The 57,671-nt window shown below is 65.7% G+C and carries 49 protein-coding genes; 22 read left to right on the top strand and 27 right to left on the bottom strand.

Features of this window, described 5'->3' with window-relative positions; all coding sequences use genetic code 11:
• Positions 1-361: 361 nt before the first annotated feature.
• Positions 362-1,303, top strand: coding sequence for an NAD(P)H-binding protein (locus ACQR1L_RS33005; RefSeq protein WP_434862098.1), 942 nt, complete (start codon positions 362-364; stop codon positions 1,301-1,303).
• Positions 1,304-2,295: 992 nt separating this feature from the next.
• Here ACQR1L_RS33005 and ACQR1L_RS33000 read toward each other — a convergent pair.
• On the bottom strand, positions 2,296-3,516 hold the full coding sequence (locus ACQR1L_RS33000; RefSeq protein ID WP_434862076.1) for a cytochrome P450: 1,221 nt from the start codon (positions 3,514-3,516) through the stop codon (positions 2,296-2,298).
• A gap of 269 nt (positions 3,517-3,785) precedes the next feature.
• Between ACQR1L_RS33000 and ACQR1L_RS32995 the strand changes: the two genes are divergently transcribed.
• The 3 genes from ACQR1L_RS32995 (at position 3,786) to ACQR1L_RS32985 (ending at position 8,844) form a co-directional block, all read left to right on the top strand.
• Complete coding sequence (locus ACQR1L_RS32995) at positions 3,786-4,472, top strand: TetR/AcrR family transcriptional regulator (RefSeq protein WP_434862097.1); 687 nt, start codon at positions 3,786-3,788, stop codon at positions 4,470-4,472.
• Position 4,473: 1 nt separating this feature from the next.
• The gene (locus ACQR1L_RS32990; RefSeq protein WP_434862075.1) at positions 4,474-5,664 is read left to right on the top strand and encodes an efflux RND transporter periplasmic adaptor subunit; all 1,191 of its coding nucleotides are present in this window, start codon (positions 4,474-4,476) and stop codon (positions 5,662-5,664) included.
• 84 nt (positions 5,665-5,748) lie between these two features.
• On the top strand, positions 5,749-8,844 hold the full coding sequence (locus tag ACQR1L_RS32985; RefSeq protein ID WP_434862074.1) for a MexW/MexI family multidrug efflux RND transporter permease subunit: 3,096 nt from the start codon (positions 5,749-5,751) through the stop codon (positions 8,842-8,844).
• 231 nt (positions 8,845-9,075) lie between these two features.
• Here ACQR1L_RS32985 and ACQR1L_RS32980 read toward each other — a convergent pair whose 3' ends face one another.
• From ACQR1L_RS32980 to ACQR1L_RS32935, 10 genes are all read right to left on the bottom strand, one after another.
• Positions 9,076-9,906 (bottom strand): ABC transporter permease, encoded by an 831-nt coding sequence (locus ACQR1L_RS32980; RefSeq protein ID WP_434862096.1) that lies wholly within the window; start codon positions 9,904-9,906, stop codon positions 9,076-9,078.
• Between the two features lie 61 nt (positions 9,907-9,967).
• Positions 9,968-10,909, bottom strand: a complete 942-nt coding sequence (locus ACQR1L_RS32975; protein ID WP_434862073.1) for an ABC transporter permease — start codon at positions 10,907-10,909, stop codon at positions 9,968-9,970.
• A gap of 223 nt (positions 10,910-11,132) precedes the next feature.
• Positions 11,133-12,605, bottom strand: coding sequence for an ABC transporter substrate-binding protein (locus ACQR1L_RS32970; protein ID WP_434862095.1), 1,473 nt, complete (start codon positions 12,603-12,605; stop codon positions 11,133-11,135).
• Positions 12,606-12,728: 123 nt separating this feature from the next.
• Complete coding sequence (locus ACQR1L_RS32965; RefSeq protein ID WP_434862072.1) at positions 12,729-13,439, bottom strand: DUF1028 domain-containing protein; 711 nt, start codon at positions 13,437-13,439, stop codon at positions 12,729-12,731.
• Between the two features lie 9 nt (positions 13,440-13,448).
• Entirely contained in the window at positions 13,449-15,251 is a 1,803-nt protein-coding gene (locus ACQR1L_RS32960; RefSeq protein WP_434862071.1) for a gamma-glutamyltransferase family protein, read from the bottom strand.
• 138 nt (positions 15,252-15,389) lie between these two features.
• Positions 15,390-16,397, bottom strand: coding sequence for an ABC transporter ATP-binding protein (locus ACQR1L_RS32955; protein ID WP_434862070.1), 1,008 nt, complete (start codon positions 16,395-16,397; stop codon positions 15,390-15,392).
• Entirely contained in the window at positions 16,394-17,377 is a 984-nt protein-coding gene (locus ACQR1L_RS32950; protein ID WP_434862069.1) for an ABC transporter ATP-binding protein, read from the bottom strand. The genes ACQR1L_RS32955 and ACQR1L_RS32950 overlap by 4 nt, the downstream gene beginning before the upstream one ends.
• Before the next feature lie 31 nt (positions 17,378-17,408).
• A complete protein-coding gene (locus ACQR1L_RS32945; RefSeq protein ID WP_434862068.1) occupies positions 17,409-18,377 on the bottom strand; it encodes an ABC transporter permease in 969 nt (322 codons plus the stop codon).
• Positions 18,378-18,379: 2 nt separating this feature from the next.
• Positions 18,380-19,360 (bottom strand): ABC transporter permease, encoded by a 981-nt coding sequence (locus ACQR1L_RS32940; protein ID WP_434862067.1) that lies wholly within the window; start codon positions 19,358-19,360, stop codon positions 18,380-18,382.
• A 109-nt stretch (positions 19,361-19,469) separates the two neighbouring features.
• On the bottom strand, positions 19,470-21,065 hold the full coding sequence (locus tag ACQR1L_RS32935) for an ABC transporter substrate-binding protein (protein WP_434862066.1): 1,596 nt from the start codon (positions 21,063-21,065) through the stop codon (positions 19,470-19,472).
• A gap of 526 nt (positions 21,066-21,591) precedes the next feature.
• On the opposite strand from ACQR1L_RS32935, the gene ACQR1L_RS32930 reads away from it, so the two are divergent.
• Together ACQR1L_RS32930 and ACQR1L_RS32925 are read left to right on the top strand one after the other, a co-directional pair.
• Positions 21,592-21,852: a DUF6489 family protein gene (locus tag ACQR1L_RS32930; RefSeq protein ID WP_006613360.1), complete on the top strand. Its 261-nt coding sequence runs from the start codon at positions 21,592-21,594 to the stop codon at positions 21,850-21,852.
• 134 nt (positions 21,853-21,986) lie between these two features.
• Positions 21,987-22,991, top strand: a complete 1,005-nt coding sequence (locus tag ACQR1L_RS32925; RefSeq protein WP_434862065.1) for an alpha/beta fold hydrolase — start codon at positions 21,987-21,989, stop codon at positions 22,989-22,991.
• A 296-nt stretch (positions 22,992-23,287) separates the two neighbouring features.
• Here the strand turns inward: ACQR1L_RS32925 and ACQR1L_RS32920 are convergent, their stop codons facing one another.
• Complete coding sequence (locus ACQR1L_RS32920) at positions 23,288-24,208, bottom strand: alpha/beta fold hydrolase (RefSeq protein ID WP_434862064.1); 921 nt, start codon at positions 24,206-24,208, stop codon at positions 23,288-23,290.
• Positions 24,209-24,352: 144 nt separating this feature from the next.
• Between ACQR1L_RS32920 and ACQR1L_RS32915 the strand changes: the two genes are divergently transcribed.
• From ACQR1L_RS32915 to paaE, 8 genes are all read left to right on the top strand, one after another.
• Complete coding sequence (locus ACQR1L_RS32915) at positions 24,353-25,171, top strand: hypothetical protein (protein WP_434862094.1); 819 nt, start codon at positions 24,353-24,355, stop codon at positions 25,169-25,171.
• Between the two features lie 138 nt (positions 25,172-25,309).
• Positions 25,310-25,786, top strand: coding sequence for a phasin (locus ACQR1L_RS32910; RefSeq protein ID WP_257169208.1), 477 nt, complete (start codon positions 25,310-25,312; stop codon positions 25,784-25,786).
• A 93-nt stretch (positions 25,787-25,879) separates the two neighbouring features.
• Positions 25,880-26,761 (top strand): phenylacetic acid degradation operon negative regulatory protein PaaX, encoded by an 882-nt coding sequence (paaX, locus tag ACQR1L_RS32905; RefSeq protein WP_434862093.1) that lies wholly within the window; start codon positions 25,880-25,882, stop codon positions 26,759-26,761.
• Between the two features lie 78 nt (positions 26,762-26,839).
• Positions 26,840-27,829, top strand: coding sequence for a 1,2-phenylacetyl-CoA epoxidase subunit PaaA (gene paaA / locus ACQR1L_RS32900; RefSeq protein WP_434862063.1), 990 nt, complete (start codon positions 26,840-26,842; stop codon positions 27,827-27,829).
• A gap of 15 nt (positions 27,830-27,844) precedes the next feature.
• Entirely contained in the window at positions 27,845-28,132 is a 288-nt protein-coding gene (gene paaB, locus ACQR1L_RS32895) for a 1,2-phenylacetyl-CoA epoxidase subunit PaaB (RefSeq protein WP_006613353.1), read from the top strand.
• A gap of 133 nt (positions 28,133-28,265) precedes the next feature.
• On the top strand, positions 28,266-29,042 hold the full coding sequence (gene paaC, locus ACQR1L_RS32890; RefSeq protein WP_434862062.1) for a 1,2-phenylacetyl-CoA epoxidase subunit PaaC: 777 nt from the start codon (positions 28,266-28,268) through the stop codon (positions 29,040-29,042).
• On the top strand, positions 29,036-29,539 hold the full coding sequence (gene paaD / locus ACQR1L_RS32885) for a 1,2-phenylacetyl-CoA epoxidase subunit PaaD (RefSeq protein ID WP_434862061.1): 504 nt from the start codon (positions 29,036-29,038) through the stop codon (positions 29,537-29,539). Before paaC ends, paaD begins: the two co-directional genes overlap by 7 nt.
• Before the next feature lie 108 nt (positions 29,540-29,647).
• Positions 29,648-30,727 carry a 1,2-phenylacetyl-CoA epoxidase subunit PaaE gene (gene paaE, locus ACQR1L_RS32880; protein WP_434862060.1) on the top strand — a complete coding sequence of 360 codons (1,080 nt, stop codon included), beginning with the start codon at positions 29,648-29,650 and terminating at the stop codon, positions 30,725-30,727.
• A gap of 252 nt (positions 30,728-30,979) precedes the next feature.
• Here the strand turns inward: paaE and paaK are convergent, their stop codons facing one another.
• Together paaK and paaI are read right to left on the bottom strand one after the other, a co-directional pair.
• Positions 30,980-32,302: a phenylacetate--CoA ligase PaaK gene (gene paaK / locus ACQR1L_RS32875; RefSeq protein WP_434862059.1), complete on the bottom strand. Its 1,323-nt coding sequence runs from the start codon at positions 32,300-32,302 to the stop codon at positions 30,980-30,982.
• Between the two features lie 20 nt (positions 32,303-32,322).
• The gene (gene paaI / locus ACQR1L_RS32870) at positions 32,323-32,784 is read right to left on the bottom strand and encodes a hydroxyphenylacetyl-CoA thioesterase PaaI (RefSeq protein WP_434862058.1); all 462 of its coding nucleotides are present in this window, start codon (positions 32,782-32,784) and stop codon (positions 32,323-32,325) included.
• A 242-nt stretch (positions 32,785-33,026) separates the two neighbouring features.
• Between paaI and ACQR1L_RS32865 the strand changes: the two genes are divergently transcribed.
• Positions 33,027-34,073 (top strand): YeeE/YedE family protein, encoded by a 1,047-nt coding sequence (locus ACQR1L_RS32865; RefSeq protein ID WP_434862092.1) that lies wholly within the window; start codon positions 33,027-33,029, stop codon positions 34,071-34,073.
• Positions 34,074-34,251: 178 nt separating this feature from the next.
• Here ACQR1L_RS32865 and ACQR1L_RS32860 read toward each other — a convergent pair whose 3' ends face one another.
• The 6 genes from ACQR1L_RS32860 to ACQR1L_RS32835 form a co-directional block, all read right to left on the bottom strand.
• Positions 34,252-35,469: a bifunctional alpha/beta hydrolase/OsmC family protein gene (locus ACQR1L_RS32860; protein ID WP_434862057.1), complete on the bottom strand. Its 1,218-nt coding sequence runs from the start codon at positions 35,467-35,469 to the stop codon at positions 34,252-34,254.
• Positions 35,470-36,424: 955 nt separating this feature from the next.
• Positions 36,425-36,790, bottom strand: a complete 366-nt coding sequence (locus ACQR1L_RS32855; RefSeq protein WP_434862056.1) for a hypothetical protein — start codon at positions 36,788-36,790, stop codon at positions 36,425-36,427.
• Between the two features lie 311 nt (positions 36,791-37,101).
• Positions 37,102-37,764: a sulfite oxidase-like oxidoreductase gene (locus tag ACQR1L_RS32850; RefSeq protein ID WP_434862055.1), complete on the bottom strand. Its 663-nt coding sequence runs from the start codon at positions 37,762-37,764 to the stop codon at positions 37,102-37,104.
• Positions 37,765-37,804: 40 nt separating this feature from the next.
• The gene (locus ACQR1L_RS32845; RefSeq protein WP_434862054.1) at positions 37,805-39,130 is read right to left on the bottom strand and encodes an MFS transporter; all 1,326 of its coding nucleotides are present in this window, start codon (positions 39,128-39,130) and stop codon (positions 37,805-37,807) included.
• 391 nt (positions 39,131-39,521) lie between these two features.
• Entirely contained in the window at positions 39,522-40,943 is a 1,422-nt protein-coding gene (locus ACQR1L_RS32840; protein ID WP_434862053.1) for an amidase, read from the bottom strand.
• A 79-nt stretch (positions 40,944-41,022) separates the two neighbouring features.
• Complete coding sequence (locus ACQR1L_RS32835) at positions 41,023-41,799, bottom strand: SDR family oxidoreductase (protein ID WP_434862052.1); 777 nt, start codon at positions 41,797-41,799, stop codon at positions 41,023-41,025.
• A gap of 167 nt (positions 41,800-41,966) precedes the next feature.
• Between ACQR1L_RS32835 and ACQR1L_RS32830 the strand changes: the two genes are divergently transcribed.
• Entirely contained in the window at positions 41,967-43,040 is a 1,074-nt protein-coding gene (locus ACQR1L_RS32830; RefSeq protein WP_434862051.1) for a tartrate dehydrogenase, read from the top strand.
• Between the two features lie 399 nt (positions 43,041-43,439).
• On the opposite strand, the gene ACQR1L_RS32825 is transcribed toward ACQR1L_RS32830, so the two are convergent.
• The 3 genes from ACQR1L_RS32825 to ACQR1L_RS32815 form a co-directional block, all read right to left on the bottom strand.
• Positions 43,440-44,351, bottom strand: a complete 912-nt coding sequence (locus ACQR1L_RS32825; RefSeq protein ID WP_434862050.1) for an NAD(P)-dependent oxidoreductase — start codon at positions 44,349-44,351, stop codon at positions 43,440-43,442.
• 228 nt (positions 44,352-44,579) lie between these two features.
• The gene (locus ACQR1L_RS32820) at positions 44,580-45,830 is read right to left on the bottom strand and encodes a Zn-dependent hydrolase (RefSeq protein WP_434862049.1); all 1,251 of its coding nucleotides are present in this window, start codon (positions 45,828-45,830) and stop codon (positions 44,580-44,582) included.
• Positions 45,827-46,789 (bottom strand): LysR family transcriptional regulator, encoded by a 963-nt coding sequence (locus tag ACQR1L_RS32815; RefSeq protein ID WP_434862048.1) that lies wholly within the window; start codon positions 46,787-46,789, stop codon positions 45,827-45,829. Before ACQR1L_RS32815 ends, ACQR1L_RS32820 begins: the two co-directional genes overlap by 4 nt.
• A gap of 113 nt (positions 46,790-46,902) precedes the next feature.
• On the opposite strand from ACQR1L_RS32815, the gene ACQR1L_RS32810 reads away from it, so the two are divergent.
• The 6 genes from ACQR1L_RS32810 (at position 46,903) to ACQR1L_RS32785 (ending at position 52,494) form a co-directional block, all read left to right on the top strand.
• On the top strand, positions 46,903-47,721 hold the full coding sequence (locus tag ACQR1L_RS32810) for a putative hydro-lyase (RefSeq protein WP_434862047.1): 819 nt from the start codon (positions 46,903-46,905) through the stop codon (positions 47,719-47,721).
• A gap of 81 nt (positions 47,722-47,802) precedes the next feature.
• Entirely contained in the window at positions 47,803-49,047 is a 1,245-nt protein-coding gene (locus tag ACQR1L_RS32805; RefSeq protein ID WP_009031112.1) for an ABC transporter substrate-binding protein, read from the top strand.
• A 148-nt stretch (positions 49,048-49,195) separates the two neighbouring features.
• Positions 49,196-50,074, top strand: a complete 879-nt coding sequence (locus tag ACQR1L_RS32800; protein WP_434862046.1) for a branched-chain amino acid ABC transporter permease — start codon at positions 49,196-49,198, stop codon at positions 50,072-50,074.
• Positions 50,074-51,078 carry a branched-chain amino acid ABC transporter permease gene (locus ACQR1L_RS32795; RefSeq protein ID WP_434862045.1) on the top strand — a complete coding sequence of 335 codons (1,005 nt, stop codon included), beginning with the start codon at positions 50,074-50,076 and terminating at the stop codon, positions 51,076-51,078. The genes ACQR1L_RS32800 and ACQR1L_RS32795 overlap by 1 nt, the downstream gene beginning before the upstream one ends.
• Positions 51,075-51,806, top strand: a complete 732-nt coding sequence (locus ACQR1L_RS32790) for an ABC transporter ATP-binding protein (RefSeq protein WP_008965063.1) — start codon at positions 51,075-51,077, stop codon at positions 51,804-51,806. Before ACQR1L_RS32795 ends, ACQR1L_RS32790 begins: the two co-directional genes overlap by 4 nt.
• On the top strand, positions 51,790-52,494 hold the full coding sequence (locus ACQR1L_RS32785; RefSeq protein ID WP_434862044.1) for an ABC transporter ATP-binding protein: 705 nt from the start codon (positions 51,790-51,792) through the stop codon (positions 52,492-52,494). Before ACQR1L_RS32790 ends, ACQR1L_RS32785 begins: the two co-directional genes overlap by 17 nt.
• Positions 52,495-52,709: 215 nt before the next feature.
• On the opposite strand, the gene ACQR1L_RS32780 is transcribed toward ACQR1L_RS32785, so the two are convergent.
• The 4 genes from ACQR1L_RS32780 to ACQR1L_RS32765 all read right to left on the bottom strand — a co-directional run bounded on the left by ACQR1L_RS32780 (position 52,710) and on the right by ACQR1L_RS32765 (position 57,036).
• Positions 52,710-53,612, bottom strand: coding sequence for an ABC transporter permease (locus tag ACQR1L_RS32780; protein WP_006613776.1), 903 nt, complete (start codon positions 53,610-53,612; stop codon positions 52,710-52,712).
• Positions 53,613-53,615: 3 nt separating this feature from the next.
• Positions 53,616-54,497, bottom strand: coding sequence for an ABC transporter permease (locus ACQR1L_RS32775; RefSeq protein WP_434862091.1), 882 nt, complete (start codon positions 54,495-54,497; stop codon positions 53,616-53,618).
• A 150-nt stretch (positions 54,498-54,647) separates the two neighbouring features.
• Complete coding sequence (locus tag ACQR1L_RS32770; protein ID WP_434862043.1) at positions 54,648-55,937, bottom strand: ABC transporter substrate-binding protein; 1,290 nt, start codon at positions 55,935-55,937, stop codon at positions 54,648-54,650.
• Between the two features lie 61 nt (positions 55,938-55,998).
• Positions 55,999-57,036, bottom strand: a complete 1,038-nt coding sequence (locus ACQR1L_RS32765; protein WP_434862042.1) for an ABC transporter ATP-binding protein — start codon at positions 57,034-57,036, stop codon at positions 55,999-56,001.
• Positions 57,037-57,671 lie beyond the last annotated feature (635 nt).

Raw genomic sequence — 57,671 nt, 5'->3', positions numbered from 1 at the left:
ACTGGACCATGAACACGCCAACGGGCGTGTTCATGGAGAGATTGCAGTGCGATACGCAGCCGTGCGGGCGAACGATCCTGCTCATTTGTTACTCCGTCATGCCCGGGCTTGTCCCGGGCATCCACGTCGTTCTCAGCATGCCGGACGACGTGGATGGCGGGGACGAGCCCGGCCATGACGGCGTGGAGCGAGACGAGCGCATAACGGCCTCCCAGCGCGCGTGAGGAGGATGCCCATTGCCACGTCGGCTGCATCCCAGGGCGACGGCAAGTGATATAGATTGACGCAGTTCTCGGAGCCGTTCCCGCCGATGATGTCGCTGTCCGATCCCGCTGCCGCTATGCTTCCGCGCCGCGTGTTCATGCTCGGCGCGACCGGGACGATCGGCCGTGCCACGGTGCGCGCGTTGGTCGCGCGCGGGCACGAGGTCGTCTGCTTCGTCCGCTCGCGCAGCGACGCCATCACGATCCCGGGCGCCACGGTCAGGACCGGCGATGTCACCGACTCCGTCTCGCTCGCGCGCGACGGTTTCCGCAGCGAGCGCTTCGACGCTGTCGTCTCCTGCATGGCGTCGCGGACTGGCGTGCCGAGGGACGCCCAGGCGATCGACTATCAGGCCCATGTGAACGTGCTGGAGGCAGCACGGCAGGCCGGTGTCACGCAGTTCGTGCTCCTGTCCGCCATCTGTGTGCAGAAGCCGCTGCTGGCGTTCCAGAAGGCCAAGCTGGCGTTCGAAGCGAAATTGATGGCAGCGGGCCTGACCTATTCGATTGTCCGTCCCACCGCGTTCTTCAAGTCGCTGTCCGGGCAGGTCGCTCGCGTGCAGCAGGGCCGGCCCTATCTCGTGTTCGGCGATGGTCGCTTGACGGCCTGCAAGCCAATCAGCGACGCCGATCTCGGCGACTATCTCGCCGGCTGTCTCGATGACGAGAGCCGCTGGAACAAGGTGCTGCCGATCGGCGGCCCGGGACCTGCGATCACGCCGCTCGATCAAGCGGAGCATCTGTTCGCGCTGCTCGGCCGCAAGCCGATCATCCGCCGCGTGCCGGTGGCGCTGCTCGACGTCATCATCGGAGGGCTCGACGTCGCCAAGCGGATCGCGCCGTCGCTCGCCGACAAGGCGGAGCTCGCCCGCATCGGCCGCTACTACGCGACGGAATCGATGCTGGTGCTCGACCCCGCCACCGGCCGCTACGACGCCGATGCGACGCCGTCGACAGGGTCGGACACGCTGTTCGACTACTATGCCAAGCTGATCCGCGGCGAGGCCGCGGCGGAGCGCGGCGACCACGCGGTGTTTTGAGCTCATCTCTCTCCGCGTCATTGCGAGGAGCGAAGCGACGAAGCAATCCAGGGTCACGCGTGTGGTCCTGGATTGCTTCGCTTGCGCTCGCAATGACGGTGGTGAGAGCGGTGATCACGGCGGTGAGACTTGTAATGGCCGTTGTGAGACATGCGCTCTCTGTCTCGCAACGCGGTTCGCGTCCGAGCTTTGCTCTCCGTCCTGCCCTCTTCGAAAAGAGGGCACGGGGAATGCCGGGCGCTGGCCGCACCCATGGCCCGCCTGCGGAAAAAAATGCAGGCGGCAGGTACCACAGGTTCAGCCGAGACCACCCGGCATTCCCCGCGCGATGGTTTGACGGCTGCTTCGCGCTCTCCCCGGTGCGCCGGGCTTTCTGGCCACCGTATCGCGACAATGCGCTTGCGCGCATTGCGCTGGACACCAGCATCGGGGTGTCAGGACCACGCGACTTGACCGTGCGCATCGCTGCCGTTCGTCCGGGTGGCAAGCCACGCCGCAGCACCAACACGCCCACCGCATCCCGCCTCGACGTTCGTGACGACCGCGAAGCGTCCCTCTTGTGAGACGGGATGGGGATATACAATCATAATTTCTGGAAAAAAGAAAGTAGTTTTTTGCAGCTGGACGGACTGGACGGGTGATGTCCTTGAGCTGGTTCCTGAACAATCTGTTTTGACGCACGTCGAATGCGGTGCAGGTAAGGGATCGTGTTCTGCATTCGCCGCAGCGACGTTCTTGGAGAGTTCGTCATTCCGGGGCATTCGCGCGCAAAATGGCGTAGCCATTTTGGAACAGCGCGAATGAGCCCGGAATCCGTAGCCACGGAGCGATGTCGTCAGGCGAGCTGGCAACTCCGTGCGTGCCTCACACGGCATCCTGTGGTTATGGATTCCGGGCTCGCGCTGCGCGCGCCCCGGAATGACACCGAGCCGAATAGCTGCCGATATCGGCTCGGGACCGAGCGCATTTGGGGGGGGCTACTGCGATCTTCCTTACCCCTCAACGACACACGGCACGCTCGCAAACCCGCGAAACCGGACTCGCCCGCCGCGCACCGGCTCGCCTGCGAGCTGATAGTTCGGAAACCGGTTCACAAACCGCGCGATCGCCACCGCGCCCTCCAGCCGCGCCAGCGCCATGCCGGCGCATTGATGAGCGCCGGTGCCGAAGGCGAGGTGGCGGTTGGCGAGGCGGGTGATGTCGAAGCGTTCGGGGTCGTCGAACTGGGCGGGGTCGCGGTTGGCGGCGCCGATGCAGAGCGTGACGGAGGTGCCGGCGTCGAGCCTGACGCCGCCGAGTTCGACGGCCTCTGTCGTCATGCGGTTGCCGAGCTGGTTGGAGCTTTCGTAGCGCAGGATCTCCTCGACGGCGGTGCGGATCAAGGCCGGCGCCTCGATCAGCTTTCGCCGCTCTTCCGGATGCTGGCACAGCAGCACGAGGCCGTTGCCGATCAGATTGGTCGTGGTCTCGTGGCCCGCATTGAGCAGGAAGATGCAGTTGTGCAGCAGCTCCTTCTCGCTGAGACGCTCGCCGTCGGCTTCGCCCTGGATCAGCCGCGTCAGCACGTCGCGCTCCGGATTGCCCGGCGCCGCGCGGCGGCGCGCGACGAGCGTTTCGAGATAGGCGAGGAAATCGCCGACAGCCTGGTTGCCGCGGGCGAACTGCGCGGGCGTCAGCACCGGCTCCAGCGCGCCGAGAATGGCGAGCGACCAGTCCCGCAAGGGAGCGCGCTCCTCATGCGGCACGCCGAGCAGATTGCCGATCACCTCGATCGGGATCGCCGCGGCAAAATCCTCGATCAGCTCGAACGTCTCTTTTGCGACGATCCGGTCGAGCAGCCCGTCGACGAGCGCGATCAGCGCAGGCTCCATCTCGGCGATCGCGCGCGGCGACAGCGCGCCCATGATCAGGCGGCGGACGCGCGTATGCGCCGGAGGATCGTTGAAGACGAGGCTCGTGGTGTGGTGCTCGTAGAGCAGCGACGAGCCGTATTTCGGCGCGAACTCGCGCTTCTTGTCGGACGAGAACGTCTTCGTCACCTTGTAGGCGGTGACGAGATCATCGTAGCGGGTGAGGAAGTAGGAGCCGTTGCGCAGGCGCTTGACCGGCGCATGCTCGCGCAGCGCGCGATAGGTGGGGTAGGGATCGGTGTAGAACGCAGGCGTCAGGCGTTCGAGGTCGAAATCGTCGGCGAGCGCGGCGTCGTCGGTCATCCCTGGTTCTCCCGGCCGATTCTGGTTTGTTGACGCGACCGTCGCACGGCCGGCGGGGGAAGAAAATCCGCCTGACGGTGTGAGCCTGTCCACGCACCACCGGGGCGTGCCGCAGAACCGCCTTGATGCAAAGGTACATTATTGCCTCCGGCGCGGACGCTTTGTTTCCAACGAATCAAATACTTGGCCAACCGTTTCCGCTGCGCCGCGGCATGTTTCTTGACATGGATCAAGTGAGTATTTACTCACGGGCGATGTCCAGTTTGCGCATGACAAGCGATCTCCGGAGGCAACTGATCCTCGGCGCGGCCAAACGCTGCTTCGCGCGACATGGCTATGCCGGTACGACGACCAAGAGCGTTGCTGCGGCGGCGGCAATCTCCGAAGCGTTGCTGTTCAAGCATTTTGCGTCGAAGGCTGCGCTCTATGCCGAGATCCTCACCGAGGAGTGCGAGGCGGACCCTGACTTCGAGATGCTGCTCGGGCAGGAACCTTCGACCGCCACGCTGGTCAAGCTGATGGCCGGCATGGTCCAGCACTTCCTCGGCATCGCCGACGGACCCAACGAGGAAGAGGAGCAGCGGCTGCGGCTGATGGCGTCGAGCCATCTCGACGATGGCGAATTCGCCCGGCTGCTGTATACGAAGATCCATGATCTGATCGGCGCCCAGTTCGTTAACTCCCTGGAAAGCGCGATTGGGTGTGGTGAGGCTGTGAGGCTCGGGGCGGCGCCGCTCGACCTGTTCTGGTTCGCGCACCACACCGTGTTGATGACGGCTCTGACCCGGCTTCCCTCGACACCGTGTCTGGCCTATGGAACCGCTGATCGCCTCGAGCGCCAGCTCAGTGAGTTCATCCTGCGCGGCATCGGAGTGACCGACGCCGCCATTGCGTACCATCTCGATCACGAATTGTCGCAACCTCCGGCCCGGCCGGCGACGGCAGAAAGTGCATGACATGAACATTGCGACGGAACCCAAGCTCTCAGGCAAGCCGATCGACGACAAGCCGCGCAAGCGCACCCGCCCGGTGCTGTGGTTCATCATCGTCGGCACTCTGCTCGCGGCGCTGGTCGGCGGCTTCGTGTGGTTCAACATGTTCCGCGACAAGATGATCGCGCAGTTCTTCGCCAACATGAAGCCGCCGCCGCTCAACGTCACCGCCGCCACGGCGTCGACGGAGACCGTGCCGAACCTGCTGACCGCCGTCGGCGACCTCGCCGCCGTGCACCAGGTCAATGTCACCTCGGACGCCTCCGGCCGCATCACCGAGATCATGTTCACGCCGGGTACGACGGTGAAGCAGGGCACGCCGCTGGTGCAGCTCTACGACGCGCCGGAGCAGGGCGATCTCGCCAACTACAAGGCCCAGGTCACGGTGGCGCAGCTCTCGCTGGACCGCGCCAAGCAGCTCGCCTCGCGCCAGTTCGGCCCGCAGGCGACCGTGGACCAGGCCCAGGCTGCCTACGACCAGGCGCAGGCGGGCGTCGCCAAGACCGAGGCGCTGATCGCGCAGAAGCTGGTGCGCGCGCCGTTCGACGGCGATCTCGGCGTCCGCAAGGTCGAGGTCGGCCAGTATCTGTCGGCCGGCACGCAGATCGTGTCGCTCACCGATTTGTCGCAGCTCTGGGTCAACTTCACGGTGACCGAAAAGGACAGTGGCCAGCTCAAGGTCGGGCAGACCGTGCGCATCGGCGTCGACGCCTATCCGGGCAAGACCTTCGAGGGCAAGATCACCACGATCGAGCCGCAGATCGCGACCGACACGCGCAATATCCGCGTGCAGGCGACGATCGCCAATCCCGAGCACATCCTCAAGCCCGGTATGTTCGCGACCACCACCGTGGTGTTGCCGGACAAGCCGCCGGTGCTGACGGTGCCGGAGACCGCGGTCGACTACACGCTGTATGGCGACTCCGTTTTCGTCATCAACGAGAAGAAAGCCGACGACGGCAAGGTCACTCTGACGGCCGACCGCACCTATGTGCAGACCGGCGACCGCATCAACGGCCGCGCCGTGATCCTGAAGGGCCTGAAGGATGGCGACCGCGTCGTTGCCGTCGGCCAGCTCAAGATCCAGTCGGGCGCCGCGGTTGCGATCTCGACCGATCCGCCGCCGCCGGTGCCGGCGAAGCCGCCGCGCTACTGAGCGAACCTCTGAGCCAAAGCCGGGCCGCCGCGAGCAGGCGGCCCGTTCGGTCCTCACCTGACGTCTGCTGACGGGATTGCCGCGATGCGTTTCACCGATATCTTCATCAAGCGTCCGGTTCTGGCCGTCGTGGTCAGCATGCTCATCCTGCTGCTGGGCCTGCGCGCCGCGTTCGAGCTGCCGATCCGGCAATATCCGAAACTGTCGAACACGGTCGTGAACGTCACGACGGTCTATCCCGGCGCGTCCGCCGACCTGATCCAGGGCTTCATCACCACGCCGCTGGAACAGGCGGTCGCCTCGGCCGAAGGCGTCGACTACATCACCTCGTCCTCGGTGCAGGGCACCAGCACCATCCAGGTGTTCGTGAAGCTCAACTTCGATCCGAACCAGGCGCTCACCGAGGTGCTCGCCAAGGTGAACTCGGTCCGCTACCTCATTCCGAAGGAATCCAACGACCCGATCGTCACCAAGAGCACGGGGCAGACGACCTCGGTGATGTATCTCGGCTTCTCCAGCGAGGAGCTGTCGGGCTCGGCCATCTCCGACTATCTGACGCGCGTGGTGCAGCCGGTGCTGTCGACCGTCGACGGCGTCGCCGCCGCCAACATTCTCGGCGGCCAGACCTTCGCGATGCGCATCTGGCTCAACCCGGAGAAGATGGCCGGCCGCAACGTCTCGCCGACGGATGTCGCGCAGGCCATCGCCGCCAACAACTTCCAGTCCGCCGCCGGCCAGTCCAAGGGCTACTTCATCGTCTCCAACGTCACCACCAATACCGGCCTGACCGACGTCAACCAGTTCAAGCGGATGATCGTCAAGGCCAAGGACGGCGGCTTCGTCCGCATGGAGGACATCGCGACCGTCGAGCTCGCGGCGCAGAGCACCGACGCCAGCGTCGCCTTCAACGGCGAGCGCGCGATCTTCATCGGCGTCGACGCCACGCCGCAAGGCAACCCGCTCAACATCGTCAAGGGCGTGCGCGCGCTGTTCCCCGACCTCGAGCGCAATCTTCCGCCGTCGATGAAGATGAAGGTGGCCTACGATTCCACCAAGTTCATCCAGTCGTCGATCGACGAGGTCGAGCACACGCTCGGCGAAGCCGTGCTGATCGTCATCATCGTGATCTTCCTGTTCCTGGCGTCGCTGCGCTCGGTGATCATTCCCGTGGTGACGATCCCGCTGTCCCTGATCGGCGTCTGCACGCTGATGCTGGCGCTCGGCTTCTCCATCAACCTCTTGACCCTGCTCGCCATGGTGCTCGCGATCGGCCTCGTCGTCGACGACGCGATCGTCGTGGTGGAGAACATCCATCGCCATCTGGAGGAGGGCAAGACACCGGTGCAGGCGGCGCTGCAGGGCGCGCGCGAGATCGTCGGTCCCGTCATCTCGATGACCATCACGCTCGCCGCCGTGTACGCGCCGATCGGCTTCCTCGGCGGCCTCACCGGCTCGCTGTTCCGCGAATTCGCCTTCACGCTCGCGGGCTCGGTCATCGTCTCCGGCGTCATCGCGCTGACGCTGTCGCCGATGATGTGCTCGGTGCTGCTCAAGAGCGCCGATGAGGGCCGCTTCGCGCGCCTCGTCAACCGCGTGTTCGGTTCGATGACCAACTGGTACGGCCGCCAGCTCGACCGTTCGCTCGACTACCGGCCGGTGACCGGCCTGTTCGCGCTGACGATCCTCGGCCTGGTCGGCTTCCTCTACATGCACACGTCCAAGGAGCTGGCGCCTGAGGAGGATCAGGGCATCGTGTTCTCGATCACAAAGGCGCCGAAATACGCCAATATCGACTACATCAACTTCTACACCGACAAGGTCGACAAGGCGTTCGCGAAATTCCCCGAGACCGACCTGCGCTTCATCCTGAACGGCATCCAGGGCCCGCAGGGTGGCTTCGCCGGCATGCTGCTCAAGCCGTGGGACGAGCGCACGCGCTCCTCGATCAAGCTGAAGCCGCTGGTGCAGGCGGAGCTGTCGAAGATCGAGGGCATCAACGCCTTCGCCTTCAACCTGCCGGCTCTGCCGGGCGGCCCCGGCGGTTTGCCGGTGCAGATGGTGATCAGCTCGACCAGCGGTTTCCAGGCCGTCTATGAGCAGATGGCCAAGCTGAAGGACGCGGCGCGCAAGAGCGGCATCTTCATCGTCTCCGACAGCGACCTCGATTTCAATCAGCCGGTGGTGAAGGTCTGGATCAACCGCAGCAAGGCGAGCGATCTTGGCATCACGATGCAGTCGATCGGCAACACGCTCGCGGTGCTGCTCGGCGGCAACTACATCAACCGCTTCAACCTCGAGGGCCGTTCCTACCAGGTGATTCCGCAGGTGCCGCGCGACAAGCGGCTGTCGCCGGATTCGCTGGCCGGCTACTACGTCGCGAGCGCGACGGGCCAGCAGGTGCCGCTGTCGACGGTGGTCAACATCGAGACCGCGACCGATCCGAACTCGCTGACCCATTTCAACCAGCTCAATTCGGCGACGTTCTCGGCGGTGCCGATGCCTGGCGTCACGGTCGGCCAGGCGGTCGACTTCCTGGAGAAGCAGGCCAAGAACCTGCCGTCGGGCTTCAGCCACGACTATCTCGCCGACGCCCGCCAATACGTCCAGGAGGGCAATCAGCTCGCCATCACCTTCGGTTTCGCGCTGATCATCATCTTCCTGGTGCTGGCGGCGCAGTTCGAGAGCCTGCGCGACCCGCTGGTGATCATGATCAGCGTGCCCATGGCGATCGTCGGCGCGCTGATCCCGCTGTTCTTCGGCCTCGCGACGATGAACATCTACACCCAGGTCGGCCTGCTCACGCTGGTGGGCCTGATCACCAAGCACGGCATCCTGATGGTGGAGTTCGCCAACGAGCTGCAGCTGAGCGAAGGGATGGATCGCCGCAGGGCGATCGAGACCTCCGCGCGCATCCGCCTGCGGCCGATCCTGATGACGACCGCCGCGATGGTCACCGGCCTGATCCCGCTCTTGACGGCGTCGGGCGCCGGCGCCGCCAGCCGCTTCTCGATCGGACTCGTCGTCGTCGCCGGCATGTCGATCGGCACGCTGTTCACGCTGTTCGTGCTGCCGGCCGTCTACACCGTCATCGCCACCGACCACCAGGCCGCCGCCAAGTCGCAGCGCGCCAAGGAGATCGCGCAGTTCGATGCGGAGACGGAGCACGCGAAGGCGGCGTGAGGCGGGCGCTCCTAACACATCAAAGGCGGCTGCCTCGGCAGCCGCCTTTTTGTTTGGGCGGTTTCTCGACACCCCCTGGTGTCGTCCCGGCGAACGCCGGGACCCATAACCACAGGCCGTGGTGTGGGGCAGGCGCGGAGTGACCTTCTCCGCCCAACAATGACCGACGGTGGCTATGGGTCCCGGCTCGGAGGCCGGGACGACGGCGGAGGGTGAAGCGCCGGCGTTGCCTCACTCTTCCTGCTGCGGATCCAGCGCGTCGCGCAGGCCGTCGCCGAGCAGATTGAGCGAGAGCACGACCAGGAAGATCGCGAGGCCCGGCCAGATCGCCATCCACGGCGCGTTGGTGAGGAAGCGCTGGGCGGCGTTGAGCATGCTGCCCCAGGACGGCGCCGGCGGCTGCTGCCCCAGCCCTAAGAACGACAGCGCGGCCTCGGCGATGATGGCGGCGGCGACCGACAGGGTTGCCTGCACCAGCAGCGCCGGCATGATGTTCGGCAGGATATGCCTGACCGCGATCTGCAGGTCGGTGTCGCCGACGCTGCGCGCGGCCTCGACATATTCCTCGACCTTGACGCTCAGCACCTCGCCGCGGGTCAGCCGGACAAAGATCGGGGTTGCCGAGATGCCGATCGCGATCATCGCGTTGCCGAGGCTCGGCCCGAGGAACGCGGCGAGCGCGATCGCCAGGATCAGGAACGGGCAGGCCAGCATCGCGTCGGTGATGCGGCTGATCAGCGCGTCGATGAAGCCGCCGCGATAGCCCGCGATCATGCCGATGGGCACGCCGATCGCCAGCGCGATGACGACGGAGATCGCGCCGGCCATCAGCGAGGCACGCGCGCCGTAGATGACGCGGGCCAGCACGTCGCGGCCGAGATCGTCGGTGCCGAACCAATGCGCCGCCGATGGCGCCTTGCGGACCAGCGCCCAGCTGGTCTTGATCGGATCGTAGGGCGCCACCAGCGGCGCTGATAGTGCGAGCAGGATGAAGGCCGTGATCAGGCCGAGCCCGACCATGGCTCCCTTGCGCTTGACCAGGCGGCGCCAGGTGCGCTGGATCGGCCGCTCGAGCGGGGCAAGCGTGCGGATGCCCGGTGCTGAGAGCGTGGTCTCGGCCATGTCAGCTCCTCAGCCGCGGATTGACGAGGACGTAAGCGAGATCGGCGATCAGGTTCAGCATGATATAGACGGTGGCGGTGACCAGCACGACGCCCTGCACGACGGCGTAGTCGCGGTTGAACACGGCATCGACGATCAGCTTGCCGAAGCCGGGGATGGAGAAGATCTGCTCGGTCAGCACGGCGCCGGAGAGCAGCGTGCCGAGCTCGAGCGCGCCGAGCGTGATGACGGGCGTCAGCGCATTGCGCAGCGCGTGGCGCAGGATGACCTGGCGTTCGGAAATGCCCTTGGCGCGCGCAGTGCGGATATAGTCGCTGCTCAGCACCTGAAGCATGGCGCTGCGGGTGTGGCGCATCAGGATCGCGGCGATGGCGTTGCCGAGCACGAAGGCCGGCATGATCGTCGCCGCGAGGCTGGCGCGCCAGTCCTCGGCGAGCGAGACATAGCCCGAGGCGGGCAGCCAGCCGAGCTGGATCGAGAACACGAAGATCAGCATGATCCCGAGCCAGAAGTTGGGCGTCGAGATGCCCCACAGCGCGAACAGATTGGCGGCGTAGTCCCACGCGGTGCCGCGCTTCACCGCGGAGATGATGCCGGCGGGAATCCCGATCAGAAACGCGATCACGATCGCCATGGAGGCGAGCTGCAACGTCACCGGCAGCTTCTGCAGGATGAGATCGCGCACCGGCATCTTGATGCGCAAGGACTCGCCGAAGTCCCCGGACAGAACGCCCTTGATCCAATAGCCGTATTGGACGGGCAGGGGCTGATCGAGGCGATACTGCTTGCGGATCTGCTCGATGACCGCGGGATCACGCTCCTCGCCGGCCATCACGAGGGCAGGGTCGCCGGGCAGCAGCTGCTGCAGCGAGAAGATCAGGATCGAGACGAAGATCAGGGTCGGGATGATCTGCGCGAGGCGGCGGGCGAGGAAGGTCAGCATGTGCCAGGCCTCGCGGCGCAATGCTCATGCGTGCGATGAAAGGCCGGTCGCGCTCCCAGCGTTCCCTCCCCCCTTGTGGGGGAGGGACAGGGAGGGGGGGACCCCAAGCGAGATGGGAGTTCGTGGTACCCCCCACCCCAACCCTCCCCCACAAGGGGGGAGGGAGCAGAGCGAGTGCGGAGCGCCGACATCGCGTCCCAATGACCAGGGGCCAACCGACCGCTCACTTCAGCTTCAGCCCGATCAGACGCACGAGGCCGTCTGGCATCTGCTTGTAGCCCTCCAGCTTCTTGGTGTGCGCGATCAGGATGCGGCGGTGGTAGAGGTAGAGGATCGGCTCCTCCTCGATCTCGAGCTTGGCGAGCTTCTCGTACAGCGCCTTGCGCTGCGCCATGTCGGTGATGAGGCGGGCGTCGTTCAGCGCCTTGTCGGCGTCGGCATTGGCCCAGACGCTGTAGTTCTGCGGCGCGTTGCTGTGCATGAACACGTAGCTGTTGCCGTCGGGATCGATGCGGCCGCTCCAGGACAGCATGTAGGCCTGATAGTCGCCGGACTCGGCCTGCTTCAGCGAGGTCGCGAACTCCGTCACCCGGATCTTCATGTCGAAGCCGACCTCGGCGGCCATCGACTGCACGACTTGGGCGACCGCCTCGGTCTCGGCGCCCTTCGGCACCAGGAAGTCGACCGCGACCGGCAGCGTGACGCCGGCCTCCTTCAACAGCGCCTTGGCCTTCTCGACATCGCGCGCGCGGATCGGGAACGCCTTCTGATAATACGGATGCGAGGGATTGACCCACTGGTTGCCCGGCATGAACTCGCCGTTGAACACCACCTGGTTCAGCGCCTCGCGATCGATCGCGAGATCCAGCGCCTGCCGCACCTTGGCGGACTGGCTGAGCGGCCCCTTGGCCTTGTCCTTGCCGATGTTGAGCGTGATGCCCTGATAGCCGAGCTCGATCGCCGTCGACAGCGCGAGCTTGGAGTCCGCGCGGACGTCCTTGATGTCGGTCGCGAGCACGCGCTCGATCAGGTCGAGGCCGCCGGACTTCAGGTTGGCCAGCCGCACCGTGGCATCGACGATCGGCTGGTAGACGATCTTGTCGATGAAGACGTTGTCCTTGTTCCAGTAGTCGGCGAACTTCTCGAATACGATGCGGTCCTGCTGGACGCGCTCGACGAATTTGTACGGACCGGCGCAGACCGGGCGCAGGCCGAACTTGTCGCCGGCCTCCTTGGCCGCCTTCGGCGACACCATCATGCCGGCGCGGTCGGTGAGCTGGGCGATCAGCGGCGAGAACGGCGCCTTCAGCACGAGCTTGATGGTGAGAGGATCAACCACGTCGACATGATCGACCGAGGCGAGCTCGGGCTTGCGGAACGAGCCGGGGAAGGTGAGGTGGCGATCGATCGAGAATTTTGCCGCTTCGGCGTCGAACGGCTCGCCGTCGTGAAACTTCACCCCGGGACGCAGCTTGATCGTGACCTCCTTGCCGTCGGCGGAGGTCTCGTGCGACAGCGCGAGCTGCGGCACGATGTTGAGCTTCTCGTCGATGTCGAACAGCTTGTCACAGGTTGCCGCGAAGACGATGCGGCCGACATAGGTGCGCGCCATGGTCGGATCGAGCACGTCGGGGTCCTCGGCGAGACCGATGCGCAATGTGGTCTGCGCCTGCACGGCGGTCGCGCAGGAGGCCATGAGAACAGCCGCGAGAGCGGCCAAGCACCAGTTCTTCCTCAGCATACGAAGTCCCCTACGAAATGCAGCCACTGTCGTTGCACTATCCATACCAACCCCGCTCAGAGGCGGTCCTTCCGGAACTCAAGTCGGGTTCGCGAGCGCCGCCGCGATGCCGGCATCGATCGTTGCGCGATCGGTGACGCCAGCCGGATTGTCGCGCGTCGGCATGAACTGGCGGAACACCGCCCAATGCTTGCGGCTCACGCCCTCCAGACGTTCGAGCTCGGTAAGCGGATCGGCGTGATCGTCGACGCGCAGATCGAGCTCCGACCATTCGTCCTTGCCGTGCACGAGCAGTGCGGCCGACTGCTTGCCGCGTTTGTCGCCGCCGGCTGCCTCGCCGGCCTTCATCGCCGCGATCAGGCGCTGGGCGAAGGGCAGGGCGCTGTTGGCGAGATACGCGTTCGCAGTCTCGTTCAGCACCTGCGGGCCGGCGAGCATGTTGCCGGCGATCGAAAAGCCCTGGCCTTCGAGATGGCCGCACCAGTCGATGCAGTCGCGGCCGGTATGCGCCGCGATCTGGCCGTTGAGATCGAGGATGTGAACCTGCCGGCTCTCGCGGCCGGGATCGGCTGCTGTGAGGAGCTGCACGATCTCGCGCGGGTGGCGGCCATCGCGCAGCAGCGTCGCGCCGTCGATGCCGTAGTAGGGATTGACCAGCGCCTGCGTGGCGATGCCGCCGCGACCGGCGACGATGAATGGCACGCGTGCGCCGACGGCGAAGAAGCGCGTGGCGACAGCGATGCCGATCCGGCTGGTGGCATCGTCCTTGGCAATGATCGACCAGGTCATCGTCGGCCCTCAGCGTCCCGCGGCGTAGCCCTGCATGCCCCGCGGATTGGCTGCGGCGCGGCGGCGGCGGCCGACTCGCGAAGCGGCCGTCAGGCGGCCCTCCGACCAGTCCGGGCCGACTTCGACGACATGGCCGCGGCGGCGCAGCTCCTCGACGGTCGCTTTCGGCACACGGCCCTCGACCACGAGGACGCCGGGGCGGGCAGTGCGCGGCCAGAAAGAGATCGGGAAATGCTCGGAGTGCCACGCGGGCGCGTCGATCGATTCCTGCAGGTTCATGCCGGCATGGACGTGGCGCAGGAAGAACTGCGTGTTCCACTGGTCCTGCTGGTCGCCGCCGGGCGAGCCCCAGGCGACGTAGGGCTCGCCGTCACGCAGCGCCATGGTCGGCGACAAGGTCGTGCGTGGCCGCTTGCCGGGCACCAGCGCAGCCGGATGATTCTCCTCCAGCCAGAACATCTGCGCGCGGGTGCCGAGGCAGAAGCCGAGCTCGGGGATGACCGGCGAGGATTGCAGCCAGCCGCCGGACGGCGTCGCCGAGATCATGTTGCCGTCGCGGTCAATGATGTCGAAATGCACGGTGTCGCCGCGCACCTCGCCGAAGCGGCCGACGGTCGGCTCGCCCGAACCCATCGCGCCGACCGCCTCGCGGTTGCCTGCCGCCTCGCGCAGCTTCACCTCGGCGCCGTAGCCGTCGAGCTTGCCGGGCCGCAGTTCCAGCGACGCCTTCTGCGTGATCAGCTTGCGCCGCTCGTCGTTATAGGCATCCGACAGCAGCGTCTGGATCGGGATGTCGGCAAAGTTCGGATCGCCGTAGAACGCCTCGCGATCGGCGAAGGCGAGCTTCGCAGCCTCGATCTGCCAATGGATGAAATCGGGGCCGGTCGGGTCGAGGCCGTCGAGCGCAAAGCCCTTGAGCAGCGCGAGTTGCTGCAAGAGTACCGGACCCTGGCTCCAGACGCCGGCCTTGCAGACGGTGTAGCGGCCGTACTCATAAGTCAGAGGAGCTTCGATGGTCGGCTGCCAGCGCGCCATGTCGTCGGCGGTCAGCACGCCCCTGTGGCGCGATCCAGAGACGTCCATCACTTCCTGCGTCCGGCAGAAGCGGTCGATCGCCTCGGCGACGAAGCCTTGCGACCACGCTCTCCGCGCGCGCTCGATCTGCGCATCGCGGTCGCCACCCGCGCTCTCGCCTTCGCTGAGGATCCGCGCGTAGGTCTCGGCGAGCTTGGGATTGGTGAACAGCGTGCCCGGACGCGGGACTTCGCCGTTCGGCAGATACAGCGCGGCCGAGGTCGGCCAATGCGACTTGAACAGCTGCTCGACGGTCTGGATGGTCGCCGAGACCCGCTCGACCAGCGGGTAGCCGTCGCGGGCGTAGGAGATCGCCGGCTCCAGCACGTCGCGCAGCCGCATCGTGCCGTAGTCGCGTAACAGCAACATCCAGGAGTCGAAGGTGCCGGGAACGCAGGCCGCGAGCAGTCCGGTGCCGGGCACCATGTCGAGGCCCTCGCGCTTGTAGTGCGCGATGGTGGCGCCTGCCGGTGCGGGGCCCTGGCCGCAAATCACCTCGGTGCTGCCGCGCTTCACGTCGTGCAGGATGATCGGCACGTCACCGCCGGGGCCGTTGAGATGCGGCTCGACCACCTGCAAGGTAAAGGCGGCCGCGACGCCGGCGTCGAACGCGTTGCCGCCGCGCTCCAGCATCGCCATGCCGACCGCGGTCGCGAGCCAGTGCGTGGACGTGACGACGCCGAAGGTACCGTCGATCTCGGGGCGGGTCGTAAAGGGATCGGGATTGATGAAGCTCATGGCGCCCTTTGATCTGTGTAGCTAGTGGTCGTCATTGCGAGCGCAGCGAAGCAATCCAGGGCCCAGGATGGGGCCCCTGGATTGCTTCGTCGCTTCGCTCCTCGCAATGACGACCCATTTGAATTCCGTCGTCTCGCTTCACGCAACCGATGCCGTCACAACGGTACTGTCAGCCGGCTGGTTCACTGCGTGGCAGGCGACGCCGCCGATCAACTCCGGCGACTTCTGCCGGCACAGATCGAACGCGAGCGGACAACGCGGATTGAACGTGCAGCCGGACGGCGGATTGATCGGGTTCGGGATCTCGCCCTTGACCGGGATGCGCTGGCGGCCGGACATCGAGAGATCCGGCACCGCGCCGAGCAGCATCTTGGTGTAGGGCATGCGCGGATCGTTGAAGAGTTGGCGCCCTTCGGCGATCTCGACGATGCGGCCGAGATACATCACGCCGATGCGGCTCGCCATGTGGCGAACGACCGCGAGATTGTGGCTGATGAACAGATAGGTCAGGCCGAACTTGTCCTGCAGGTCGCGCATCAGATTGAGGATCTGCGCTTGCACGGATACGTCGAGCGCCGAGGTCGGCTCGTCGCAGACGATGAAGTCGGCCTCCGAGGCGAGTGCGCGCGCGATCGCGATGCGCTGGCGCTGGCCGCCGGAAAATTCGTGAGGGAATTTCTGGCCGTCATCCGGATGCAGGCCGACCAGCGTCAGGAGCTCGCCGACGCGGTTCTTGATCTGGCGCTCGCCCTCGATCACGTTGAAGGCGCGGATCGGCTCGGCGATGATGGATTCGACGCGGAAGCGCGGATTGAGGCTGGCATAGGGATCCTGGAACACCATCTGAATGCGCCGGCGCAGCTTGCGCCGCGCCTGCGCCTGACGTGCTTCGCTCATCGACACGCCGTCGATGATAACCTCGCCAGAGGTCGGCGCCAGCAGCCCGACCACCATGCGCGCGACCGTCGTCTTGCCGGAGCCGGACTCGCCGACCAGCGCGAAGGTCTCGCCCTTCCGGATGCCGAAGCTGACGCCGTCGACCGCCTTCAGGAATTCCTGAGGCTGGCGTTCGATCACGCGGTTGAGCCAGGGTTTCGAGACGTCGAACACCCGGCGGAGATCCTTGACCTCGACGAAATCGCTCATGCCGCGGTCTCCGTCGCGCGATCATACAGATGGCAGGCGACCGCCTGCGTGCCCCGCTGAAGCGGATCGGGCCGGTCGATGCGGCAGCGGTCGAAGGCGGCGTTGCAACGTGGATTGAACGAGCAGCCCGCGGGGATCGCCGACAGCCGCGGCATCGAGCCGGGGATTTGCACCAGCCGCTTGTCCTCGCCCGCGAGAGTCGGGATCGCGCCCATCAGGCCCTTGGCGTAGGGGTGCAGCGGGTTCTTGATGACCTCCTGCACCGGGCCGATCTCGGCGACGCGGCCGGCATACATCACCGCGACGCGGTCGCAGGTCTCGGCGATCACGCCCATGTCGTGGGTCACCAGCATCACGGCGGTGCCGTGGTCGCGGCCGAGCCGCTTGATCAGCGAGATGATCTGCGCCTGCACGGAGACGTCGAGCGCGGTGGTCGGCTCGTCGGCGATGATCAGCTCGGGCTCGGCGCACAGCGCGAGCGCGATCACGACGCGCTGGCGCATGCCGCCGGAGAATTCGTGCGGATAGCCGTCGATGCGCTTCTCGGGCGCGGGGATGCCGACCTCGGCGAGCAGGTCGATGGCGCGCTTGCGCGCCTGCTGGTCGGTGAGATTGGTGTGGGTCTTGATGGTCTCGATGATCTGGTCGCCGACGCGGTACAGCGGATTGAGCGAGGTCAGCGGGTCCTGGAAGATCATGCCGATGCGCTTGCCGCGCACCTTGCGCATCTCCTCCGGCGGGAGATTGTCGATGCGCAGGCCGGACAGCAGGATCTCGCCGCCGGAGATGCGGCCGGGACGGTCGATCAGGCCGATCACGGCAAGGCCCGTGACCGACTTGCCGGCGCCGGATTCGCCGACCACGCCGAGCACCTCGCCCTTGGCGATGTCGTAGGAGACGCCGTCGATCGCGCGCAGGGTGCCGCGCCTTGTCTCGAACTCGACCTGCAGGTTGCGCACGGACAGAACGGGGGCGGTCATGAGGTTGAGACCTTCATACGCAGGAGCGGGGTCATCGCAGTTTCGGGTTGAGCGCGTCGCGCAGCCAGTCGCCGAGCAGGTTGATCGACAGGATCAGCCCGGCCAGCGCGATGCCGGGGAAGGCGACGATCCACCATTCACCGGCGAACAGATAGTTGTTGCCGATGCGGATCAGGGTGCCGAGCGAGGGCATCGTCTCCGGCATGCCGGAACCGAGGAACGACAAGGTCGCCTCGGTGATGATCGCGAGCGCAAGATTGATGGTCGCGATGACCAGCACCGGGCCTGTCGTGTTGGGCAGCACGTGGCGCAGCATGATGACCGGCGCCGGCAGGCCGATCAGTTGCGCTGCCGCGACGTAGTCCTTGTTCTTCTCGACCATCACGGAGCTGCGCACCGTGCGCGCATATTGCACCCAGAAGGAGAGGCCGATGGCGAACACGAGAACGCCCAGCATGCTCAGCCATTCCAGGTGATTGCCGGAGACCGACTTGGCGATGCCGTTGACCAGCAGCGCGATCAGGATCGGCGGGAAGGTGAGCTGCACGTCGGCGATGCGCATGATCACGGTGTCGACGCGGCCGCCGAAATAGCCGGCGACGAGACCGAGCGTAATGCCGAGCGCGCCGGAGAACACGACGCCGAGAATGCCCACCAGCAGCGAGATGCGCAGGCCGTAGAGGATGGCCGAGAGCACGTCGCGGCCCTGCTCGTCGGTGCCGAGCAGGAACGGGCTCTGCCCGTCGGCGGTCCATAGCGGCGAGATGCGCGAGTTCAGCAGCTGCAGCTGCGCGGGATCGAACGGGTTCTGCGGCGACAGCAGCGGCGCGAAGATCGCGAGCAGGAAGAACACGAGCGTGATCACGGCCGCCGCCACGGTGAGCTTGGAGCGCCGGAACGAATAGAACAGGTCGCTGGCGAGCGCGCGCTTCAGCCAGCCATCCGCGGCTCCGTGCGGCGCTTCGGTGGGGGCGGGGTGGGGCAGGGCTGCGTCGCTCATGATCATGCCGGACGGCTGATGGTCGCGCGCAGGCGCGGATCGACCACGGTATAGAGGATATCAACCACGAGATTGATGGTGACGAAGATCAGCGACACCATCATCAGATAGGCCGCCATGATCGGGATGTCGACATTCTGCACCGCCTGCACGAACAAGAGGCCCATGCCCGGCCATTGGAACACCTGCTCGGTGATGATGGAGAAGGCGATGACCGAGCCGAACTGCAGGCCGACCACGGTGATGACCGGCACTAGGGTGTTGCGCAGGGCGTGGCCAAAATGGATGGCGCGGGTGGTGAGGCCGCGGGCGCGGGCGAAGCGGATGTAGTCGGTGCGCAGCACCTCCAGCATCTCGGCGCGCACCAGCCGCATGATCAGGGTCATCTGGAACAGGCCGAGCGTGATCGAGGGCATGATCAGCGCTTTCCAGCCCGACAATGTGAACAGGCCGCTGCTCCACCAGCCGAGCTTGACGACGTCCCCGCGGCCGAACGAGGGCAGCCAGCCGAGCGTCACCGAGAACAGGTAGATCAAGAGGATGCCGATCAGGAAGGTCGGAAGTGAGATGCCGATCAGCGACACCATCTGGAACAGCTTGGCCAGCAGCGAGTCCCGGCGCAGGGCCGAGAACACGCCCATGAGGATGCCGAAGAAGAGTGACAGGATGGTCGCGCAGATCGCAAGCTCCAGCGTCGCGGGCATCCGCTCCTTGAGGAGATCCGAGACCGGCTGCCGGAACTGGTAGGACACGCCGAACTTGAACTGGGCCGCATTGTAGAGATAGCGGCCGAACTGCACGATGAAAGGATCGTCCAGACCCAGGGATTCGCGGATGCTGGCGCGCTCCGCCGCCGAGGCATCGATGGCGACCAGCTGGTTCACCGGGTCGCCGGCGAAGCGGAACATGGCGAACGAGATGATTCCGACGGCGATCATCACGCCGATGGCCTGGATCGCTCGGCGAAGCGCGAAGGCGAGCATCTGACCCTTTCAGGACTTGCGAGACGCGGCGGCGGGTAGCACCTGCCGCAGGAAATGAAAAGTCCCGAAAAGCAGTTCTGCTTTCCGGGACTTTGGCGTGCGGTATCGACTACTCGGTCTTGGTGGCGAGGAACAGCAGCACGGCGTTGTCGGCGCGCAGCGGGATCTTCACCTTCTTCGAGACGCCCCAGGCGACGGCCTGCTGGTGCAGCGGGATGTAGCCGTAGTCCTTGATGCCGATCTCGAACGCCTGCTTGATCAGCTGATTGCGCTTGGCGGTGTCGGTCTCGACCAGCACCTTGTCGGTCAGCGCGTCGAACTCCTTGTTGCAGTAGTTGCCGAGATTGGCTTCACCGCGGGTCGGATCCTTGGGGTCCTCGCGGCAGCCCATGATGTCGTGCATCACGTTGTGCGCGTCCATCGAGGAGGGGGTCCAGCCGAGCAGGAAGAACGAGGTGTTGTAGCCGCCCGGCTTCAGCACCTTGGCGAAGTACTGCGCCTTGGGCTGCGCGTTCAGGCTCACCTTGACGCCGATGCGGGCGAGCATGCCGACGACGGCCTGGCAGATCGCGGCGTCGTTAACGTAGCGATCGTTGGGGCAGTCCATCGTCACCTCGAAGCCGTCGGGATAGCCGGCTTCGGTCAGGAGCTTCTTGGCGGCGTCGGGATCGTATTTCGGCCGCGTGAACTCCTTGGACAGCGGGAACAGCTCGGGGGCGATCATGAGCGCCGACGGCGTCGACAGGCCGCGCATGACGCGGGTCTTGATCAGCTCGACGTCGACAGCCTTGTAGAAGGCCTCGCGGACGCGGACGTCCTTGAACGGGTTCTTGCCCTTGATGTTCGAGTACAAGAGCTCGTCGCGGGTCTGGTCCATGCCGAGGAAGATGGTGCGCAGCTCCGGTCCCTTCAGGACCTGCGCGTTCGGGCTGGAATCGACGCGGCCGATGTCCTGCACGGGAACCGGCTCGATGATGTCGACCTCGCCCGACAACAGCGCGGCGACGCGCGTGGCGTCGGAGGAGATGGTGGTGAACACGATCTCCTTCAGATTATGCTCGGGCTTGCCCCACCAGTTCGGATTGACCTTGAACACGGTCTTCACGCCCGGCTGATGGCTCTCGATGATGAAGGGGCCGGTGCCGTTCTCGTGCAGCGCGGCGTAGCTCGGCGTAGTTGCCGACACCGGCGTCGGCGCGACGGAGTTGTTCTCCTCGCACCACTTCTTGCTCATGATGTACCACGTGTCCCACTGCGAGATCAGGATGGGATTGGGCGCATCGAGCTTCACGTCGACGGTGTAGTCGTCGACCTTGATGAATTTCGCGTCGGGTGGAACGTTCGACAGGAAGTTCGAGCCGGTGGCGCGGACGCGTTCGGCGGAGAAGATCACGTCGTCGGCGGTGAAGGGTTCACCGTTGTGGAACTTGACGCCCTTGCGCAGGTGGAAGCGCCAGCGGGTCGGCTCGGGCGTCTCCCAGCTCTCGGCCAGCGCGGGGATGATCTTGAGATCCTTGTCGCGCGCGGTGAGCCCCTCATAGACGTGGGCGTGGTGCGCAATCGTGGTCGATTCCTTGAAGGTGTAGGGATCGAGCGACTTCAGAGTGCCCTGGTTGGCATAGCGCAGGGTCTGGGCCGAAGCCGGCATGACGGCGAGGCCGAATGCCACCGCCGCCGCGATGAGCAGGGATTTGCGTCCCGACATATGTCCAAATTCTCCGCGTTTGACGCTTGTTTTCGCGGCAGGCGCGATTGATCCGGCCTGCCTTGCTTGAAGTTCTTGACTCGAAGTTCGTGAAGTCTGCAGCGCCTCTTGCACGAACTTCAAGAAACAACAAGACGCCGGGCGATATGCTTGCAAGTCTGATGCCGCACCGGAACGGAGCGATCCGGAGACTGTCGGCTGGCGGTGCGCCGTATGACCAGCGGCACATCGATGGAATCATGTTGCCAGAGTTCATCGGCGGCACACAAGTGCAGTTTGTTTAAGCCTAAACGATATGGTTATGGGCTGGCGCCGCTGTGCAGCGCACGCGGCGACCCGGTCGCGACACGGCGGCGCCTGGATTGACCATCTCCCGGGAATTGCGCACCTGCAGCAACGCGCCGCTTGCTAGAGGGGGGCTCGCGCGGTGATACTGTACGCCTGACCTGCCGAGTCCGGGACACCTTGCGGTACCGGGACATGGCGGGAGACGGTGTGGGCGTCGTTTGAACAGCGCGGAGCGGATATGAAAGTCAATATCGAGATCGATTGCACCCCGCTCGAGGCGCGGCAGTTTTTCGGACTTCCCGATGTCGGTCCGATGCAGTCGGCGGTGATGGACCGGCTGCAGCACCAGATGACCAGCAATATCGACAAGCTGACGCCGGAGGCGATCATGCAGAGCTGGTTCACCTTCGATCCGCGCCTGGCTGAGCGGTTTCAGGACCTGATGCTGACCATGACGGGCCTCGGCGGCAGCCGGTCGAGCGACAAGAAGTCGGCCTGACCGAAAGCGGTCCTCGGCGACATCAGCGCGGAACTCGCGGGGCGAGGCGCGCCACACCAGCAGGCTCGGAGCAAGCCTCCTTGCCGTCGTCAGACTGGCCAGCATAGGCCGGCTGACCCATTCAGGGAGGTTGCATGAGCGATCCGATTGGGATGCCGCCGCTGCAATTCGCGCAGACGAACGGCATACGGATGGGATTCTACGAGGCGGGCCCGGCGACGGATCGGCCGCCGATGATCCTCTGCCATGGCTGGCCGGAACTGGCCTTCTCCTGGCGGCACCAGATCAAGGCGCTGGCGGATGCCGGCATCCGCGTCATTGCGCCGGACCAGCGCGGCTATGGCGCCACCGACCGGCCGGAGCCAGTCGAGGCCTATGATCTCGAACATCTCACCGCGGACCTCGTCGGACTGCTGGATCATCTCGCAATCGACAAGGCGATCTTCGTCGGCCACGACTGGGGCGGCTTCGTCGTCTGGCAGATGCCGCTGCGCCATCCGGATCGCGTCGCCGGCGTGGTGGGCATCAACACGCCGCATCTGCCGCGCGCGCCCGCCGATCCGATTGCCATCATGCGCAAGCGTTTCGGCGACATGATGTACATCGTGCAGTTCCAGGATCCCGCGCGCGAGCCCGACCGGATCTTTGGCAGCCGCGTCGAGCAGACCTTCGACGCCTTCATGCGCAAGCCGCTGCCGCGCAACGATCCTCCATCGACCGAGCCGCCGGCCGGCGGGATCGCGGCGTCGCCCTCGCTCAATCTGGCGTTCCCCCAGATGATCGCGGCCTATGACCCCGCCCAGGATAAGCGGCGGCCAATCCTGTCAGATGACGAGAAGCAGGTGTTCGTCGAGACGTTCTCGCACACCGGCTTCACGGGCGGCATCAACTGGTATCGCAACATGACCCGCAACTGGCTGCGATCGGAAGAACTCGACCACACCGTGCGGGTGCCGTCGCTGATGATCATGGCCGAGAACGACGCCGTGCTGCCGCCCTCGGCGGCTGACGGAATGGAGAAGCTGGTGCCGGACCTCGAGAAGCACCTCGTCCGCGACAGCGGCCATTGGACGCAGCAGGAGCAGCCCGAAGAGGTCAGCGCCAAGCTGATCGAATGGCGAAGGCGTAGGTTCGGGTAGGGCAGGGCGGTTCGTTGTCAGACGGACGGCGGGAAAGCCGCCAAGCAATTGGCGACAGCCGAGCCAAACAACCGGTGTCATCCCGGACAAGCCTGCCGACGCAACGCATCGGCGGGCACCGATCCGGGATCCAGAGCCACCGTCCCTGATTTCCGAAGCGGGCTGGAGCCACAGCGCGTCGCAATCACCACCGCCGGTGGCTATGGGTCCCGGCTTTCGCCGGGACGACAGCTGAGCGCTTGGCGGGCAGCTTGTCCCAGACCCTTCGCGCAGCCCCACGACCCTTCGCGCTGATGCTACGCCGCCTGCGCGTTCGCGCCATGTGCGTGTTCGGTGATCGCATCGATAATCTGAGGCCATGTCGGCGTCGGGATGGCGTGGCCCATCTGGTCGATCATCAGCAGCCTGGCATTGGGAACCGACTCCGCGGTGTCCTTGCCCGCCGTGTGATGCACCAGCGGATCGACCCTGCCGTGGATCACCAGCGTGGGCGCTGTGACGCTGTGCAGCCGCGGCTTGCGGCTGCCGGAGGCGAGGATCGCGCGCAGCTGGCGGCCGACGCCGGCGGGGCTGGGGCCACGGGCGAAACAGCGCTCCGCCAACTCGACGTCGCGGGCCTCGTCCTCGGGGAACGAGCCGGCGCGCAGCACCTTCCAGGTCTTGAGGAAGCGCCTGATGTATTCGTCCTTCGTCCGGGGCGGCGGCGCCATCAGCAGCATCGCGACCTCGCGGGTCGGCGGTGGAAGGCGCGGATTGCCGGTGGTCGACATGATCGAGGTCAGCGAGCGCACGCGATGCGGGAAGCTGATCGCGATCTCCTGCGCGATCATGCCGCCCATGGACGCGCCGACCAGATGCGCCGACTTGATGTCGAGCGCGTCCATCAGCCCGGCCGTGTCCTTGGCCATGTCGAGAAGCTTGTAGGGCGCTGACACCGGGATGTTGAAGAAGCGCAGCTTGAGCAGCTCGAACGGAGTCAGGCGACGCCCGCCATGCAGCTTGCTGGATTGCCCGACGTCGCGATTGTCGAAACGGATGACATGGAAACCGCGGTTTGCGAGCTGTTCGCAGAACTCGTCGTACCAGATGACCATCTGGCCGCCCAAGCCCATAATCAGCAGCAGCGGGGGCGCCGTGGGATCGCCGAAGGTTTCGTAGCAGATGTCGATACCGTTGGCGCGCGCGATCTGCGGCGGCTGATGAGCGGTGATAGTCACAGGAATCCTCTTTCAGGGCCAACGGGTCTTCTATGCCACGGTTCCGCTGAGGGAGAGAAGCAGACCGCGTCTCCCGCATTGCAACGTAACCGTGCTATGAGAGGTTGTGCTTTGAGTCTCCGCGTGGCCTGAAGGAGTGTGCCGATGACCAACAAATCCGGCGACCCGATCGCGTTCTGGCAGCAGATGGTCGGTGAGATGCAGAAGAGCTTCACGGCCTTCACACGATTGCGTCCGATGGGCGCGGCGACCGGCACCTCCAATGATCCCGCAACTTCTGGAAACGGACAGAAGCCCATGGCCGATCTGATGGAAAACTACTTTGCCGGCATGAATGTGCCGAGTCGTGGCCAGCTCACCGCCTTGAGCGAGCGGCTGACCTCGATCGAGAGCGAGCTGGCGGAGACGCGGGCGCTGCTGAAGGAGTTGCTGGCCGCGACCAAGGTGCCGGCACCGACGGTGAAGCCTGCCCCCGATCTCGCCCCGCAGTTGAGCGAGATCAAGGGTTTGCTCGACGTGCTGGTCGCGACGTCCAAGGTCCCGCCGTCCGTCGCCCCGGCGCCGGTGGACGTCACGCCCGAACTCCACGAGATCAAGGCTTTGCTGGGCGAGCTTGTTGCCGCATCCAAGGCACCTCGGCCGGACGTGAAACCGCCCGTCGATCTCACGCCCCAGTTGAGCGAGATCAAGGCGCTGCTCGACCAACTTCTGAACGGTGCGCCGGCGCAGGAACCTGCGGCCGCTGCCTCGATCGAGGTGGAGTTGCGCGAGATCCGGTCGGCGCTCGATGTGCTGGTGAAGCAGACCCGGCATGCGGGGGAGGGGGCCGAAGCGACTGAGGTTCCGCCTCCGACCGAGGTTCCGCCTAAAACCGAGGCTCCTGCGTCGGCCGAAGCCGCCCCGAAAGCCGCCGAGCCGGTTCGCCACGGCAAGTCGCGCAACAAGAAGCACGGCGGCGGCTGAGCCGCATTCCCTATCCTCCCGCAATGGTGCACTGCAACATAAGTGTTGCGATGCACCATTTTTGTGGTATGGTTGAGTTACTCCGGTTTTCTTAGGGACGGAGCGAGAGCCATAGCTCAGACGAGGATGGAGACGACCATGACCACCGAGACCAACAAAGTGTTCGAGACCGTCAAGGATGCCTTCGCGCCGATGACGGACGCGCTGAAGAACCTGCAGACGATGGAAGTGCCGGAATCCGCGCGGGAGTTCGTCAAGAAGACCGCGTCGACCGCCAAGGAGCGCGCTGCGGAGGCCCTCGCCGGCTCCGAGAAGGTGACCTCGGCGATCGAGACCGCCGTGTTCGACGGCGTGACCGAGGCCGGCAAGATCAGCCGCAACATCCAGCAGGCGCTGTACCAGGACACCGAGGCGTTCTTCGACGGCCTTGACAAGCTGGCATCGGCCAAGTCGATCAGCGAAGCCGTTGCGATCCAGGGTGAGCTGGCCCGTGCCCGCGGCGAGGCGCTCGTCGCCCGCGCCAAGTCGACCAGCGAGTATGTCGGCAAGCTGGTCACCGAGGGTGCCAAGGTTGCCCAGGAAAACATGGCCAAGGCCTACAACAAGACCGCCTAATCGCGCCTCACGCGTCAGTGGAACGATCTTCAAGGCCCGCCTCTCGCGGGCCTTTTCTTTTGTGGTGAGGCGAAACCGGCTAAAGCCATGGCCATGCCGCAGCCGCTGTCCCGCATCGTCAACGAGCTGAAGAGCGAGCCGTCGCGCACGGGCTCGCTGATCATCACCGTGTTCGGCGACGCCATCGTGCCGCGCGGCGGCAGCGTCTGGCTGGGCAGCCTGCTCGCCTTCTTCGAGGGGCTCGCGATCGACGGCAGTGTCGTGCGCACGGCGATGTCGCGGCTGACCGCGGAGGGCTGGTTCGAGCGGACGAAGAGCGGCCGCAACAGCTTCTATCGCCTGACCCGGCGCGGCGAGCAGACCTTCGCCGGCGCCACCCGGCACATCTACGATGCGCCGCCGGCCGAATGGAACGGCAGCTTCGAGCTGGTGCTGATTGGCAGTGCCGACGACCGCGAGCAGGCGCGCACCGCGCTGCGCGACGCCGGCTTCGGCAGTCCGCTGCCCGGCGTGTTCGTGGCGCCATCGAGCATCGCCGTGCCCGACGCGGTGGAGGGCGCGATCCGCCTGCAGGCGTCCGCCGGCTCGGAGATGGCGCGGCGCCTGGTGGCGGAGAGCTGGGCGTTGGAACGGACGGCAGAAGCCTATCGCAAGTTCAGCGCCTCCTTTGCGCCGCTCAAGGCCAGCATCGAGCGCGGCGAGGCGCTTTCGGATGGCCAGGCCTTCACCGCCCGCATCCTGCTGATCCACCACTACCGCCGCATCGTGCTGCGCGATCCGCTGCTGCCGGCGGAACTGCTGCCCGGGGACTGGCCGGGGCGGCAGGCGCGGGCGCTGTGCGGCGAAATCTACCGGCTGCTGCTGCCCGGCGCCGAGCGCTGGCTTGATGCCCATGCGATCAACGAGGACGGGTCGCTGCCGGCGGCGGATGTGGCGCTGACGCGGCGGTTCACCGACACGGATGAGGCGCGTTGATATATTACGGAATTCGATTGCATTGCTCAAATTTTGTAATATGTTGGCGGCAACCAAGTCCTGGGAGGACGCCGCCGCATGTATACGCAGGCGCTTAACTCGCCCGAGGAGGGCAGCCACGCCGAGGACGCCGTGCGCGCCCAACGCTTTCAGGCCCGCATTGATGCCGAGGAGCGCATCGAGCCCAACGACTGGATGCCGGCGGCCTATCGCAAGACGCTGGTCCGGCAGATCTCCCAGCACGCCCATTCCGAAATCGTCGGCATGCTGCCCGAGGGCAACTGGATCACGCGCGCGCCGAGCCTGCGCCGCAAGGCGGCGCTGCTCGCCAAGGTCCAGGACGAATGCGGCCACGGGCTCTATCTCTACGCCGCCGCAGAGACGCTCGGCGCCTCCCGCGAGGAGCTGGTCGACGCGATGCTGGCCGGCAAGGCCAAGTACTCCTCGATCTTCAACTACCCGACACTGACCTGGGCGGATATCGGCGTGATCGGCTGGCTGGTCGACGGCGCCGCGATCATGAACCAGATCCCGCTCTGCCGCTGCTCCTACGGCCCTTACGCGCGCGCGATGATCCGCGTCTGCAAGGAGGAGTCGTTCCACCAGCGCCAGGGCTACGAGATCATGCTGACCTTGTGCCGCGGCACGGCCGAGCAGAAGGCGATGGCGCAGGATGCGCTGAACCGCTGGTGGTGGCCGGTGCTGATGATGTTCGGTCCGCCGGATCAGGCGAGCCAGCACAGCGACACGTCGACGAAATGGAAGATCAAGCGCTTCTCGAATGACGAGCTGCGCCAGAAGTTCATCGATGCCACTGTGCCGCAGGCGCAGTATCTCGGGCTGACGATGCCTGATCCTGAGATGACGCAGGACGAGCAGGGCCACTGGCGGCACGGTCCGATCGACTGGAACGAGTTCAAGCAGGTGCTCGCCGGCAACGGGCCGTGCAATCGCGATCGGCTGGCGGCGCGCCGTAAGGCGCATGCCGACGGCGCATGGGTGCGCGAGGCGGCCGCGGCCTATGCCGAGAAGCGTGCGCGACGCCACATGGCGCAGGCCGCCGAATAGAACAGGGAGAGCGAGATGGCGACGCCAAACACGCCGTTGTGGGAGGTCTTCATCCGCAGCCGCAACGGGCTTGCGCACAAGCATTGCGGCTCGCTGCATGCGCCCGACGCCACCATGGCGCTGCAGGCCGCGCGCGACCTCTACACGCGTCGCGGCGAAGGTCTGTCGATCTGGGTGGTGCCGTCGAGCGCGATCACCGCGTCCGATCCCGCCGACAAGGGCATGATGTTCGAGCCGGCTGAGACGAAGATCTATCGTCATCCGACGTTCTATGAGGTGCCCGAGGAAGTCGGGCATATGTGAGTGCGCACGGCTGCCAGCCGTCGTCATTGCGAGCGCAGCGAAGCAATCCAGACTGCCTGCTCGGATGTATTCCTGGATTGCTTCGCTGCGCTCGCAATGACGGAGGTCGTAGCGAGCTGACCGGATCTCAACCATGACCGTACCCTCGATCACCGTTTCCGAAACGCCGCTGGTGCTCTACACCTTGCGTCGCGCCGATGATGCGCTGATCCTCGGCCATCGCCTGTCCGAATGGTGCGGCCACGCGCCCATGCTCGAGGAGGACATGGCGCTGTCCAACATGGCGCTCGATCTGATCGGCCAGGCGCGCGAGCTCTATGGCTACGCGGCGAAGGTCGAGGGCCGCGACAATGACGAGGACAAGCTCGCTTATCTTCGCGACGTCAGGCAGTACCGCAACCTGCTGCTGGTCGAGCGGCCCAACGGTGATTTCGCGCAGACGATGGTGCGGCAGCTGTTCTATGCCGCGTTTGCCGATCTGTATTGGCGCGGCATGATGGGCTCGACCGATGCGACCTTGGCGGCGATCGCCGCCAAGTCGGAGAAGGAGTTCGCCTATCATCTGCGCCACGCCAGCGAATGGGTGATCCGGTTGGGCGATGGCACCGACGAGAGCCATGCCCGCGCGCAAGGAGCGGTTGACGATCTCTGGGCGTATACTGGCGAGATGTTCAGCGTCGATGAGACCGAGCGCGGCCTGATCGATGCCGGCATCGCGATCGATCCGACGATGCTGCTGCCGGAATGGCTCTCGATCGTCTCGCATGTCGCGCGCGAGGCGACGCTCGTGCTGCCCGAGAACGACTGGATGCAGCAGGGCGGCCGCGATGGCCGCCACAGCGAGCATCTCGGCCATCTCCTCAGCGAGCTGCAATACATGCAGCGCAGCTTCCCCGGTGCGACGTGGTAGTCGCCGACACCAGCCCGGCCGAACTGCGCCAGCGCGCCTGGGAGGCGGCGGCGGCGGTGGCCGATCCGGAAATTCCGGTGCTGACGATCGACGATCTCGGCGTGCTGCGCGCGGTCGAGGTGGTTGGCGATCGCGTCGAGGTCGCGATCACGCCGACCTATTCCGGCTGCCCGGCGATGAACATGATCGCGCTGGAGATCGAGCTGGCGCTGGAGCGCGCCGGCTTTCGCGATGCCAGCGTCCGTACTGTGCTGTCGCCGGCGTGGACGACGGATTGGATGAGCGAGGAGGGCCGCCGCAAGCTGCGCGCCTACGGCATCGCGCCGCCGCAGCCGTCGAGCGGACGCCGCGCGCTGTTCGGCGTCGCCGAGGTGGCTTGCCCGCAATGCGGCTCGGTCGATACCGAGCAGTTGGCCGAATTCGGCTCGACGTCCTGCAAGGCGTTGTGGCGCTGCAAATCGTGCCGCGAGCCGTTCGATTATTTCAAGTGCCACTGATGCAGCCACAGCCGTCATCGCGAGCGCAGCGACGCGATCCAGGGGCACGCCCGGAGCCCTGGATTGCTTTGTCGCTTCGCTCCTCGCAATGACGGGAGGATAGGTTCGATGTCGACCACGCCACGCTTTCATCGTCTCGCCGTCCGTGACCTGCGCCGCGAGGCGCCGGATGCGGTGTCGCTGACCTTCGCCATTCCTGATGAGCTGGCGACGGACTATCAGTTCGCGCCCGGGCAATATCTCACGCTGAAGACCACGCTCGGCGGCGAGGAGGTTCGTCGCTCCTATTCGATCTGCTCCGGCCCCGATGACGACGAGATCCGCATCGCCGTGAAGCGCGTCGATGGCGGTGCGTTCTCCAGCTTCGTCACCGACGAGTTGAAGCGCGGCGACGAGATTGACGTGATGACGCCGACCGGCCGCTTTGGCGTGGCGCTCGATCCGGCGGCGGCGCGGACCCATGTCGGCTTCGCGGCGGGATCGGGCATCACGCCGATCCTGTCGATCGTGAAGGCCGTGCTCGCGCGCGAGCCGGACAGCCGCTTCTTCCTGTTCTACGGCAACCGCACCACGGCGGGCATGCTGTTTCGCGAGCAGCTCGAGGAGCTGAAGGACCGTTTCCTGAACCGCTTCTCGGTGTTCCACGTCATCTCCGGCGAGGAACAGGATCTGCCGATCCTGCACGGCCGTCTCGACGGCGAGAAGGTGCGCCTGTTGTTGCACTCGCTGGTGCCGGCCGAAACCGTCGATCACGTCTTCATCTGCGGTCCCACCGGCATGAGCGAGGGCATCGAGGCCGCCTGCCGCGCGCTCGGCATTGCCGACGACCGCGTCCACATCGAGCGTTTCGTCTCCGGCGCCGGCGGCAAGCCGCGGCCGAAGCTGATCGTTCCCGACTCGGCGCCGCCGAAGGCGATCGCCGCCCTGATCATCGACGGCAAGCGCCGCGAGGTCCCGGTCGCCGAGGGCGAGGCCATCCTGGACGCCGCGCTCCGCGCCGGCGTCGATCTGCCGTTCGCCTGCAAGGGCGGCATGTGCTCCACCTGCCGCGCCAAGCTCTCCGAGGGCAAGGCCGAGATGGAGCTGAACTATTCGCTCGAGCCGTGGGAATTGCAGGCCGGCTTCGTGCTGACCTGCCAGGCCAAGCCGGTGACGGAGCGGGTGGTGGTGGACTACGATCATATGTGAGAGGGTGCGCCACCACTGATACTCCTCACCCTGAGGAGCCCGCCAGAGGCGGGCGTCTCGAAGGGCGAGGCCCGGATTGTGGCCTCATGGTTCGAGACGCGCCGCGCACGACCACTTGTGCAGAGTGGCTGCCTGATCGGCGCGGCGCTCCTCACCATGAGGGGCAACAGCAGGCGGCACTGCACACCGACCATGAACATGCCGAGAGGGGCGTGTTCATGGAGAGGGTTGAGACTGCGGCGCTCTGATCCATCACTCCATCGGCCTCTTATCCTTGATCCGCTTCGCCTTGCCCGCCGAGCGCTCCAGCGTATCGGGCGGCACCGCCTTCACCTTCGCCGTCACGCCGATCGTGTTCTTGATGTGGATCGAGATCCGCTCCGCGTGCTCGCTTAAGCCCGTCTCGTCCCAATGCTCCGGCCGCGACTCCGCGTAGATCGTCAGCTCGTCCATGCGGCCTTCGCGCGTCAGCTCGAGCAGGAAATGGCCGCCACACCATTCGGTGGTCAGCAGGATCTCCTCGATCTGCGACGGGAACAGGTTGACGCCGCGCAGGATGATCATGTCGTCGGAGCGGCCGGTGACCTTTTCCATCCGCCGCATGCCCGGTCGCGCCGTGCCCGGCAGCAGCCGCGTCAGGTCGCGGGTGCGGTAGCGGATGACGGGGAAGGCTTCCTTGGTCAGCGAGGTGAACACCAGCTCGCCCATCTCCCCGTCGGGCAGCACACGGCCGGTGTCGGGATCGACGATCTCCGGATAGAAATGATCCTCCCAGATGTGCAGCCCGTCCTTGGTTTCCAGGCATTCCTGCGCGACGCCGGGGCCGATCACTTCGGACAGGCCGTAGATGTCGGTGGCGTCCATCGCGAAGGCGTCCTCGATCTCGGCGCGCATCGCGTTGGTCCAGGGCTCGGCGCCGAAGATGCCGATCTTGAGCGAGCTCTGCCTGGGATCGAGCCCCTGGCGCTTAAACTCGTCGAGGATCGCCAGCATGTAGCTCGGCGTCACCGTGATGATCTCGGGGCGGAAATCGTTGATCAACTGCACCTGCCGCTCGGTCATGCCGCCGGAGATCGGCACCACGGTGCAGCCGAGCTCTTCGGCGCCGTAGTGGACGCCGAGGCCGCCGGTGAACAGGCCATAGCCATAGGCATTGTGGATGATCATGCCGCGGCGGCCGCCCGCGGCGCGGATCGAGCGCGCCATCACGGCCGACCAGGTCGCGATGTCCGTCTTGGTGTAGCCGACCACGATCGGCTTGCCGGTGGTCCCGGAGGAGGCGTGCACGCGCACCAGCTGCTCGCGCGGCACGGCGAACATGTTGAACGGATAGTTGTCGCGCAGGTCGGTCTTGACCGTGAAGGGAAATTTGGCGAGGTCGGCGAGCTCGCGGAAGTCCGAGGGATGCACGCCGGCCTTGTCGAACGCCTGCCGGTAATGGGCGACGTTGTCATAGGCGTGCTTCAGTGACCAGGCGAGGCGCCTGGTCTGCAGCGCCATGATCTCGTCGCGCGAGGCGCGCTCGGCCGCGTCCATCTCGGGCACGTAGCTGCCGGCCGATTGATGCTTGGTCATGGGTCAGGTCCTCCGGCGGATCAGCTTGCGGCCTCTTGCGTGCCGGCCGGCACCAGCGTGCCGCCGATGCTGCGGGAATGGCCGCGGAATTCTGCGATGATGGTCTCGCCCGCGGTGACGCGGACGTCGTAGATGCCGGAGCGGCCGCTGCGCGACACTTCGTGGGCGTGGGCGGTCAGGACATCGCCGAGCTTGCCCGGGCGGATGAAGCTGATGCTGCCTTGCGCCGCCACCGTGCGGTCATTGTGGGAATTGCAGGCGAACGCGAAGGCGGAATCCGCCAGCGTGAAGATGAAGCCGCCATGGGCGATGCCATGGCCGTTGACCATGTGCGGCTGGATCGTCATCCGCAGGGTCGCGCGGCCCGGACCGATCTCGACGATCTGCATGCCCAGCCCCTGGCTGGCGCGATCATCCTGCCACATCGCGTCTGCACAGGCCCGGGCGAGGGCATCGGGGGAGAGGGGCGCCGCTCCGCTCATCGGCCGGCCTCCGGCCGTGCGCAAGCCAAGACCGGCGCATGAGGATGCGCTTCTGAAACCACGGCGTTCTCTCCCGGTGATGCTTGTTGGAACAAGCATTCTGAACTAGTTAAGCGCGATATCGTGGCGAATATTCCGCGCGCGTCAAGCGAAAGCGAAGCTTGCGCAGCCCGTGTGCCGCCGCCCTTTTTCCGCAACCAGAAGGACTCCCGCGCGTGCCGGAAGCTGCTGATGTGGCCATCATGGCCGGCCTCGGGATTGGCCTCGTCTATGGCGTGGTCGGACTGCTCAGCGGCTTCTGCATGATGAGCAGCCTGCGCGGCTGGTGGGCGGACGGCGACGGTCGGCTGGTGCGCACCTACGCGCTGGCGATGGGCATCGCGGTGGTCGCCACGCAGCTGCTCGCGGCCAATGGCGCCGTCGACCTCGGCAAGTCGATCTATCTGCAGCCGACGTTCTCGCTGCCGTTGATGTTCGCCGGCGGCGTGCTGTTCGGCTACGGCATGGTGCTGGCCAATGGCTGCGGCTCGCGCGCGCTGGTGCTGCTGGGACGCGGCAATCTGCGCTCCTTCGTCGTTGTCACCGTGCTGGCGATCGCGGCGGAGATGACGCTGAAGGGCCTGATCGCGCCGCTGCGTATTGTGCTGCTGCAGGGCTCGCAGACCAATGCGACGGCGACGTCGCTGCCGGCGCTGCTCTCGATCGGTGGCCTGCACGGCGCACCGGCGCGGCTGCTGCCGGCGCTCGCGCTCGGTGGCGCGCTGCTCGTCTTCGCCTTTGCGCATGCACCGTTCCGGCGCGCGCCGGGGCAGATGCTCGCGGGCCTCATCGTCGGTCTGCTGATCGCCGGCGGCTGGTTTGCGACCGGATATCTCGGCGCTGATGATTTCAACCCTGTGCCGGTGGCATCCCTGACCTTCGTCGCGCCGATCGCCGATGCCCTGCAATATGTCATGCTGTCGACCGGCTCGACGGTGAATTTCGGCATCGCCACCGTGGCCGGCGTATTGGCCGGCAGTTTCGTGACCGCACTCGTCACGCGCCGCTTCAAGCTCGAAGGCTTTCACTCGCCGCAGCACATGCTGCGCTCGGCCGGCGGTGCCGCGCTGATGGGCATCGGCGGCGTGATGGCGCTGGGCTGCTCGGTCGGGCAGGGGCTCACCGGGCTCTCGACGCTGGCGCTGCCGTCGTTCGTCGCCATCGGCGGGATCTTCATCGGCACGGCGGTGGGCTTGCGTGGGGCGCTGCGCGTGAGGCCGTTGAAGATCGAACCGCAGCCGGCGCATTAGTTCAACTCCGTCGTCCCCACCGTCATTCCGGGGCAATCGTCGATGCGCGCTCGCGCAGCGGCGATTGAACCGGAATCTCGAGATGGTCAGACATGAACGCAAGACAATCTCGGGATTCCGGGTTCAAGGCCTTGCGGCCTTGCCCCGGAATGACGGTGAGTGGGACGCGGTCGAATGCTCACTCCGCCGCGCGGGTGACGATGCGGATCTCCGAGGTGAGCGTCCGGTGCACCGGGCATTTGTCGGCGATCTCCATCAGCTTCCTGCGTTGCTCCGGATCGAGCGCGCCGTCCATGTGGATCTCGCGCTCGAGCTGATCGATCAGCCCGACCTTGGTCTCGCATTCCGCGCAGTCCTCCGCATGAATCTTGCTGTGGCGGAGTGTCACGGTGATGCGGTCGAGCGGCAGGAACTTGCGATCGGCATAGAGCCGCATCGTCATCGAGGTGCAGGCGCCGAGCGCGGCGAGCAGCAAATCGTAGGGGCCGGGGCCGCTGTCCTGGCCGCCGACCGAGATTGGCTCGTCGGCGGTGAGATGATGCGGGCCGAGCGCGATGCTCTGCTGCAGCTTGCTGGAGCGGGTCTCGCGCACGACGACGTCGCGCGGACCATCTGTGGCGGCGGGCTCAGGTGTTGCCGGCGCGACATAGCGGCTCGCCCAGCTCGCGATCACCTCGGCGATGTAGGCGGCGTCCGTCTTGCTGCTGATCAGATGATCGGCGTGATCGAGCGAGATGAAGCTCTTCGGATGCTTGGCGGCGACGAAGATGTGCGTCGCATTGTCGATCCCGACGGTGTCATCGATGGGCGAGTGCATCACCAAGAGCGCCTTGTGCAGATGCTTGACCTTGTCGAGCAGGCGCTGCTCGGCGACGTCGTCGAGGAACGAGCTGCTGATGCGGAACGGACGGCCCGCCAGCGAGACCTCGGCCGAGCCGTCGCTGCGGATCGCCTCGAGGCTGTCCTTGAACATGCCGGTGACATGCGCCGGATCGGACGGAGCGGCGATCGTCACCACGGCCTTCGCATCCGGGATGTCGCTGGCGGCGGCCAGCACCGCGGCGCCGCCCAGGCTGTGGCCGATCAGGATCGAAGGCGCCTGCCGGGTCTCGCGCAGATGATCGGCGGCGCGGACGAGGTCGGCGACATTGGAGGAGAACGTCGTGTTGGCGAAATCGCCCTCGCTGGAGCCGAGGCCGGTGAAGTCGAAGCGCAGCACCGCGATGCCATGCGCCGTCAGCGCCATCGCGATGCGTCGGGCCGCATGCGTGTCCTTGCCGCAGGAGAAGCAATGCGCGAACAGCGCATAGGCGCGCGGCGACCCGTCGGGCATGTCGAGGGCCGCGGACAGTTTGTCGCCGCTTGCGCCGTCAAACTGGAAACGTTCGGTCGGCATGATGTGGTCCCCCCTCGTGTTGTCCACTTGCGGCGATGACGCCTCACATCCTGATATAGCAGATCGGGCCTGCATGTGTCGGTGCCCGGAAACGACCGGCACCTTTCGTGCGGCCCCTGGATTGCTTCGCTGCGCTCGCAATGACGGTCGTGGCGGGCAGCGGGTGCTCCACAAACTCCGTCATCGCGAGCGCAAGCGAAGCGATCCAGGGGCTCCGCCATCACGCGATGACGTCAGTAACGACACCCCGTGCTGCATCTGCATCGACCGCAGATATGATGATGCCGTCTCGCGGCCTGCGCGGCCCGAGTTGTGCGGATCGTCGCGCCTCTCACAAGCGAGAGGGCGCAGGGAAGGTCGGGAGCCTGCCGCCCCCATGGCCCGCCTGCGGAAAAAGTGCAGGCGGCAGGTACCACAGGTTCGGCCAAAGGACATCCCGGCCCTCCCTGCGCAATGGTTGGAACGGCTTATACGTGCTCTCTCCGGGGAACGGCTGTCTTGCCCCCGTCACCGCGATGCACGTCATGGCACCGCGATTTGACGCCAGCGCCGCGGCGTCAAGACCACACGATTTCGCCGTGCGCACCGGACCGTTCGTCCGCATGGAGACCCACGCTGCGACCCGTCGCGCCCACCGCATCCCGCGCTCCACGTCCGTGACGATCGCGATCCGTCCCTCTGCAACGAGGCGGGATGGCGGAGAGTAAATCACGATTTTCAGAAATGGTCAAGAGGGAGTTTGGGCAGGGCTTGCGCGCGCCTGTCTCCGCATCGTCATGGCCGGGCTTGTCCCGGCCATCCACGTCGCTCGGAGTGCTCGGACCGACGTGGATGCCCGGGACGAGCCCGGGCATGACGGAGTGACTCACTGACGGATCGTTCGTTGAGACAGCCCGTTATCTCTCCATGCGATTGATCTGCGGTCTGATTGACCGACAATATCGCACGCGAAGCGTCACTCCCGCTCAGGGATCAGCTCGATCACCTGTTCGCCGTTCCGGATCGCCGTCGGCAGGTCCTGGGCGACGAGATCGGAAATCCATCGGACCAGCGTCGGAAGGCCTTCCTCCTTCGCCAGCTTGCGAAGCGGGGGCAGGTCGCGCTCGTGCGCGGTGCCGACCTTGATGTTGAGGCGCTCATAGGGAATGTCGCCGTCGGGCGGCCGGTAGCGCGCGTCGAACAGTCGCCTTCCGTGGCTGCGCACGAGATGGATGCGGATGCCGCCGAGATCCTGCGCGGTCAGCGCGGCGAGGATGACGGAAGGCTTCAGCAGATACCCATAGCCCTTGGGAATCTTGCCGGTCTCTGAGGTGAACTCCATGCTGGGTCTCTGGCACGTTCGGATATGACGATCAGATCGTCAGCCTGCTGGTCATGACTGCGCCCTCTCCCCTTGTGGAAGAGGGCATGTAGGAAAGTGCTGCGGGCTCGGTTGGGTGAGGGGTATGCCGCGAGCGAGGTATTCGTTGAGAGAGACCCCTCACCCAATCGAGTGATTGGATAGGCCGGAGATGCCCTCTCCCACAAGGGGATAGGGCGCTGTATCGCGCAGCCGCTCTGGAATGTTAGCAGCGATTCGGCGAGTAGGGCGGGCAAAGCTGCGCGTGCCACCCTACGAGTCGGTTAGGCCCGTCACTCCGAATAGCGCTGCTCGGCCCAGGGATCGCCGCGGTTGTGATAGCCGCGGACTTCCCAATAGCCGGGCTTGTCGGCTTCGAGAAACTCGATGGCCTTCAGCCATTTCGCGCTCTTCCAGAAATACAGATGCGGCACGACGACGCGCACCGGGCCGCCATGCTCGCCGCTGATCGGCGCGCCGGACCAGCTGTGCGCGAGCAGGGCGTCCTCGGCGGCGAAATCCTCCAGCGTCAGATTGGTTGTGTAGCCGTCATAGGAATGCAGCACGACGAAATTGGCATTGTCGCGCGGCCGGCAGGCGGCGAGCAGGTCGCGTGTGGCGAGCCCCTCCCATTTATTGTCGTAGCGCGACCAGGTCGTGACGCAATGGATGTCGGAGACGAATTGACGCTGCTCCTGGGCGAGAAACGCGGTGAAGTCCCAGAACAGCGGATTTTCGACCGCGCCATAGACGTCGAGCCGCCAGTGCTCGCGCGTAATGGTCGGCGTCAGGCCGAGGTCGAGCACCGGCCAGTCGCGGGTCAGATGCTGGCCGGGCGGCAGGCGCTCATCCTCCGGCCGCACGATCCGGCCGGTCAGGAATTTGCCCTCGCGCGCCCAGCGCTCCTTGCTGCGGGTCAGCTTGCTCTCGGGCGGCAGCCCGGATTCGTCGGCCATCTCAGCACCTCGTCAGTCTGCGGGGATCATCCATGCAGGCTCATTCATGCCTGTGCATGGCGGACGCATGCTTGGTGTCGCGCATGGTCGCATAGATCAGCAGCGAGAGGAAGATGACGCCCGACAGGTAATAATAGAACCAGGTCTCGTGCCCGATGCTCTTGAAGTACAGCGCGATCGCAGGCGCGGTGCCGCCGAACAGCGACACGGTGATGGCGTAGGGCAGGCCGACGCCGAGCGCGCGGATGTTGGTGGGGAACAGCTCGGCCTTCACCACGGCGTTGATCGAGGTGTAGCCGGCGGTGAAGATCCACGCGCCGCAGATCAGCAGGAAGGCAATGAACGGCTCCTTGGTGCCCTTCAGCGCGGTCAGGATCGGAATCGTCGACAGCGTGCCGGCGATGCCGAAGAAGATCAGCAGCGGCTTGCGGCCGATGCGGTCGGAGATCGCGCCGTACAGCGGCTGTAGCACGCAGGCGAACAGCAGCGAGCCGAAGATCACCATCGTGGTCTGGTCCTCGGTCAGCCCGACCGACAGCTTCACGAAGGTCTGCATGTAGGTGGTGAAGGTGTAGAACGCCGCAGTGCCGCCGGCGGTGAGGCCGACGACGAGCAGGAGCTCGCGCGGATATCGGAACAGCGCGGCCATCGAGCTCGACGAACCCGCCTTCTTCTTGGCCTCCACGAAGGCTTCGGTCTCGTGCAGATTCCGCCGCATCACCGCGACGAAGATCGCAAGGCAGGCGCCGATGAAGAACGGGATGCGCCAGCCCCAGGCCTTCAACTCGTCGGTGGTCAGGAACACCTTCTGCAGCAGCAGGAGCACGATGATCGCGGTGAGCTGGCCGCCGATCAGGGTGACGTATTGGAAGCTCGAATAGAAGCCGCGATGCTTGGCGTCGGCGACCTCCGACAGATACGTAGCGCTGGCGCCATATTCGCCGCCGAGGCTGAGGCCCTCGATGACGCGGGCGAGCGCCAGGATAATCGGCGCGGCGATGCCGATCGTGGCATAGGTCGGCGTCACCGCGATGATCAGCGAGCCGAAGCACATGCAGAGCACGGAGACGGTCAGCGACAATCTGCGGCCATACTGGTCGGCGAGATAGCCGAACAGCCAGCCACCGAGCGGCCGCATCAGGAAGGTCGCGGCGAACACCACGGCGGCGTTGAGCTGCTCGACGACCGGGTCCTTCGAGGGAAAGAAGGCGGGTGCGAAATACAGCGCGAACGCGGTGTAGGCGTAGAAATCGTACCATTCGACGAGGTTGCCGGCGGAGCCGATCAGGATCGCCTTGATGCGGCGCTCGACGTCGGCGATCGACGTGGCGGGCTCTACGGCAGGCTCGATCGCCTGGTCTGTCATTTCCGGTCTCCGGGCAAGCATGATTTTCCGGCCCTTCTACGGAAGCCGCGGCTATTGCCAATATGGAATAAGGGCGGGGGTGGTATGTTCCTGATGGCGGAACTTTATGCGCCCGGAGGAATCGTGCGAAGGGGCCTCGCCCTTCGAGACGCCCGCCTTCGGCGGGCTCCTCAGGGTGAGGGGTGAGAGTCGTTGCGAAGATCGCAAGGGGGGAGCCGCCGGTCGCGCGGCTCTCTCTACGGGCGCTGCCTACTGCAATCCGCAGCGTCGACGTCGAACTCGACCCTCATGGTGAGGAGCGCCGAGGGCGCGTCTCGAACCATGAGGCCACCGTCCGGGCCTCACCCTTCGAGATGCTGCTGCGCGGCTCCTCAGGGTGAGGAGGTCAACATCACTTCGGCGCGCGGGGATCGATCGGGGTGGAACTGGCGACGCCGAGGACATCTTCCAGCACCTTGGCCCCCGCCAGCAGACCGGCGTCGTTGCGCGGGCGCGCGATCACCTGCAGGCCGACCGGCAGGCCGGAGGCGGTGAAGCCGCAGGGCAGCGACAGCGCCGGGCAGCAGGCCAGCGTAATGGCGTAGACGATGCCGAGCCATTGCACGTAGTTGTCGAATGTGTGCCCTGCGCATTCGGCAACGTAGCGGTTCTCGACCGGGAAGGGCGGCACGATCGTCGCGGGCGCCAGCAGCAGGTCATAGGTCGCGAAGAACTTCACCGCGCGCGCGGTGATGGCGACGCGCTGAGCCTCGGCGCGCGCGATCTGCGCGACCGTGAGCTTCAGGCCTTCCTCGATGTTCCAGATCACCTCGGGCTTGAGCAGGTCGCGCTTGGTGCGCAGCAGCTCCTGCTTGCTCATCGCGAAATCGAGCGCGCGCAGCACGTGGAAGCATTCATGCGCCTCGCTGAAATCCGGATGCGCCTCCTCGACGATGACGCCGAGCTCGGCGAAGCGCTGTGCCGCCTTGCGGGTCACGGCGATCACTTCGGGATCGACCGGCGTGATGCCGAGATCGGGTGAGTAGGCGATGCGCACCGGCTTCTTGCCCGAGCGGGCCGCCGCCAGGAACGAGGTCGCGGGCGAGGGCAGCGAGATCGGGTCGGCGGCGAGTTCGCCGCTCATCGCGTCGAGCAACAGCGCGAGGTCTTCGACGGTCCGGGCCATCGGGCCCTGGACGCCGAGGTTGCGGTCGACGGCGACCGCCGGCGTATGCGCGACGCGGCCGAAGCTCGGCCGCAGGCCGACGATGCCGCAGAAGCTCGCGGGGTTGCGCAGCGAGCCGCCCATGTCGGAGCCATGCGCCAGCCAAGCCATGCCGGTGGCGAGCGCGACCGCGGCGCCGCCGGAGGAGCCGGCGGCCGAACGGGACGTGTCCCAGGGATTGCGCGTCGCGCCGAACACCTCGTTGAAGGTGTTGGCGCCGGCGCCGAACTCCGGCGTGTTCGACTTGGCGTAGATCACGCCGCCATTGGCCTCGAGATGCTCGACCATGAGATCGGAGCGTTCCGGAATCCGGTCCTTGAAGATCGGCGAGCCCTGCGTCGTGAGCACGCCCGCGACATCGGTGAGATCCTTGATCGGCACAGGCAACCCTGCGAGCAGGCCGCGCTCACCGGCCGGCTTCTGCATCAGCGCCTTGGCATGATCACGGGCGCGATCGAAGCACAGGGTCGGCAGCGCATTGACCTTGTCGTCGACTGCCTTGATGCGCGCCTCCAGCGCGTCGAGGCAGTCGAGCGGGGTGACCTCGCCGGCCTTCAATTTGTCGACGACGGCGCAGGCGGTCTCGCGGATCAATCCCTGGTCGGCCAAAGCTTGGTTCTCCTGATTGGAAGCATCCCGGCGCCGTCTCCTAGACCACGTTTCGTCCGGTGTGGAAAGGTCGCGGCGCTCAACCCCACCCTGCGCTGATGCCGCCATCGACGGTATAGATCACGCCCGACGTGTAGCCGGCGCGGTCGGACGCCAGGAACGCCATGAGGTCTGCGATCTCGCGCGGATGGGCCGGGCGGCCGAGCGGCAGGCCTTTCTGGAATTCCGTGTAACGGCTCTCGTCGCCGAACTGCTGTTTGGCGCGGGTCTTCAGCAGGGTGACGTGGCGGTCGGTGCCGACCGGGCCGGGATTGATGCCGACGACGCGGATGTTGTCGGCGAGGCTCTTGGAGCCGAGCGCGCGGGTGAAGGCCATCAGCGCCGCGTTGCCGGCGCTGCCGCAGATGTAGTTGGCGTCGAACTTCTCGCCCGCCGCGCCGATGTCGTTGACGATGACGCCCGAGCCGCGCGCCTTCATCTGCGCGTAGACCAGCCGCGTCAGGTTGATGAAGCCGAACACCTTCAGGTCCCAGGCGTGCCGCCACGCCGCCTCGTCGATCTTGTCGATCGGCCCGCCCGGAATGTCGCCGGCATTGTTGACGAGGATGTCGATATCGGCGGCCTCATGCGCCAGCCGCGTGACATCTTCGGATTTGCGCAGGTCGACGACATGCGCGGCCGCATCGATCTGGTGCTTGGAGCGGAGCTGCTCGACCAGCGCCGACAGCCGGTCGGCGCTGCGCGCGGCGAGGCGGACATGACAGCCTTCCTCGGCGAATGCTTCCGCCGCCGCGGCGCCGATGCCCTTGGACGCACCGGTGATGAGAACGCGCTTGCCGCGCAGATGAAGGTCCATGGCAACTCTCGCTGATGGGGGAGACCGGATTGTCTTGCGCGATTGTCTTGCGCGTCAGCCATGCGGTCAATCCCGCACCGCAGCGTTGCGCTTGCCTGCCGTTTGGTCCATTCAGGCGATCGGCGATTTCGGCCGGGACGACCGGCGACAATGTGAGGATCCGCTCGATGAGCAAGAAGCCCTATCGCATCGCAGTCATTCCCGGCGACGGCATCGGCAAGGAGGTCATGCCCGAGGGGCTGCGCGTGATCGAGGCGGCCGCCAAGAAGCACGGCGTCGCGGTGCAGTTCGATCATTTCGACTTCTCGAGCTACGACTACTACGAGAAGCACGGCCAGATGATGCCGGACGACTGGAAGACGCAGATCGGCAGCCATGACGCGATCTATTTCGGCGCGGTCGGCTGGCCGGCCAAGATCGCCGACCACGTCTCGCTGTGGGGCTCGCTGATCAAGTTCCGCCGCGAGTTCGATCAGTACGTCAATCTGCGCCCCGTGCGTTTGATGCCCGGCGTGCCGTCGCCGCTGGCGGGCCGCAAGCCCGGCGACATCGATTTCTGGGTGGTGCGCGAGAACACCGAAGGCGAGTACTCCTCTGTCGGCGGCCGCATGTTCCCGGACACCGACCGCGAGTTCGTCACGCAGCAGACGGTGATGACCCGCACCGGCGTCGACCGCATCCTGAAGTTCGCGTTCGAGCTGGCGCAGTCGCGTCCGAAGAAGCATCTGACCTCGGCGACCAAGTCCAACGGCATCTCGATCACGATGCCGTATTGGGACGAGCGGGTCGAGGCGATGGCCAAGAACTATCCGGGCGTGAAGTGGGACAAGTACCACATCGACATCCTCACCGCGAACTTCGTGCTGCATCCCGACTGGTTCGACGTCGTCGTCGGCTCCAATCTGTTCGGGGACATCCTGTCGGATCTGGGACCTGCCTGCACCGGCACCATCGGCATCGCGCCGTCGGGCAACATAAATCCCGAGCGCAATTTCCCGTCGGTGTTCGAGCCGGTGCACGGCTCGGCGCCCGACATCGCGGGGCAGGGGATCGCCAACCCGATCGGCATGATCTGGTCGGGCGCGATGATGCTGGAGCATCTGGGGGAGAAGACCGCGGCGCAGTCGATCGTCGGTGCGATCGAGCGGACGCTCGCCGAGCGGACGCTGCGGACGCGGGATCTCGGCGGGAATGCGGATACGGTCGCGTGCGGCAAGGCTGTCGCGGAGATGGTGGATTAGTTTCGTTGGCGTCGGTCGCCCCGGCGAACGCCGGGGCCCATAACCACCGGCCGTTGTTGTGGCTACCGGTCTCTGCCACCGTTCGCTCCTGATCAATCACGCGGCATGGGTCCCGGCGTTCGCCGGGACGACCGTGGTTGTTCAGGTCGCAACTCGGCCCACAGCGTCATTGCGAGGAGCGCAGCGACGAAGCAATCCAAGGGCGTCGCGGGACTCTGGATTGCTTCGCTGCGCTCGCAATGACGAAGAGGTCGTAGGGTGGGCAAAGGCGCGGCTCTGCTGCATCTCTACACGCAGTCGCGATGGCGCCGTGCCCACCGTCTTGCCGCGAGTGCGCTGATCGATGGTGGGCACGCTGCCGCCTGCGGCGGCTGCTTTGCCCACCCTATGCGTCAACAACTACGTCTTCGCCACCCTTCGGCAATGCTCCCAGGCGGCGTGGATCAGGTTCTCGCTGGCCTCGGGCGTGCGGAAGGCGGAGTGCGCGGAGAGCGTCACGTTGGGGATGGTCGTCAGCACGTGATCCGCCGGCAGCGGCTCGGTGGTGAAGACGTCCAAGCCGGCGTGGCGGATGTGGCCGGAGCGGAGCGCCTCGATCATCGCGGTTTCGTCGACGATGGCGGCGCGGGCGGTGTTGACGAAGATCACGCCGGGCCGCATCTGCGCGATGCGCTCGCGCGACAGGAAGCCGCGGGTTTCGTCATTGAGCAGGAGATGCAGCGAGACGACGTGGCTGGTCGCCAGCAACTGATCGAGCGACACGAACTCCACAGCCGGATGGCTCTTCGGCGAGCGGTTCCAGGCGATCACCTTCATGCCGCTGCCCGACGCAATGCGCGCGACCTCGGCGGCGATGCCGCCGAAGCCGATCAGGCCGAGCGTCTTGCCGGTGAGCTGCATGCCGTCGTCGCGCAGCCAGTTGCCGGCGCGCATCTCGCGGTCCATCTGCGCGATGCCGCGGGCCGAGGCCCACATCAGCGCGATGGCGGCCTCCGCCACAGCGGTGTCGCCATAGCCCTTGATCAGGTGGACGGTGATGCCGAGCTCGGCGAGCTCGTCCGGGTTCATGTAGCTGCGCGCGCCGGTGCCGAGGAAGACGACGTGCTTCAGGTTCTTGCACTGCTTGGCGACGTCCGTCGGCAGCGCGGTGTGGTCGACGATGCCGATCTCGGCGCCGTCGAGGATGGCCGGCCAGTCCTCCGGCTTGATATCGGGATCGAGATGCACGCGCATCTCGGGATCGCCGGGCTGGCGCTGGCGGTCGAAGATCTCGGCGAGCGACGAGTTGGCGTCGATGAATACTCCGCGCACGGGGTGGTCTCCTTGTATGAAGGCTCCAGAGGGCCGCGCGGACAAAGGTGCGCTCCCTCTCCCCTTGTGGGGGAGGGGTGGGGAGGGGGGTAGCTCCGGGCGAGACTGCCCGTGTGGCCCCCCACCCCCGACCCCTCCCCGCAAGGGGGAGGGGAGCTCAGCGTGCCCGCGCGATTCAGGCTTGTGATTGATAACTAATAGATCCGTGGAGCTGATTGAATCAGCCCGTCACGACGCCACACCCGCCAGCGACAGCACCGTGTGTAGCAGCACATTCGCTCCCGCCGCGCAGTCGGACTGCGTGGCGTCCTCGAGCTCGTTGTGGCTGATGCCGTCCTTGCAGGGGACAAACACCATCGCCGCGGGCATGATGGTGTTGAGGTTGCAGGCGTCGTGGCCGGCGCCCGAGGTGATGCGGCGGTGCGAGTAGCCGAGCGTGCCGGCGGCGCGCTCGACGGCGTCGACCAGCTTGGGATCGAAATGCGTCGGCGGCTTGCGCCAGACCTGGTCGATCGCGATCTCGACCTTGCGCTTCTTCGAAATCTCGCCGGCGGCGGCGCGCAGGCTGGCATCGAGCGCCTCAAGCGTGTCGGCATTGGCGCTGCGGCAGTCGATGGTGAAGGCGATTTCGCCGGGGATGACGTTGCGCGAGGGATTGGCGATCACGGCCTCGCCGATGGTCGCCACCGCGTTCGGCCCGAGCTTGATCGCGATCTGCTCCAGCGTCAGCGCGAACTCCGACAGCGTCAGCAGCGCGTCGCGGCGCAGCGGCATCGGCGTCGAGCCGGCGTGGCTCTCGAAGCCCGTGATCTTGCCGTCGTACCAGAACACGCCCTGGCCGTGATCGACCACGCCGATGGTCTTGTTCTCGGCCTCCAGGATCGGACCCTGCTCGATATGCAGCTCGACGAACCCGGAGAATTTCTGGGTGCCGACCTTGGTCTCGCCGCGATAGCCGATGCCATCCAGCGCCTCGCCGACGGTCGTGCCCTCGGCATCCTTGCGCGACAGAATGTCCTCGACGGTGAAGTCGCCGACGTAAGCCGCCGAGGCCATCATCGCCGGCGCGAAGCGCGAGCCTTCCTCATTGGTCCAGTTGACGATGCACAGCGGCGCGTCGGTCTCGATGCCGGCGTCGTTGAGCGTGCGGATCACTTCGAGCGCGCCGAGCGTGCCCAGAATGCCGTCGAACTTGCCGCCGGTCGGCTGGGTGTCGAGATGCGAGCCGAGCCCGACAGGGGCTTTCGACATGTCGCGACCCTTGCGAAGTGCGAACATCGAGCCGAGCGCATCGACATGCACCTCGAGCCCGGCGTCCTCGCACGCTTTCCGGAACCAGTCGCGGACCTGCTTGTCCTCCTGGCTCAGGGTCAGCCGGCGCACGCCGCCCTTCGGCGTGCCGCCGAATTTGGCAGTCTCGTGGATGCTGTCCCAGAGGCGGGCGGAATCGATCTGCAGATTGGTGACGGCGCGGCTCATGCTTGAAATCCCTGTACTCCGGCATCCTGTCCATCGCGCGCCGCGACGAGCGCGTCAACCGATGCGGCGGGATGGCTGGCCGTCTGCGCCGTCCGGGCTGCCAACTCGGCAACGCGTTCGATCGCGACCATCTCGGGCGACGACAGCCAGCTCGCGGTGAAGGTCAGCGGCGGAATGCGCAGGTCGGTTTTCAGCTCCTGCAGGCGCCCGCTCTCGATCTCATGCGCCACGATCGCAGCGGGAATCACGGCGACGCCGAGGCCCTCGATCGCCATGTGGATCACCGTCGCCAGCGAGGCGCTGGCGTGCAGCCGCATCGGCGGCAGATGCGGGCGATTGAACAGCGAGCGGACGTTGTCATAGGGCTGGGTGTTGCGCGGGAAGGTGATGATCGGGAAGCGCGCCATCTGCTCGGCCGTCACCACGCCCGTGCCGAAGCCGAGGGCAGGGCTGGCAAGGAAGCTGATCGGATAATCGCACAGCACGCGGCTGCGGATGCCCGACTCCGAGGGGGCGCCGAGCGCGAAGGCGAGCTCGATCTCCTGGGCCAAAAGCCGCGCGTGAAGATGGGGCGTGACGTCAACCTCGATCTCCAAAGAGAGATTGGGATAGCTCTCATTGACGCTCTTGATCAGCCGCGGCAGCCAGTCGTGCACGATGGTCTCGGCGACGCCGAGCCGGAGCACGCCGCGCATCGCCGAGCGGTCGCCAACCTCGGCCAGCATTTCCGCGCGCAGGCCGATCAGCTTCTCGGCATAGACCAGCATCTGCCGTCCGACCGCGGTCGGCGAGGCCACGCGGTGGTCGCGGTTGAGCAGCTTGACGCCGAGCTCGCGCTCGAGCTGGGCGATGCGCTGGGAGATTGCCGGCTGGGTGGTATTGAGGCGCTGCGCGGCGCCGCGGAAGCTGCCGAGCTTGACCACCCAGAGAAAGGTCTCGATGGAACGGAAATCCAACATCAGGCCCGCCTCGGATCAATTTGTTTTATCGATCCTGATTAAAAACGAAGATTAGACTTTATAGCATGGCTGATGTTGAGTGAGTTTGTCGAGATATTAGGCAAATGGCTCAAATGACTGTTTCTGCGGCATTGCAGCAATCGGCGGGCGGAGCAGAGCTTCTCCCCAGCCATCAGGCCCGCCTGGATTATCGCACCGGCAAGGGCTGGAGCACGGCCGGGGTTGCCAATGGCTTCGTCCAGGGCAATCTCGCGATCATCCCGGAGCAGTACGCCGGCGCCTTCCACCGCTTCTGCCAGCTCAATCCGAAGCCGTGCCCGATCATCGGCATGTCCGATCCGGGCAATCCTCATATTCCGGCACTCGGCGCCGATCTCGATATCCGCACCGACGTGCCGCGCTATCGCGTCTGGCGCGACGGCGAGATGGTCGAGGAGCCGACCGATCTGATGGCGCATTGGCGCGACGGCCTCGTCACCTTCGTGCTCGGCTGTTCGTTCTCGTTCGAAGAGGCGCTGATGGCCGACGGCCTGCCGATCCGGCACATCGAGCAGGGCTGCCGCGTGCCGATGTACCGCACCAACATCGCCTGCACGCCGTCCGGCCCGTTCGCCGGTCCCATGGTGGTGTCGATGCGCCCGTTCAAGCCGGCGCAGGCGATTCGCGCGGTGCAGATCACGACGCGCTTTCCTGCCGTGCACGGCGCGCCGGTGCATCTCGGCCTGCCGGAGCAGATCGGAATCGCCGATATCAACAAGCCTGACTACGGTGACCCGGTGCCGGTGGGCGCGGACGAAATTCCCGTATTCTGGGCCTGTGGCGTGACTCCGCAGGCGGTGATCGCGGCGGCGAAGCTGCCGTTCGCCATCACGCATGCGCCGGGGCTGATGCTGATTACCGATCTCCGGAACAAGGATCTCGCCGTCCTCTAATCAGGCAGCCATGCTGCTAATTGAGCCTTTACCGCCGACCTCAACCGCTTCATCGATGCGCTTTCATCAGAGGATCTTCTCATGACCATCACGCGCCGTAACGTCCTGCTTGGAGCCACCGCTGCCGCCGCCCTCGGGCCGATCGCCGCCCGCGCGCAGACCTCCGAGGTGAAGATCGGCGTCATCTATCCGTTCTCCGGCGCCAGCGCGCAGATCGGCGTCGACGCGCAGCGCGCGTTCGAGACCGCGGCCGAGATCATCAACGGCAAGTATGATTTCGACCTGCCGCTCGCCCGCACCGAGGGCCTGCCGGGCCTCGGCGGCGCCAAGATCAAGCTGGTGTTCGCCGACCACCAGGCCGACCCGCAGAAGGGCCGTGCCGAGGCCGAGCGCCTGATCACGCAGGAAAAGGTCGCCGCCGTCATCGGTTCCTATCAGAGCGCGGTCGCGGTCACCGCGAGCCAGATCTGCGAGCGCTACCAGATCCCGTATCTCTCCGCCGACAATTCCTCGCCGAGCCTGCATCGCCGCGGCCTGAAGTATTATTTCCGCGCGGCCCCGCATGACGAGATGTTCTCGCAGGCGATGTTCGACTTCTTCGACGCGATGAAGAAGAAGGGCACCAAGATCGACACGCTCGCGCTGTTCCACGAGGACACCATCTTCGGCACCGATTCGAGCAACGCCCAGCTCAAGCTGGCCCAGGAGCGCGGCTACAAGGTGGTCGCCGACATCAAGTACCGCGCCAATTCGCCGTCGCTGTCGGCCGAGGTGCAGCAGCTCAAGGCGGCGAATGCCGACGTGCTGATGCCGTCGAGCTACACCACCGACGGCATCCTGCTGGTGAAGACCATGGCCGAACTCGGCTACAAGCCGAACGCGATCGTGGCGCAGGACGCCGGCTTCTCAGAGAAGGCGCTGTATGACGCGGTCGGCGACAAGCTCGAAGGCGTGATCTCGCGCGGCTCGTTCTCGCTCGACCTCGCCGCCAAGCGGCCGATGGTCGGCAAGATCAACGACATGTTCAAGGCCAAGTCGGGCAAGGACTTCAACGACTACTCGTCGCGCCAGTTCATGGGCCTGATCGTGATGGCCGATGCCATCAACCGCGCCAAGTCCACCGACGGCGAGAAGATCCGTGACGCGCTCGCTGCGACCGACATGCCGGGCGACCAGACCATCATGCCGTGGAAGCGCGTGAAGTTCGACGAGAACGGCCAGAACAACGACGCCGATCCGGTGCTGCTGCAATATGTCGGCGGCAAGTTCGTCACGATCTTCCCCACCCAGGCCGCCGTGGCGGAAGCCAGCTGGCCGATGAAGTAACTACCTTCCGCCCGAGGGGCGGGAAGACCATGGCGGAGCATCTGTCGTGCTCCGTCATTGCGAGGAGCGCAGCGACGAAGCAATCCAGGGGCCGCAGAGAAGGGCTGGATTGCTTCGCTTCGCTCGCAATGACGGGGGAGCAAGTGAAGTGACAGCAGAAACAATCATCCAAAGTCTCGCCAGCGGCCTGTTGATGGGCCTGCTCTACGGCCTGATCGCCGTAGGGCTGGCGCTCATCTTCGGCCTGATGGACGTCGTGAACTTCGCGCATGGCGAGTTCCTGATGATCGCGATGTACGCGACCTTCTTCTTGTTCGCGTATTTCGCGCTCGATCCGCTGCTGTCGGCGCCGATCGTCGCGGCCGGATTGTTCGTCTTCGGCGCGGTGGTCTATCTGCTGATCGTCAGATTTGCGGTGAGGGCCAAGGCCAACACCGGCATGGTGCAGATCTTCTCCACCTTTGGCCTGGCGGTGCTGATGCGCGGCGTGGCGCAGTATTTCTTCACCCCGGACTATCGCAGCATTCCGCACTCCTATCTGGGCGGCAAGACGATCTCGATCGCCGGCATCTATCTGCCGCAGCCGCAACTGGTCGGCGCGCTGATCGCGATCGCGGCGTTCGCCGGCCTGTACTTCTTCATCCACCGTACCGATTTCGGCCGCGCGCTGGAGGCGACGCGTGAGGATGCCGGCGCAGTGGCGCTGGTCGGCATCGACAAGAACAAGGTGTTCGCCCTCGGCTGGGGCTTGGGCGCAGCGCTGGTCGGCCTGGCCGGCGCGGTCATGGCGATCTTCTTCTACGTCTTCCCGGATGTCGGCGCGTCGTTCGCGACCATCGCCTATGTCACGGTGGCGCTCGGCGGCTTCGGCAGCGTGTTCGGCGCCTTCGCGGGCGGCATCGTGGTCGGCCTCGTCGAGGCCATCACCACGCTCATCCTGCCCCCGTCGCTGAAGACCGTCGGCATCTACGGCGTCTATCTCCTCGTCGTCTTCGTCCGCCCGCGCGGCCTGTTCGGATCGATCTGATGGACAAGGCATTCATTCAACGTCGCCGGCGCGACCTCATCCTCGCCGCGTTCCTTGCGGCCATCGCGGCCGCCGTGCCGTTCTTCGTCAAGGACGTCTACGTCCAGAACATCATGGTACTGACCCTGATGTACGCGGCGCTGTCGCAGAGCTGGAACATCCTGTCCGGCTATTGCGGCCAGATCTCGCTCGGCCACGCGCTCTACTTCGGTCTCGGCGCCTACACCACCGCGATCCTGTTCACCAAGTTCGGCGTGCTGCCGTGGTTCGGCATGCTCGCCGGCGGCCTGATCTCCGCTGTGATCGCGATGGCGCTGGGCTATCCCTGCTTCCGGCTCGGCGGCCATTATTTCGTGATCGCGACCATCGTCATCGCGGAGATCACGCTGCTGTTGTTCCAGAACTGGGATTGGGCCGGGGCCGCGCTCGGCATCGACATTCCGGTCCGGCGCGACTCCTGGCTGACGTTCCAGTTCACCCGCTCGAAGCTGCCATACTTCTACTTTGCGCTAGCGCTGGCCTGCGTCGCCTGGTTCGTCACCTGGTGGCTGGAGGATTCCAAGTGGGGCTATTGGTGGCGCGCGGTGAAGGACAATCCCGTCGCGGCCGAGAGCCTCGGCGTCGACGTCTTCAACTCCAAGATGGGCGCGGCGGCGGTGTCGGCGTTCCTGGTGGCGATCGGCGGCAGCTTCTATGCGCAGTTCGTCAGCTACATCGATCCCGAGAGCGTGATGGGCTTCCAGTTCTCGCTGCTGATGGCGCTGCCGGCCGTGCTCGGCGGGATCGGCACCCTGTGGGGCCCGATGCTCGGCGCCGTGATCCTGATCCCGCTGACCGAGCTGACGCGCTCCTATATCGGCGGCTCCGGCCGTGGCGTCGACCTGATCGTCTATGGCGGCCTGATCATCGCGATCTCGCTGGCGCGGCCGCAAGGCCTGGTCAGCCTGTTCTCCCGCAAGCCGAAGCCGGCGGCTCAGCCGGCGCGAGAGGCGGTGGCGTCATGACCGCTTTGTTGGAAACCCGCAACATCACCCAGCGCTTCTCCGGCCTGACAGCAAACTCCGACGTCTCGATCTCGGTCGGGCGCGGCGAGATCGTCGGCCTGATCGGTCCGAACGGCGCCGGCAAGTCGACCCTGTTCAACCTGATCGCCGGCGCGTTCAAGCCGACCGAAGGCCAGATCCTGTTCGACGGCGAGGACGTCACCGCGCTGCCGGCGGCCGAACGCTGCCAGCGCGGCATCGGCCGCACCTTCCAGGTCGTCAAGAGCTTCGAGAGCATGACGGTGATCGAGAACGTCATCGTCGGCTCCCTGGTGCGCACCACCAACATGCGCGACGCCCGCCGCAAGGCGCACGAGGTGCTGGCGTTCTGCGGCCTCGATGCGCGGGCCGACGTGCTGGCGAGCGATCTCGTGCCGTCGGAGAAGCGACGCTTAGAGGTGGCGCGCGCGCTTGCGACCGAGCCGAAGCTGCTGCTGCTCGACGAGGTGCTGACCGGTCTGACGCCGGTCGAATCGCAGAAGGGCGTCGAGCTCGTGCGCCGCGTGCGCGACACCGGCATTACGGTGCTGATGGTCGAGCACGTCATGGAGATCGTGATGCCGCTGGTCGACCGCGCCATCGTGCTCGACCTCGGCAAGGTGCTGATCGAGGGCAAGCCTACGGACGTCGTCCGCGATCCCAAAGTCATTTCCGCCTATCTTGGAGACCGCCATGCTGTCGGTGCGTGACGTCACCACCGCCTATCAGGGCCTGGTTGCGATCTCGAACGTCTCGATCGACGTCGAGAAGGGCGAGATCGTCTGCGTCGCCGGCGCCAATGGCGCGGGCAAGTCGACCTTGCTGAAATCGATCGCCGGCGCCGAGCGGCCGCGCGCCGGCAGCGTCACCTTCGACGGCCACCGCATCGACGGCATGGCGCAGCATCTGATCACGGCCAAGGGCATCGCCTATGTGCCCGAGAACCGCCGGCTGTTTCCGCGGCTGTCGGTGCGCGACAATCTCCGGCTCGGCAGCTATCTCTATCGCAGCGAGGCCAATCGCGAGGAGCCGCTGGAGTTCGTGTTCAAGCTGTTCCCGCGCTTGTCGGAGCGGCTGGAGCAGCGCGCCGAGACCTTGTCCGGCGGCGAGCAGCAGATGCTGGCGATCGGCCGCGCGCTGATGACGCGGCCGCGGCTGCTGATGCTCGACGAGCCGTCGCAGGGCATCATGCCAAAGCTGGTGGATGAGATCTTCCAGGCCGTGAAGAAAATCCGCGACGCCGGCATGACCGTGCTGATCGTCGAGCAGCGTATGGCGGAGTGTTTGGAGATCGCGGATAGGGCGTACATCCTGCAGACGGGCCGCGTGCTGATGCAGGGCACGGCCGCGGAGATCAGCGGCAACAAGGACGTGCGGAAGGCATATCTAGGGCTGTGAGGCGCCAGAGGTCTCGAGTGTAGCGACGCAATCCAAGGGGCGTTCCTGTAGCCCCTGGATCGCGTCGCTTTGCTCGCGATGACGGAGTATGAGGGACGTTCGGTGCCCGCCACAACCGTCATTGCGAGCGTAGCGACGCAATCCAGGGGCCAAGGCCAAGCTCTCTCGTTGAAGAGGGCGTCGAGCGATAGCGGTGAGTGTTCACCCGTCCTGCCCTAAACCATCCCCTTGCCCGCATCCGACCCCTGCCGGCGCTGGCGGGCCTGGAGCACCAGGATCACCGACAGCGCGGCGAAGATCACCACGAAGGACACCGCTGACGTCAGAGTGCCCAGCGCGTAGATGTCCGGCTTGGTCACGGTCGTGGTCAGCCCCTGCAGTTCCAGCGGCAGCGTGTTCACCGAGCCGATGGCCTGGCTCGAACGGGCGAGTTCGTCCCAGGACAGCGTGAAGCCGAACAGGCCGATGCCGACGACCGACGGCAGGATGATCGGCAGCACGACGTGGCGGAAGGTCTGCCAGGGGGTGGCGCCGAGGTCGCGGGCGGCTTCTTCGAGGCGGCCGTCGAAGCGGTTGAAGATCGCGAACATGATCAGGAGGCCGAACGGCAATGTCCACGTCAGGTGCGCCCCTAAGCCCGACGTGAACAGGCCCATCGCCGTGGTATGGCCCTCGGCCAGCCAGCCCAGGCCGTAGTCGGCGGCGTGCTTGTTGATGAAATCGTCGATCAGGCGGAATTCCAGCGCAATGCCGAGCGAGGTGATAATCGAGGGCATGATCAGGCTCGCGATCGCCGTATAGAAAAGGATCGAGGCGCCGCGGAACGGCTTTCGGAATGCCATGCCGGCGGCGACCGACAGCACCACGGTGATGACCATCACCACGAGGCCGAGCGCCAGCGAGCGCTTGAAGGCGGCGCCGATGTCGACGATGCCGCCGCCGGAAAACACTTTTCCGAACCAGGTCAGTGACACGCCGTTCATCGGGAACGTCAGACCACCGTCGGGGCCCTGGAACGACAGGATGTAGATCGCGATCATCGGGCCGTACAGGAACAGCACATAGGCCGTGAAGAACAGCGCGAGGATGTAGAAGGAGCGCGGGCGCTTGTCTCCCATCTCTCAGAGCTCCTTGCGCACGTCGACGATCCGCGTCAGCGCGGAGATGATGATGATGGTGATGCCGAGCAGGATCACGGCGTTGGCCGCGGCGGCGGGGAACTGCAGCGCCGACAGGCGCGCCTCGATGATCTTGCCGGCGGAGGCGATCTGCTGGCCGCCCATCACGCCGATGGTGACGAAATCGCCCATCACGATGGTGATGACGAAGATCGAGCCGATCACGATGCCGGGCTTCGACAGGGGAATGACGATGTTGACCAGAGTCTGCCAGCCGGACGCGCCGGCGTCATAGGCGGCCTCGATCAGGCGCTTGTCGATGCGGATCATCGAATTGAAGATCGGCACCACCATGAAGAAGGTGAACAGGTGCACCAGCGCCAGCACGACGGAGAATTCGGAGAACAGCAGCCATTCGATCGGCTTGTTGATGACACCGGCGCCGACCAGCCCCTGATTGACGAGGCCGTTGCGGCCGAGCAGGGGGATCCAGGCGATCATGCGGATGACGTTCGAAGTCCAGAACGGGATCGTGCACAGCAAAGACAGCACGATCTGCCAGGTCTTGCTGCGGACATGGAAGGCGAGAAAGTAGGCGACCCAGAAGCCGATCATCAAGGTCAGGGCCCAGGTCAGCAGGCACAGCTTCAAGGTCTTCAGGTAGGTCTTCAGGATGGTGCACAGCTCGGGCAGGTTGGCGACGCAGCCCTCGAACGTATCGGTGTAGCCGCGGAAGCTGAGCGCCGGAATCATCTCATATTCATTGTAGTCCCAGACGCTGACGATCACGACGAGCACGAGCGGCAGCAGGAAGAACAGCGCGAACACCAGCGTCATGGGCCCCGCTTGCAGCCAGGCGATCGAGCGCGTGGTCATCTTGCGCAGCGTGCTCTGCGCGGGCGCGAGCGTTTCGGGCGAATTGTCGATCGTCACGGCCAAGGGAGATACCTGTCGTCTGGTCGCGAATGCCTTGAGCGGCTGAGAAAATCTGCCGCGCCCACGACCAGCGCGGGCGCGGCAGTAATGGCGGTCACATCAGGCGGCGATGAACTCGTTCCACTTGCGGACCATGTAGTCGTTCTCGTCCATGACGGCGTTCCAGCACACGACGCCGCCCATGCGGTCGTCATAGGAGCCGCCGTCGCGCACCGCGCCGGCCTTCTCCATCAGGGTGCCGTCCGGCGCCTTGATGTCGCTCTTCGCCGGCTTGCCTTCCATCCAGTAGCCCCACTCGTCCTCGGTCATGTTGGCCTTGGCGGTGGAGAGCACGGCCGAGTAGTAGCCCTGGCGGTTGAGGTAGGCGCCGGCCCAGCCGGACAGGTACCAGTTGACGAACTCATAGGCCCAGTCGAGCTTCGGGCTGCCGCCGACGGCCTTGGAGACGCAGAAGCCGGAAGCCCAGGAGCGGTAGCCTTCCTTCAGCGGCTGGAAGGTGCAGGCGATGCCCATCGAGCGCACCTTGGTGACGGCCGGCGACCACATCGACTGGATCACCGTCTCGCCCGAAGCCATCAGGTTGACCGACTCGTTGAAGTCCTTCCAGAACGCGCGGAACTGGCCGGCCTTCTTGGCCTCGGTCAGCACCTTCATCGTGAGGTCGATCTCGGCCTTGGTCATGTTGCCCTTGTCGGCATATTTGTATTGGCCGGTCGCCTCGACGACGAGGGCGGCGTCCATGATGCCGATCGAGGGGATGTTGAGGATCGAGGCCTTGCCCTTGAACTCGGGGTTAAGCAGCTCGGCCCAGGAGTTAATCGGGCGCTTGATGAGGTCGGGGCGGATGCCGAGCGTGTCGGCGTTGTAGACCGTCGGAATCAGGGTGACGAATTCGGTGGGTGTCGCCGAGAAGGTCTTGGAGTTCGCGCCCTCGAGATACAGCACCTTCCAGGGCGCGGTGCCCTGGCCGCCGATCTTCTTGCCGTTCGGCAGCTCGCCCTTGGTGAACACGGGCGTGATGTTGTTGAACTCCTTGATCTTGCGCGCATCGAGCGGAAAGATGTTGCCCGAGGGCACCAGCTTCTTCAGCGAGAAATATTCCGTGTCGAGCACGTCGAACGAGTTCGGCTGGGTGATGACGCGCTTGGTGACGTCGTCGGTCGTCGCCGTGATGTATTCGATCTTGATGCCGGTGTCGGCGAGGCACTTCTTGGCGATCTCGTCGCCCTCGTTCACGGCGGTGCCGAGATAGCGCAGCACCTTCGGATCGGCGGCGTGCACGTAGGGCGCGCTGAGCAGCGTGCCCGTGCCGGCGAGACCGGCGACGCCGGCCGCGCCCTTCAGCAGCGAGCGGCGGCTGATGGGTGTCTTTTTCGATCGATCAGTCATGATCATCTCCTTGATCATCTTCTTGGGATAGAAAACGAGAAAGCGAAATCAGGCGAGAAAATCAGGCCACGAGTTCTGCGGCCGGTGCGGCGGCAGCAGCGGGGCGGGGCGTCAGCGCGTCGGCCTGCGCCGGATTCCAGGTTACGACGACGCGCTCGCCGATGACGTGGGTCTCCGCGTCGAACTGGTCGTCGCTGAGCTGGGCCGAAATTTCAGGGCCGCCGTCGGTCGCGACCGCGATCAGCACATACGTGCCCTGATACTCGATCTTGCTGATCGTGCCGGGCACGGCAGGACCGTCGATCGCGGCGTTCGGCGCCTTCAACTGGATGCGGTCGACACGCACGGCGAACGTTTCGCCCATGAGCGGGATCACGTTGTGGCCGCCGATGAAGCGGGCGGCGAATTCGGTGCGGGGATGGTTGAAGATCTCGCGCGGGCTGCCCTGCTGCTCTATCTTGCCGCCATTCATCAGCACCACGAGATCGGACAGCGCCATCGCCTCGTCCTGGCCATGGGTGACATGGATGAAGGTGAGGCCGAGTTCGCGCTGCAGCCGCTTCAGCTCGGCGCGCATGCGCAGCCGCAGGAACGGATCGAGCGCCGACAAGGGCTCGTCGAGCAGCAGGATCTGCGGCGAGGTGATCAGCGCGCGCGCCAGCGCGACGCGCTGCTGCTGGCCGCCGGAGAGCTGCGCCGGCAGGCGGCCGGCATAGCTCTGCATGTCCACCAGTTCGAGCAGTTCGCGCGCTTTCGCGTGACGCTCGGGCTTCGACACGCCCTTCATCTTCAGCGCGAAGGCGACGTTGTCGATCACCGAGAGATGCGGAAACAGCGCGTAGGACTGGAACATCATCGCGGTGCCGCGGCCCGCGGGCGGCAGCTCGGTGACGTTCTTGGCGCCGACGATGATGTCGCCTGATGTGGCGGACTCATGGCCCGCGATCATGCGCAGGGTCGAGGTCTTGCCGCAGCCGGACGGGCCGAGCAGGCAGCAATAGGAGCCGGCGGGAATCCGCAGGTCGATTGCGTCGACGGCGGTGACGTGACCATACATCTTCGTCACCTTCACCAGTTCCAAGCTCGCGCCCGCCGCCATCCGCCCTCCACATTCTTTGATCGTGACCGAGACCCGGGCATGACTCATGGGTCGCACGTTCGGGCGCCCGGCTCCCGACCTGCGTGGTGTCTGCAACGGGTATGCCAATGACCGGCAGCCGGATTGCCATGTGCATAAGGAGCGCGCGCTGCGGGCGACGCGTATGCAACAGGCCAGCGCAAGCCGCTTGCCCTGGCGGCCGCCCGGCTCACGCCGGGCGCTCCCTTCAGAAAACAGCGGCAACCACGGCGTTGTGGAGGCACTTTGCCCATTCCTGTCTGTGCACCAGGCGTGTGAAGCGGGCGTCGCTGCAATCGATGGTGGCGATGCCGGTCGCGCCGCCGCGTCGCATTCGCCGGTGTCTGCCTATCGATCGAGCGGCCGCTGCTGGCCTGCGCAGCCAAGCGTTGCCTCAATATTAGGCATTAAAGCTTTCCGGAGGCAAGGCGGACTGACGAGTGACGTCGCGTCCCGCGGCCGTCGTGTCGTCTGAGTGACGGCTCATGAGCCTAGGCGGCCGCTCTCTGCCGCGATCTCAGTCTTACCCTCCCCCTCCAGGGCTACCGGATTCACACATCGCCTCGCGTGAGGAGGTTTGCGCCGCGCTTCATGGCCTGGAACTCAAGCCACCCCTC

The sequence above is a fragment of the Bradyrhizobium sp. HKCCYLR20261 genome, assembly GCF_051168435.1.
Taxonomy (GTDB): Bacteria; Pseudomonadota; Alphaproteobacteria; order Rhizobiales; family Xanthobacteraceae; genus Bradyrhizobium.
Note: the sequence above shows the minus strand (reverse complement) of the source record. Positions and strands in the feature narration are given on the sequence as shown.

Coding starts and splice junctions, on each gene's coding strand:
- ACQR1L_RS32815 (WP_434862048.1), bottom strand. CDS start 46,789: ATGTTGGATTTCCGTTCCATCGAGACCTTTCTCTGGGTGGTCAAGCTC.
- ACQR1L_RS32820 (WP_434862049.1), bottom strand. CDS start 45,830: ATGAGCCGCGCCGTCACCAATCTGCAGATCGATTCCGCCCGCCTCTGG.
- paaE (WP_434862060.1), top strand. CDS start 29,648: ATGTCGACCACGCCACGCTTTCATCGTCTCGCCGTCCGTGACCTGCGC.
- ACQR1L_RS32865 (WP_434862092.1), top strand. CDS start 33,027: ATGGCCGGCCTCGGGATTGGCCTCGTCTATGGCGTGGTCGGACTGCTC.
- ACQR1L_RS32780 (WP_006613776.1), bottom strand. CDS start 53,612: ATGGGAGACAAGCGCCCGCGCTCCTTCTACATCCTCGCGCTGTTCTTC.
- ACQR1L_RS32835 (WP_434862052.1), bottom strand. CDS start 41,799: ATGGACCTTCATCTGCGCGGCAAGCGCGTTCTCATCACCGGTGCGTCC.
- ACQR1L_RS32940 (WP_434862067.1), bottom strand. CDS start 19,360: ATGCTCGCCTTCGCGCTTCGCCGAGCGATCCAGGCCATCGGCGTGATG.
- paaB (WP_006613353.1), top strand. CDS start 27,845: ATGGCGACGCCAAACACGCCGTTGTGGGAGGTCTTCATCCGCAGCCGC.
- ACQR1L_RS32965 (WP_434862072.1), bottom strand. CDS start 13,439: ATGACCTGGTCGATCATTGCCAAGGACGATGCCACCAGCCGGATCGGC.
- ACQR1L_RS32810 (WP_434862047.1), top strand. CDS start 46,903: ATGACTGTTTCTGCGGCATTGCAGCAATCGGCGGGCGGAGCAGAGCTT.
- ACQR1L_RS32955 (WP_434862070.1), bottom strand. CDS start 16,397: ATGAGCGATTTCGTCGAGGTCAAGGATCTCCGCCGGGTGTTCGACGTC.
- paaX (WP_434862093.1), top strand. CDS start 25,880: ATGCCGCAGCCGCTGTCCCGCATCGTCAACGAGCTGAAGAGCGAGCCG.
- ACQR1L_RS32925 (WP_434862065.1), top strand. CDS start 21,987: ATGAGCGATCCGATTGGGATGCCGCCGCTGCAATTCGCGCAGACGAAC.
- paaI (WP_434862058.1), bottom strand. CDS start 32,784: ATGAGCGGAGCGGCGCCCCTCTCCCCCGATGCCCTCGCCCGGGCCTGT.
- ACQR1L_RS32830 (WP_434862051.1), top strand. CDS start 41,967: ATGAGCAAGAAGCCCTATCGCATCGCAGTCATTCCCGGCGACGGCATC.
- ACQR1L_RS32970 (WP_434862095.1), bottom strand. CDS start 12,605: ATGGCCTCCTGCGCGACCGCCGTGCAGGCGCAGACCACATTGCGCATC.
- ACQR1L_RS32845 (WP_434862054.1), bottom strand. CDS start 39,130: ATGACAGACCAGGCGATCGAGCCTGCCGTAGAGCCCGCCACGTCGATC.
- ACQR1L_RS32935 (WP_434862066.1), bottom strand. CDS start 21,065: ATGTCGGGACGCAAATCCCTGCTCATCGCGGCGGCGGTGGCATTCGGC.
- ACQR1L_RS32770 (WP_434862043.1), bottom strand. CDS start 55,937: ATGACTGATCGATCGAAAAAGACACCCATCAGCCGCCGCTCGCTGCTG.
- paaK (WP_434862059.1), bottom strand. CDS start 32,302: ATGACCAAGCATCAATCGGCCGGCAGCTACGTGCCCGAGATGGACGCG.
- ACQR1L_RS32850 (WP_434862055.1), bottom strand. CDS start 37,764: ATGGCCGACGAATCCGGGCTGCCGCCCGAGAGCAAGCTGACCCGCAGC.
- paaC (WP_434862062.1), top strand. CDS start 28,266: ATGACCGTACCCTCGATCACCGTTTCCGAAACGCCGCTGGTGCTCTAC.
- ACQR1L_RS32915 (WP_434862094.1), top strand. CDS start 24,353: ATGACCAACAAATCCGGCGACCCGATCGCGTTCTGGCAGCAGATGGTC.
- ACQR1L_RS33005 (WP_434862098.1), top strand. CDS start 362: ATGCTCGGCGCGACCGGGACGATCGGCCGTGCCACGGTGCGCGCGTTG.
- ACQR1L_RS32860 (WP_434862057.1), bottom strand. CDS start 35,469: ATGCCGACCGAACGTTTCCAGTTTGACGGCGCAAGCGGCGACAAACTG.
- ACQR1L_RS32785 (WP_434862044.1), top strand. CDS start 51,790: ATGCTGTCGGTGCGTGACGTCACCACCGCCTATCAGGGCCTGGTTGCG.
- paaA (WP_434862063.1), top strand. CDS start 26,840: ATGTATACGCAGGCGCTTAACTCGCCCGAGGAGGGCAGCCACGCCGAG.
- ACQR1L_RS32975 (WP_434862073.1), bottom strand. CDS start 10,909: ATGCTGACCTTCCTCGCCCGCCGCCTCGCGCAGATCATCCCGACCCTG.
- ACQR1L_RS32950 (WP_434862069.1), bottom strand. CDS start 17,377: ATGACCGCCCCCGTTCTGTCCGTGCGCAACCTGCAGGTCGAGTTCGAG.
- ACQR1L_RS32995 (WP_434862097.1), top strand. CDS start 3,786: ATGACAAGCGATCTCCGGAGGCAACTGATCCTCGGCGCGGCCAAACGC.
- ACQR1L_RS32945 (WP_434862068.1), bottom strand. CDS start 18,377: ATGAGCGACGCAGCCCTGCCCCACCCCGCCCCCACCGAAGCGCCGCAC.
- ACQR1L_RS32855 (WP_434862056.1), bottom strand. CDS start 36,790: ATGGAGTTCACCTCAGAGACCGGCAAGATTCCCAAGGGCTATGGGTAT.
- ACQR1L_RS32930 (WP_006613360.1), top strand. CDS start 21,592: ATGAAAGTCAATATCGAGATCGATTGCACCCCGCTCGAGGCGCGGCAG.
- ACQR1L_RS32985 (WP_434862074.1), top strand. CDS start 5,749: ATGCGTTTCACCGATATCTTCATCAAGCGTCCGGTTCTGGCCGTCGTG.
- ACQR1L_RS32910 (WP_257169208.1), top strand. CDS start 25,310: ATGACCACCGAGACCAACAAAGTGTTCGAGACCGTCAAGGATGCCTTC.
- ACQR1L_RS32765 (WP_434862042.1), bottom strand. CDS start 57,036: ATGGCGGCGGGCGCGAGCTTGGAACTGGTGAAGGTGACGAAGATGTAT.
- ACQR1L_RS32805 (WP_009031112.1), top strand. CDS start 47,803: ATGACCATCACGCGCCGTAACGTCCTGCTTGGAGCCACCGCTGCCGCC.
- ACQR1L_RS32960 (WP_434862071.1), bottom strand. CDS start 15,251: ATGAGCTTCATCAATCCCGATCCCTTTACGACCCGCCCCGAGATCGAC.
- ACQR1L_RS32795 (WP_434862045.1), top strand. CDS start 50,074: ATGGACAAGGCATTCATTCAACGTCGCCGGCGCGACCTCATCCTCGCC.
- ACQR1L_RS33000 (WP_434862076.1), bottom strand. CDS start 3,516: ATGACCGACGACGCCGCGCTCGCCGACGATTTCGACCTCGAACGCCTG.
- ACQR1L_RS32790 (WP_008965063.1), top strand. CDS start 51,075: ATGACCGCTTTGTTGGAAACCCGCAACATCACCCAGCGCTTCTCCGGC.
- ACQR1L_RS32990 (WP_434862075.1), top strand. CDS start 4,474: ATGAACATTGCGACGGAACCCAAGCTCTCAGGCAAGCCGATCGACGAC.